Here is a 57,671-nt window from a genome sequence, read left to right on the forward strand (position 1 = left end):
CCCTTCAGGGATTATTTTATATTGAGTTTAGATTTGAACGGATGTCGTTCAAAGAAATGTGGTGGAGGGGGCAGGATGACTTCGGACATCCTGTCCTTCGCCCTTCGGGCCATGCTGCGCATGTTCTATTTTGTTCCAGACAACATAGTCGAACTGCGAATCGCAGCTTCTCGTCCAGCCCCTTCAGGGATTATTTTATATTGAGTTTAGATTTGAACGGATGTCGTTCAAAGAAATGTGGTGGAGGGGGCAGGATTCGAACCTGCGAAGGCTGAGCCGGCAGATTTACAGTCTGCTCCCGTTGACCGCTTGGGTACCCCTCCAAAGAGGCGCGTATACTAACAGGAAATTTCAGTGTGTAAATAGAATTAAAGATTTTTTTTTAATTAACGATAAAAATAGATTAAAAGGAAAATACTTTGACTGCTGAAATATCCCCACAATCTAAAGTGGCCATTTCTGACCTCGAATGGTCGGGAACCCTTAATCGTGCTCTAGAGCAAGGGGATAAATTCGCATTGTTATTGGCGATGTTGGAAGATGACTACCTGCAACGGCCTAATGTAAACGGTGGCGCTGATGAACCTAGCCATTTTCCCAGTAGCATTTCAAAACACTACTACCCACAAACTCCACTCCAAGCAGAGCAGCAAGACTGGTCATTAGCACGCACAACAAGTGAATTAATGGCGCAAAATGTGAGTGACGCTATCCTCTGGCAGCGAATGCATCCCCAACCATTATCCATATTCAATGATGCCAAACGAATTGAACCTGAAGTGAAAATTAATTGTGGTTATCATACCCAACAACGATTCCACGCTGCACACTCGGCCAACACAATAGATGTAGATGAAACCAAACTCTACGATATCTTAAATGAGATGAGTTAATTAGCTAATTATTAACCCTAATTAATTTACGGTTTTTGCAAAATTATCTGTAGTTGGTATAATCCGCGCCGCAAAAAATGCTTTGGTTTTACGTTCCAATTCGCAAAAAGGTTAAATATGTCTAAATTCATTGTTTGCGCAATGTATAAATTTGTTGCGCTTGAAAACTATAAAGAAATGCGTCAGCCACTCATTGACGTGTTAGAAAGTCACAATATTAAAGGTACCTTGTTACTTGCTAGTGAAGGTATTAACGGAACTGTCTCTGGGACCCGTGAAGCAATTGATAGTCTAATTGCGTACCTCAACAGTGATCCCCGTATCAATCCAATTTCCTGTAAAGAGTCTCTAGATGACGTGCAGCCATTCTATCGTACCAAGGTGAAACTCAAAAAAGAGATTGTCACTATGGGAGTAGAAGGTATTGATCCAAAAAGAACTGTAGGCACATATGTGAAGCCTGCGGACTGGAATGCATTGATATCTGACCCTGAAGTCTTACTGATTGATACTCGTAATGATTACGAAATTGAAATTGGTACTTTCGAAAATGCAGTCAACCCTAAAACTGACTCTTTTCGGGAGTTTCCCCAGTATGTAGCAGATAATCTCGATCCTAAAAAGCATAAAAAAGTAGCGATGTTTTGCACGGGGGGAATTCGTTGTGAAAAATCCACTGCATTTATGAAGGAGCAGGGATTTGAAGAGGTGTATCACTTAGAAGGGGGGATTTTAAAATATTTGGAAGAAGTCCCTGAGCAAAATACTATGTGGAAAGGCGATTGTTTTGTATTTGATAACCGTGTTGCAGTTGATCATAAATTACAAAAAAGTCACTACGAAGCTTGTTATGCTTGTCGTCTACCCATAACTGAAGAAGATAAACAAACACCAGAATATGAACCAGGCGTGAGTTGTCCTAAATGTTTTGGTAAACACACAGATGAGCAGATTGCGCGTTTTCGTGAACGTGAAAAGCAGGTGAATTTAGCTAGAGAGCGCAACGAAGAACATGTGGGATCTGAAGCTCGAAAGGCGACAAAGTTGCGTCGACAACGTAAAGCGGCTGAGCGCAGAGAAAGACGTTTAGCTGCAGGTAAGTCAGCGTAGACAGACACACTTATAACGCGTTAAACTGCCGTTTGAATTAAATTAGAAAGTATTATAAGACTTAAATATGACCGACAAAACACCATTGGATGACAGCAAAATTGCTGAGATTCGCAAAGAGTTTGACTTTTTTGACCACGATAAAAATGGTCAAATTGATTTACCTGAGTTTATAGAGCTTTTAACCATCCTTTCGCCAAAAACAAAAGCGAGTCACGTTCAAGAAGGCTTCTCATTGATTGATGAGAACAATGATGGATTCATCGACTTCGAAGAATTTCTAGATTGGTGGCAAGAGGCTTGGTGGGAATATTAATTCCATTTACAAATTGCAGTTTTTGAAAGCCCCGCAAGGGGCTTTTTTATGTTCAAAGATGATATTTGTGGAGAAGCCCATGTATGTTGAGAAAAAATTTCAGTTATCAGACTTGGATGCGATGCGAAGTTTTATCGCACAAAATAGTTTTGGATTAATTGTATCTACTGATTTGAATTCTACCCATCTGCCATTTGTTTGTGATGTGGATGAAAATGGTAAACTATGTTTGTTTGCCCATATGGCCAAAGCCAACCCTCACTGGAAAACTATCGACAATAACCGAGCGCTTGTTGTCTTTAATGGGGCGCACGCTTACATTTCTCCTAGCTGGTATGCGACAAAACCCGCTGTCCCTACTTGGAATTATGTGGCTGTTCATTGTTATGGGGTGGTGCAGTTATTAGATGAAGATGATACTGCCTTAAGAATGCGCCAATTGATTTCTCACTATGAGCCTAGTTTGTTAAAAGATGACAGCACAATGCCTGAAGATTACCAGCAACGTCTTCGTCAGGCCGTGGTAGGTTTCAAACTGGAAATAGATGACATTCAGGGAAAAGAAAAACTTGGCCAACATCGTAAACATGAGGATCAACTCGGGGTCTTTTCGAGCTTAAATAATAGCGCGGATCCTGTTGCTAAGCTATTGGCTGAATACATGGAAGAACGCAGTCTGGGTAATGGTGAGACCTAAACCTTTTAATTAATGAGTATTGAAAAATGACACCTGCAATTAATCTTGCCAAAAAACGTAAAATTCAATATACCGTCCATCAATATCAGCATGATTCAGACACTAAATCATTTGGCTTAGAGGCTGCAGAGAAGCTGGGATTAGCCCAACAACAAGTATTTAAAACCTTGGTTGTTGAATTTGATGGAAAGGAATTGGCAGTGGCCATTTTACCGGTTAATACTAGCCTGAGTATGAAGTTGATGGCAAAAGCGTTAAGTGCAAAAAAGGTAAATATGGCGGACAAAGCTGATGTGGAGCGAGCCACCGGTTACGTATTGGGTGGTGTCAGCCCTTTAGGTCAAAAGAAACGCCTAAAAACCATTATTGATGATAGTGCTCAAAGGTTTTCGACAATCTATGTCAGTGCAGGCCGTCGAGGCTTGGAAATTGAATTGGCAGCTGATGATATCATCACCTTACTCAATGCAAAATACGCAGAGATTAGGCAGCAGTAAATCCCTTTTGGTTTACTATTTTAAACATGGACAGCCATATTATTTTAAACATGGACAGCCATATAGGAGCCAACATGGACAGCCATATATCTTTGTGAGCCAACAAACAGCCAACATGGACAGCCACAAACTAGACTAGAACTAGACTCTTAGGAAAATAGAATCAACTATGCTTTAGTATGATTAATTCAGGGAGTGAATTATGCCACTGGCAAGGAAGCGACAAATCAATCTTTCAGATACCCCTTATTATCATTGTGTATCCCGATGTGTCCGGCGTGCCTTTTTGTGTGGTGAAGATGAACTGACAGGGAAAAGCTATGAGCATCGTCGCCAGTGGGTAGAAGACAGGTTATTGTTTTTAACCACCGTATTTGCCATCGAAGTTTGTGCCTATGCAGTGATGAGCAATCACACCCATGTGGTTTTACATGTGAATGCTGACAAAGCTAAACATTGGACGGATACAGAGATTGCTCAGCGCTGGCACAAGCTTCACAAAGGAACCTTGCTCTCACAGAGGTTAACCTCAAAAGAAACTCCCGTGTTCACAGACGCTGAACAAATCACACTCCAGTCAACCTTGTCCGTTTATCATAATCGCTTAACCGACATTAGCTGGTTTATGCGAGAATTGAATGAGCCTATTGCTCGACAAGCTAATCAAGAGGATGACTGTACCGGTCACTTTTGGGAAGGGCGATTCAAGTCCCAAGCACTATTGGATGAGCATGCATTGGCAGCTTGCATGGTGTACGTAGATTTAAACCCTATACGGGCAAAAATGGCAACAACCCCAGAGTCATCTAACCACACCAGTATTAAACGCCGTATTCACGATTTCAAAAAAGGTTATCAGCCCTCTACGTTAATGCCTTTTGTTGGCAACCCAAAGCAGCCACAACCGCAGGGACTAATGTTCGATTTAGTCGAATATCTTAAGTTGGTTGACCTATCTGGTCGCAGTCTTAATCCCAATAAAAGAGGGGCAATTGATATGAGTGAATCACCCATATTGCAACGTTTAGGGTTGGATGAACACACCTGGCAAGATATGTTTTTGACCTTTGAAACCAATTTTAGCGTGGCTGCAGGGCAATCAGACACCTTGAAACGCTATAAGCGAAAACGTCGGCAAAAGAATTCTGTAGGCTAACGACTCCACTAAAGTCACTTTTCATTTCAATTGTTTCTTTGCACAAGAGACAGGCCTCAACCTACACTAAATTCAGCTCAATAGCGCCCATTTCCCAGAAACCGATGATTCCATAGGTATTTATCTAAATAATGAGCGTATTAAAACCTTTTCGATAAAATCCATTAATAGTTATGAGCCACGATCTTTCACTACTTTGAAAGGTGGCTGTCCAGATTTGAGATAATGTTAATTAATCGTTTTGAGATATTTTCTTCCCTTCTTTTTGTCAGGGTTTTTTACAAAATTTACAATTTGTTAACCGATGGGGGATTAAAACGCTTAGTTTTCAACATGGTTGAAAATTTGGCACAAGGTATGCTGAAGCAATTACGTAGTTTTACAAATGTTAAGTAGTAGATCTAAGTGAGCCTATGTAATTAACAAGGAATAAAAATATGATAAATCGTTTCTCTAAACTCAGTATAGGGGTGGCTATATTGGCTTGCAGTACGGCTGCTTCAGCTAATTTAATCAACCTATTCGAAACTCAACGTGAAACCGATTTCGCCTATGCTGGCGTAGGGGGATTGCGTGGCACAGGAGTAGGTGATATTGCACTATCTGGTGTGTCAGGCACGGTCAGTCAAGCCTATCTATACTGGCATGGTCCTACATCATCAAGCGATTCAACATTTAATGCTAACGTTATGTTCAATGGCAGTGCTATTTCAGGCACTAATATCGGTTTTTCTGATGATAATTTCTGGGGACAGGGATAACAGCCAAGCCTACCGCGCGGATGTGACTGGCTTAGTCAGTGGCGATAGTACCTATGCTTTGTCAGGATTCTCGCCTGACAATTCAAATGGAGCATCTTTGGTCGTTTATTACGACGATGGTGATACCACAAACAACAGAGATATAGTGACATTCGATGGCAATGATGCGAATTTCCCAAACTCTTATGATCCTGATGGATGGGACGTGACTTTGCCTGGTATTAATTATTCTGGTGGAACCGCTTCTCTAGTAATGGGGGTAAGTGATGGACAAGATTTTGGGATAGGCAACGATGGCCAATTTTTCATTAATGGCGTTGATATCGCAGGTCTTTTCGATGGCGCTTCAGTTCCCGCTACACCTGGCTCATCGGTAGGTAATGGCGGTCTTTGGGATTTAGTTGAGATTGATATAACGTCTTTCTTATCATTAGGCAGCAATACTATTAACTTGACCCATAGTGGCTTTCAAGATGCACTGAGCGCTGTTCACTTTCATGTGAATTTACCAGCCGGTGCTGCACCACCGGACCCAGGTCAAGTGCCTGAACCAGGCGTTTTATTACTGTTAGCATCCGGTTTATTGATGCTTAAACGCCGTAAATAGTAAACGTTAGTCTGATAGTGACAAAGGGCACACGCTGGAATATGCGTGTGCTCTTTTTAGTTACGTTATGGGTTTCCCTAAAAAGCTTCGCAACGCAAAGCTTCAAAAATTATAAACGCCACAAAGTAGAAATAAATTGTTGTATCTGTCGCTTGAGTGCAAAAGGGAGCTTTGAGGGATCTATGTTCTTCCAACTTTACCAACCTAGCTATAAATAATTAAGTTTGAAAGACTGTTTCTGGCAGGATACTGGCTGCGAAAACAGACAAAGAGCATTAATTTCGACGGACTGATTTAGGTTAAGCTATTCCCTTTAATGATTCAGTTGAGTTATGTGCAGTAATTCTCCAGCGGGGCCCCACAGATAAAAAACCTTGGCCCACGATTCGGCTTGAATCTCTGATAATTTGGTTTTGTATTGTGACTTTTTGGCTAAAGTGTAGGCTTCCTCAATATCAGATACGCATATCTGTAACATCAAATTTTCGGCTAATTGTTGATTATAAAAACGCTGTATGAAAAATTCACATTCGCCATTTTTGCACAAGGTGAGATCATCTGTAACGTATTCACTGGTAAATCCCAATTGATTATAAAAACTGACCGATTTTTGATAATCTAAACTGGGTATAAATACTTTGATATCTTCAACTTGCATAGGGCTCCTGCTTTATTCATCTTCAGGTTCTACGGGTCTAGCTTTCTTACGCATGGGAATATGACCCACATCAACCCCTTCTTGGGCGCGGATCCGTTTTTGCGGTTTAGGGGCATTTTGCGGCGCGACTTTTTTGGCTTTTTTCTGTGGCGCACCTTTTAAAGCTCGTTGTTTAAGCGGTTTAAGTCCCTTGAATTTGCCTTCAAGTCCCTCAAGCTCACTGAAACTAATACTTTGTTGTAAAATTCCTTTGATGGTAATAAAACTCTGCCAATCTTTAGGACCAACAAGAGATGCTGCATTGCCTTTACTACCAGCTCGTCCAGTGCGTCCAATGCGATGTATGTACTCGTCTGCCAATTTGGGCAAGTCAAAATTGATTACCCATTCGACTTTTCGGAGATCTAAACCTCGTGAGGCTACGTCGGTGGTGACCAATACTTGATGTTGACCACGACTAAAGGCATTCATAATGTTACTTCGTTGAGACTGGGTTAAACTAGCGCTCAAAGCTGCGCTATCTATGCCATCTGCCGCTAATAATAGAGACAGTTTCTCAGTGTCTTCTCTGGTTGCGGTAAAAACAATTACTTGTTTGTTATCCGTATTTTCCAGCAATTTTTTGAGCAATGAAATTTTATGATCTAAATGATCTGCCAAATAAAATTGCTGTTCAATATCGAGGTGTTGTTCTCTTGAGTCACCCACACTTATTCGTTGTGGCGCATTCAACATTCTTTCGGTTAGATAATGTAATTCTGCTGAATCTAATGTGGCAGAGAACATCATTGTCTGTCTTTTGCGGTGATCAGCACAACGGTCAATTAACTTTAATTCCTCCGCAAAACCTAAATCTAACATGCGATCTGCTTCATCAAGGATAAGTAACTCTAGTCCATTCAAATATAGACTTTTCCCTTTTACATGATCAGCTACTCTGCCAGCTGTACCAACAACAAACTGCGGGTTTCGTTTTAGCGCCTTAACTTGATCATTAAAATTTTCACCACCTAAAATGAGAGTCGCAAAAATATTCTGATTGGCAATTAACCATTTGAGCTGCATGAATACTTGTTTTGCCAATTCCCTTGTCGGCGCTAAAATTAGCACTCTTGGGTCTTTTCGACTCAGGGCTCGCTGTTTAAGTACCCGTTGTAGCGCAGGAATTAAAAACGCGAGCGTTTTCCCCGAACCCGTTTTAGAAGATGCTAGCAAATCTTTGCCAAGCAGGCCTTGTCCAATGGCTTTCGCCTGAATTTCAGTTACTTCTTGAAAGCCTTTTATTTCTAGGGCTTTTAAAATTCGATGGTCTAGGGGAAAGTCATTAAATTGCAAAGTTTGTTCTCTTTTAGGGCTTGGAATTGATCAAATGGAGATATTAACACACAGATGTAATTTTCATCTGAAAACTTATCTCAATGATAATTAGGGTATTGAGTTTGCGAATGCGCTTACCGTGCTCAGTTACCCTATTTGATTATGTCATTGCAAGCTAACCATAAATCCTAATCAGTTCGCGGAGTTATTTTTACAGCGCTTAAAATGCCATTCTTTACTTTGAATCTCTGATTAACAGTGTTGTACAAATAGAGAAGCAAGTTGAAGTGATTTTAATCTATCAATCTACAAATGCAAACAACTGAAGGGGAGTTTTATGTGAAGTCTAAAAAAGTCTGGGGAATTGTCATTCAATGTGATGACTTAAAGTTATTTGGAATTTTGAAAGCTGATATATAAAAATCTAAAAAACGTTTCATACGAGTAAAACTGTGTAGTTGAGGGCAGGGAACATATCCTTCAACTACACACTAAAACTAAACTAAAATGTCATTTCTTTTACATCGTTACTCACAACGAGTTTTCCAGCTGTTTTCTGTTTAACTTCATCAACCGAAACCCCTGGAGCGAGCTCTAATAAATGAAAAGCACCGTCTTTCACTTCAACCACAGCTAAATCAGTAATAATTTTATTAATACAGTTCACTCCAGTCAGCGGCAATGTGCAGCTTTCCAACAGTTTTGAGTTACCGTATTTATCTGCGTGGGTCATAGTGACGATGATGTTTTTCGCTCCCGCTACAAGATCCATTGCTCCCCCCATGCCTTTTATTAGCTTGCCAGGGATCATCCAAGAAGCAATGTTGCCACTGGTATCTACCTCAAATGCACCTAATACCGTAAAATCTACATGACCGCCTCTGATCATCGCAAAACTTTCAGCTGAATTGAAAATGGATGCTCCAGTAATTGCGGTTACAGTTTCTTTGCCTGCATTGATCATGTCGGCATCTAATTGCTCTTCAGTTGGATTTGGCCCCATTCCTAATAGACCATTCTCAGATTGCAACATTACAGCAATATCTTCAGGCACATAGTTGGCTGCAAGTGTTGGAATACCAATACCAAGATTCACGTAATCTCCGTCTTGAAATTCTTGAGCGACGCGCATAGCAATTTGATCTCGAGATAAAGCCATTAGATTTCTCCTTGGGTTTTAGCAACTACACGGCGTTCAATTCGTTTTTCGAATTTGCCTTGGATTACTCTGTTTACGTAAATACCGGGAGTATGAATTTGGCTGGGTGGAATTGCTCCGGGTGGAACGATTTCTTCCACTTCAACAACCGTAATCTTTCCCGCTGTTGCTGCCATAGGGTTAAAATTCTGAGCTGTATGACGATAGATGCAATTACCAAAAATATCAGCCTTCCAGGCTTTGACGATGGCAAAGTCGCCGGTGATAGATTCTTCTAAAATATAAGGACGCCCATTAAACTCTTTGACTTCTTTGCCTTCACCTACGGGAGTGCCGTAGCCGGTAGCAGTATAAAATGCAGGGATTCCAGCTCCGCCGGCACGCATCTTTTCAGCTAACGTCCCTTGTGGAGTCAATTCTACTTCTAACTCTCCGTCTAATAATTGCTTTTCAAATAGGGCGTTTTCTCCAACATAAGAGGAAACCATTTTTCTAATCTGTTTGTCTTCAAGCAACAATCCAAGACCAAAACCGTCTACTCCACAGTTGTTGGAAACAACAGTTAAGTCTTTGGTTCCCATCGCTTTTATTTGTGCGATTAGCCCTTCGGGTATACCACACAAACCAAATCCGCCAGCAATCACGGTCATACCGTCTTTTAAGCCGGCTAATGCGTCTTCATAGCTGGTAACAACTTTATTAAATCCGCTCATAAAAGCCTCTTTTTTACATAAATTTAACTTAGTATTAATCCAACTTGAACTAAAGTAAAATTGATTTAATATGCATATTAATAAATTAAATTTATCAATTGGTGTAGATCATGTTGTCTTATAAACAACTCCAGTGTTTTATAACATTAGCCCAATCTAGCACTTTTGCAGAAGCCGCAGAAAAAGTGCACCTTTCGCAACCTGCTTTATCAACCTCGATTAAAAAATTAGAAACATTTTTAGGGGGTGCGTTGTTTTCACGAACAACACGTAAAGTGCAATTAAGTCATGAAGGTCGCGAGTTTGTGCCTATGGCTAAGCGCTTAATGCATGATTGGGAAACGGCCATTGCAGATATGCAAGACCTCTTTGCTATGCAGCGGGGGCGACTAACTATTGCCGCGATGCCGTCTTTTGCAAGTAGCATTTTACCTGGGGTTTTGAAGTCATTTCACCAAAAGTGGAAAGATATTAATCTGACAATACGTGATGTAGTAATGGAAGATGTGATTGATTCGGTGCGAGAAGGTCGCGCCGAAATTGGATTTACCTTTGAAAATGAACAATTGGATGGTTTAGATTTTTATCCTTTGATGAATAACAAATTTGTCGCCGTTGTTGCCTCGAATCATCCTCTTTCAAGTTGTGTAGATGTGACTTGGCAGCAGTTGTGTGAATATCCGTTTGTTGTGTTGAACAGGGGATCATCTGTGCGTAAGTGGATTGAAACCTTTGCCCAACACAATGGAATCGATTTACATATTGTGGCTGAAGCGAATCAACTGGCGACTTTAGGCGAATGTGTTAAACAAGATCTTGGGGTATCAGTAGTCCCGGGAATTTGTCAGCAGCAATTTAGCCACAACGAACTTGTCTGTTTACCCATTGCAGGAGAAAACTTAGTGCGCCGAATCGGCATGGTTAAAGCGTCAAGAAAGTCCCTGTCGGTACCTGCTGAAACGTTGTGGCAACTGCTGGTTGAAAAATAATAAAAGGGGATTTACCACTTTTTTTTGGGGGCGAACAATTCGTCCAATTCGTCTCGTTCTTCTTCTTGCTTTTTCTGTCTATCTTTTGCATTGGCGTTGCGCAGATTGTCTTGAATAACTTTTAATCGTTCTTCAAGGGAAGCTTTGCGCTCAATATTGTATTGATCAGGCTGATTTTGTGCTTCCAGAGCGGCAATGGCTTTTTCAAAATACTGACGAGCAGATCCCAACATATTCGATTGCAAGGCCGAGTTTCCTCGTTTCGCTAAAGTTTCAACATTTACTTTAATTTGTAGAGCCGAAAGTTGTCGATCTTCTAACGTGTATAACTGAGTATCTACCTTTCCTTTGGCATGTTCTGAGCGCAATAAGGAACGAAACTTTTTAACCGCTTGAATATACTGAATCACCATTTTATCACTATCGGGTAACACGAAGTTTTCGTGTGACGGAGGAGGTGTGTCCATATCAACCATTTTTAAGCGATCTTGGGATTGTTTAATCCGTTGCTTTAATTCAGGCATGGTTGGATTTAATTCATAAATAACTTTCAAGGCGTTAAGAATACGGTTTTGCAGCACGGCAACTAAGCGTTGCGATACTGGGATAGTATCCACCGTCATTAAAATATCTTCAGTCTCATCAATTACCGATTTTTGTTTGGCAATCTCAGTCCGTTTTTCAGCCTCAACTTTTTCTTTGTGCTGTTGCAATGCGTTCACCACAATTGCAACCACAACTAATGAAACAATTAATATTATTATGATAGGAAAAATCATTTAGCCTTTAAATCCTGTAACAACTGACTTTTTGAATGATAAAACCGGATGTTAAGGCAACTTAAGTGTAAATACACTGCCGCCTAAATTTCCGCCATTAGATAACGCTATTTCGCCTTTTTTATCACCTCGACGGTGAGCAGAAGCTATCAATCTGGCAAAAAACAATCCTAAACCTGTTCGCCCATTACTTATTTTAAAATCCTGCATTTTGAGTTCATTGTTGGCTAACATTTTACAAGGATAACCTTCACCATCGTCTTCGACTTTGATGTATAACCAATCATCCTGTTCATAAGCCGAAACTCGCAATTTCTTACTGCCGTATCGTATAGCATTGACCAAAATGTCATTTAACAAAAGAGTAATTAAATCTTGGTCTAAATAACGCACTAGTCCCGGAGTTTGTTCGATTTCCAGCGTCATATTTCTATGTCCCAGGTAGTGCTCATGGGTAATAAAAATATTTTCTAATAAATCGTCAATAAAACACTCATCTTCATTTATCGGCAGATTTTCCATTTCCGCCCTATATAAAGACAAAAGTTGTACTAAACCCGTATTTAAGCGTGAAGATTCATAGTGAGCTGTCGATAAAAATTGCTGAGCTGAGTGATTATCCGCTGTGATGGTTTTATTAAGACCATCAATAGATTGTTGTAAAAGATTTAGTGAGCTTTTCATATCGTGCACTGCCGCAGCCAGTACCGTCGAAAAGTCAATCAATTGTTGCTCTTTTGCTGTCACTGTAATACTCGTTGAACTGGGCTACAAAAAATTAAGTATCCCTGAACTAGGGGATATTTACCAAAATTTTTGCATTACTGGAATAAAAAAGCAGATTTTTATTAAAATTTTATGGAATTAATGTAACCTACAGTATATATATTTTGAATATATGCATATGTACTTAAAGGCACTTGGTTAATAAAAATGAAATTACAGCAACTAAGATATATTGTTGAAGTCTTAAACAACAATCTGAATGTTTCGGCTACGGCAGAAAATTTATACACCTCGCAACCGGGGATAAGCAAACAAGTTCGCATGTTAGAAGATGAACTCGGCGTCCAGATTTTCGGACGTAGTGGTAAACATCTAACTCATGTCACCGATGCTGGCCAAGATGTGATCAATATTTCACGTGAAATCTTGGCGAAAGTAGAAAGCATAAAAGCGGTAGCGAGAGAGCACACTTTGCCGGATCAAGGTAAACTGAATATCGCTACTACTCATACTCAAGCACGTTATGCGTTGCCTGATGTGATAAAAGGCTTTATGGGTAAATACAAAAAAGTGTCACTGCATATGCATCAAGGTACACCTTCACAAATAAGTGACTTGGCAGCAAAAGGTGAGGCTGACTTTGCCATAGCTACAGAAGCACTGCATTTGTACAATGATTTAGTGATGTTGCCGTGTTACCACTGGAATCGCAGTATTATTGTCAATCGTGATCATCCATTAGCTAAGAAGACAACGATCACCATTCAAGACATTGCTGAGTATTCTTTAGTGACTTATGTTTTTGGATTTACTGGCCGTTCTGAATTAGACCAAGCCTTTGACCGTGCTGGATTAGAGCCGAAGATTGTCTTTACCGCTACGGATGCCGATGTAATTAAAACCTACGTAAGGCTTGGAGTCGGGGTTGGTGTAATTGCCTCTATGGCAGTCGATGACAAATTAGATAGTGATTTGGTTAAAATAGACGCCAGCCACTTATTCGAATATAGCACAACCAAAATTGGTTTCAGAAAAGGCTCTTTCTTACGTAGCTATATGTATGAATTTATCGAACGTTTTGCGCCGCATCTAACCAAAGATGTTGTTGAACGTGCGATGATGCAAAAGAATAACGATGAAGTAGAGAAAATGTTTAAAGGACTAACTTTACCCGTTAAATAAACGGGTAAAGCATTACAAGCTAGAAAATTACTTCAGCATTCTATAATATTTACTGCTAAACCGCCTCGTGCGGTTTCTTTGTATTTGGACTTCATGTCATTACCAGTGTCCCACATGGTTTTAATCACTTTGTCTAAGGATACTTTGTGTTGACCAGTGCCTCTTAGGGCTAGCCTTGACGCATTTATTGCTTTGATGGCTCCCATCGCATTGCGCTCAATACAAGGTACTTGTACTAAGCCGCCAACAGGATCACAGGTAAGCCCTAAATTATGCTCCATACCAATTTCAGCTGCATTTTCAACCGCATCCACTGAGCCACCAATTATTTCCGTCAACGCTCCTGCAGCCATTGAGCAGGCAACACCGACTTCTCCTTGGCATCCAACTTCAGCTCCTGATATGGACGCGTTCTTCTTATATAAAATGCCGATAGCAGCAGCGGTGAGTAAATAACGAGCCGCCGTGGGTTTTTCTACTTTCCTAACAAACTTGTCAAAATAACATAAAACCGCAGGAATAATGCCAGCAGCACCATTGGTCGGAGCGGTTACAACTCTTCCTCCGGCAGCGTTTTCTTCATTAACAGCCAACGCAAATAGGTTAACCCAATCCATTGCTTGCATCGGATCCGCCGTTTGTTCTGTCTCTAAACGACGATAAAGGGCTGGAGCTCGACGAGTCACTTTCAAGCCTCCTGGCAGAATACCTTCTGTTTGAATTCCGTTGTGCACAGACTCCAACATAACCTGCCAAATATTCCAGAGCTTATCAATGACTTCCGATTTCGGCTGCACTGTCGACTCGTTTTCTAACATTAATGCGCTTATCGATAGGCCGTTATCTTTACATTGTTTAATCAATTCCAAAGAACTTGCGAACGGGTAAGGTAAAGGTTTTTGTTCTTTTTCAAGGGACATGTTTTTAACTGATTGAAAGTCTTCTTGTTTTACAATGAACCCGCCACCAATAGAATAATAAGTCTGACTTAGTACTAGTTGTTTATTTTGATAGGCATGAATGGTCATGCCATTTGAATGCAAGGGTAAGGTTTTACGACGATGAAAAACAATTGCGCCTTCACGGGGAAATTTAACTTTGTGAGTAGCGTTCAAATTTATTTGTTGTGAGCTCGCAATTTCGGATAGCCAATCCTCCACCTTAGATACGTCGACGGTTTCAGGATCAAACCCCATTAATCCTAAAATAACCGCTTTTCCAGTACCATGACCTTTACCGGTTTGTCCGAGAGAGCCGAATAATTCCACACAGACTTGATCAACGTTGGTTAATAAATTGTCTGAAGATAGTTGCTGACAGAAGGCATTTGCTGCACGCATGGGGCCCACAGTGTGTGAACTCGATGGACCGATACCAATGCTAAACATGTCAAAAACGCTGATCATTGCTGTATTTTCCTAGTTAATATGAATGTCATATTACTATGCTGATAGTTACTCTGGAGGGCAAGTGTTTACAGGCAACTTTTAACCGAGAATTGTTAATGAGGGCGTAAACAAAACTTATACAGCTTGCTAAATGTGCTAGTAGTCGATGTGATTTGACAGCAGTCTCACAAATGAAGCTGTAGCGCCCCAAATGGTCTTGTCTTGCCAAGTTATGAAATAAATAGGGTGTTTAGCATTGTTACGTTTAACCCAATGAATAAGATGATTTTGTTTATCCATAAGGTGCAACAACGGTACTTCAAACACGTTGTCTACTTCGTTTCGGTCTAAAACAAGGTCGAACTCAGGCTCAACAAAGCTCAAAAAGGGCGTCACTTCAAAACGACTAACGGTGCGAAATTTGGGAAGGCTGCCAATCAAAGTGATTTTATCGGACGTCAGTCCTATCTCTTCTTGCGTTTCTCGCAGCGCTGTATGTGCTAAATTAATATCGCTGTCTTCTAGCTTTCCGCCGGGAAAGCTAACTTGTCCAGGGTGGTTCTTTAAGTGCATCGCGCGCTGCGTAAATAATACGGTTAACTGATCAGCCCGTTCAATAATCGGGATCAGCACAGCAGCGGGTTTACCGGCTTTCAGTAAGGGAAAATCCGCTTCAGGTTTGACTTGTCTAATATGTTGAAATCGACGAATAAACTCTTCTTTGTTCACTGGTCGTTGTCCAAAATAGGTAAAATTTTCGACACTTTATCTAAACTTTCCTGATATTCATCTTGAGGATTTGAATCTAGTACAATTCCACCGCCTGCCCAACAATATATCTGTGAATCTTCACATAATAAAGTGCGAATACAGATACTTGTATCCATATCACCGTTTCTATCTATATAACCAATGCTACCACAATAGATATTGCGTCTATCTGGCTCTAATTCATCAATGATTTCCATTGCCCGGATTTTCGGGGCTCCGGTAATCGAACCACCTGGAAACGCACCTTCTAATAAACTCAAGCTATCATTATCTGCTTTTAGAGTGCCAGTTACGGTACTGACTAAATGGTGCACCGCTTCGAAGGTTTCGATGGCGAAAAGTTCAGGTACTTGAATAGAATGATCTTCACAGGTTTTACTCAAATCATTTCGCAATAGGTCTACTATCATTAAATTCTCGGCACGATCTTTGTCGGAGTTTCTTAATTCTTCGATATTGTGTAGATCTGTTTTCAACTCCGTTGCCCGAGGCCGAGTGCCCTTGATGGGTTGGCTTTCGACCTGATTGTCTTTCACTTTTAAAAATCGTTCAGGAGAAATACTTAAAACTGTGCTGTTTAAAAGTTGAATGTAAGCAGAAAAAGGAGCTTGATTGGATTTTCTTAATTTTAAATATGCTTGCCAAGTAGAGCCGCTAAATCGGGCACTAAAACGTTGTGCTAAATTGACCTGATAACAATCACCCGCGCGCAAGTAATCCAGAATCCTTTGCAGCTTAGTCACATATTCGGCCTTCGACATATTTGCTTCCCAGCGTGTTTCCAACTTATATTTTTGCTGGGTTTCAGGATGGGCTGGGGCGTTGAGCAGATTTTCTATTTCACTTTTACTAGGCGCTGGTAAGCCGGGAATATCTGCCAGATAAAAAAGCCCAGTCTGATTATCTTTTATAACGCTCCAACCGTACACACCCACGGCCATATCAGAATTACTGTAGCCATCTTTCGCTAAGCTAGGCAAAGATTCATAACATCGGCCTAAATCATAGCCGAAAAAGCCCACAGCACCACTGGTGAAAGGTAAGCTTATTGGCGTTTCAGTCTCTATCGGTAGTGCTTTGGGGAGTGTGGATTTTAGCAAAGTACGCAAAATGTGAATTGGCTGACCTTCAATTTTCAGTACTTTTTGAATAGCAGAATACCCATTTTCTTGGTCATAAAAGTATTCTATTTCACACAAGTGCTGTTTGGCGGTAATCGCCGCTATAGGGTTGGCAACAAAAATATCAAAGCGGGCATTTTTGTGTGTGCTATTCGATGAATCCAGCAAAATCGACCATTTAGATTGGCAGAAATGCGCAAACAATTCCGTTATGTCTGTAGAAGGAGGAATAGCAAGTGTTTGAATACGAGAGCTTTTACAAGCGCTATGCTGCATGGAAATTTTACCAACAAATTTAAATTATACGCGTTTAGCGATGGAGCAATTGTTTCCAAGAGGGTATCATATTGGCGGATATTTAAGACACAAAAAACTTCCCTACAATTGATTTAGAGGCACCTATGGCACTCATTCGTCAACAAGATTTAATTGATAGCATTGAAGATGCATTACAATTTATTTCCTATTACCACCCAATAGACTACGTAAAAGCAGTTGAAGCTGCTTATAACAGAGAAAAAAGTCAGGCCGCAAAAGACGCCATGGCTCAGATACTGATTAACTCTCGTATGTCTGCAGAAGGAAAACGTCCACTTTGCCAAGATACAGGTATCGTTACCTGTTTTGTTAAAGTTGGAATGGGAGTGCAGTGGGATAAAACAGACATGACTGTACAGCAAATGGTAGATGAAGGTACGCGTCGTGCTTATCTTAATCCTGATAATCCACTTAGAGCTTCTATTGTATCTGATCCCGCAGGTGCTCGTAAAAATACCAAAGATAATACACCCGCTGTAGTGCACATCGATATGGTGCCAGGTGAAGGTATTGAAGTGATGATAGCGGCCAAAGGCGGCGGCTCTGAAAACAAATCGAAAATGGTTATGCTCAATCCAAGCGATGATATCGCTGATTGGGTGGTTAAAACTCTCCCAACTATGGGAGCTGGTTGGTGTCCACCTGGAATGTTAGGAATAGGTATTGGTGGTACTGCTGAAAAGGCTGCTGTCTTAGCCAAAGAAAGCCTGATGGATCCCGTGGATATTCAAGAATTGATGGAGCGGGGCGCGCAAACCACAGAAGAAAAACTGCGTTTGGATATTTTCAAAAAGGTTAACGATCTTGGTATTGGTGCACAGGGTTTAGGTGGATTGACCACAGTGGTGGACATCAAAATCAAGTCAGTACCTACCCACGCCGCATCAAAACCTGTTGCCATGATCCCCAATTGTGCAGCTACTCGTCACGCTCATTTTTATCTAGACGGAAGCGGCCCTGCAGAGTTGACTCCACCTAAATTAGAAGACTGGCCAGATATTACTTGGGAAGTGGGTGAAAATACTCGCCGAGTAAATCTGGATACTGTCACTAAAGAAGATATTTTGGACTGGAAAGTCGGTGAAACCGTTTTACTTTCAGGCAAAATGTTAACTGGCCGTGACGCGGCTCATAAGCGTATTCAAACTATGATGGATAACGGTGAAGGTTTACCTGAAGGGGTAGATCTAACTAATCGCTTTATTTATTACGTTGGCCCTGTTGATGCTGTGGGCGATGAAGCTGTTGGTCCTGCAGGACCAACAACCGCCACCCGTATGGATAAATTTACCGACATGATGCTGGAAAAAACCGGTTTAATGGGGATGATAGGTAAAGCCGAACGAGGACCTGCTACTGTTGATAGTATTGCTAAACACAAAGCTGTCTATTTAATGGCAGTGGGCGGCGCGGCCTATTTGGTATCAAAAGCGATCAAAAAATCCCGTGTTGTTGCTTTCGAAGACTTAGGAATGGAAGCAATTTACGAATTTGATGTTGAAGATATGCCAGTAACCGTTGCCGTGGATAGTACCGGAGCTAATGCTCACGAGACTGGTCCTGCAATTTGGAAAGTGAAAATAGAAGATTTAAACAAGAAGTTAGAATCCTCTAAATAAAAGCTACAAAAGTGCATCCTGTCTAGGATGCACTTAATCTACCTTGTCAAAAACTTCGTCATTTAAGCCAGTCATTTAGAATTAGAATCCATTAATATGAATTTAGATTTAGATCAAAATACCATTTTACTGTTAATCAGTGCCGCTTTTTTAGGGTTATTGTTAGGGGCATTGATAACCAATGTTATTAATCGTCAAAAGCATTTAGCTGAAAAGAAGCAAGAGCAACTGCAACAGGATCAAAATCGACAACAACTAGAAAATCAAATACTGCAACAGCATGACGAATTAGAAAAAATGCAGTTAAGAATTGATGAGGCCCACCAACAACAACTTGTGGCACAACGAAAATTTGGTGAGCTCGAACAAAAAAACCTGCAAATAGAACAATTAACTATACAGCTTGCTACTTGGCAGGAAAATGCCCAAAAAGCCAACGACAAGTCAAATAAGTACTATTCACAACTAGAGTCTCAAGCGGCTAGCTTTGCTCAAGAACGTATAGCCTTAGAAGACAAACTAGATTTACTTGCCAGTGCTGAAAAGCGTTTGCAGGAACAATTTGAAAATTTGGCGAATAAAATATTTGAACAAAAACAAGAGAAGTTTACACAATCAAGTAAAGCCGGATTGGACGCTCTTTTAACGCCACTGAAAGAGCAAATCGAAGGTTTTAAAAAGCAAGTTTCCGATCAGTATGTAAAAGAAGGGCAAGAGCGAGCTTCCCTTAAAACTGAGATTTTAGGACTCAAAGAACTCAATCAACAAATTACCCAAGAAGCAGCAGCTTTGACCAAGGCCTTGAAGGGCGATAATAAACAACAGGGTAATTGGGGTGAGGTTGTTCTAGAGCGCATTTTGACTGAATCTGGTTTACGTGAGGGACACGAGTTCGATACCCAAGTTAGCCTCAAGAATGAGTCGGGAAAACTGTATCAGCCAGACGTAGTGGTGCACTTACCTAACGACAAAGACATTGTTGTCGATTCTAAAGTGTCCCTTGCAGATTATGAACGCTATTTTAATTGTCAAGATGATGAGGTTGCCCGTAAACAATTTTTGCAAGCTCATACTAATTCTATTCGTAATCATATTAAGGAGCTGGGGAAAAAGGATTATCAAGATTTAAAAGGCATTCGCACACTCGATTATGTGTTGATGTTTATTCCCATAGAGTCTGCTTTTTTAGTGGCCATAGATCACGCGCCTGAGTTAGTAAAGTTGGCTCTGGACAATAATATTATGTTAGTTAGCCCCACTAACTTATTGGTGGCACTACGTACCATCAATAATATTTGGCAATACGAATACCAAAATCAGAATGCGCAAAAAATTGCCACTCAAGCTGGCAAGCTGTATGACAAATTTCATGGTTTCGTGGAAGATATGGAGAAGATCAGCAAATCCGTTGAATCAGTGCAAAAAAACGTAGACGCAGCAACCAATAAGTTAGTCTCAGGAAAGGGAAATCTTGTTCGTCAAATAGAACAATTTCGGCACCTTGGGGTGCAAACCAATAAACGTCTTAAACAAGAAATTGTGGATCAAGCCGATGATGAAAATATATAATAGAATAGCGTTAACTTTGGCTAAACATAATTTTATACATTTGATTTTATATCCAATAATTGGTTTGAATACTTTCTCTAATTTAGAACATTTATGTTATTTAATACGGACATTGTTTTAAAAATCTATTTTATTTAGGTACTTATAATAATTTTGTTAGTGTATCCCCTTACTTCAACCTTAAAAATGCACTAAAATGGATCCGATTTATATTGAAAATGGTTATTGTTGGTGCGCGCTAACTAGTAAGGTTAGCCGTGTCTCTGTTCGATAAGACTTTTGTTGTTTAAAGCACAAAGCTTGAGCTTTGTGGACTTGCACTGTTTTAAATCAATATTTACCGAAATATTTATATTTGGTTGTGTTCTCACTACAACTAATTTGTAGGCTACTACAAATTTTTATTTTAGATATGTTCGTGGTGTGATTGGGAAAATTTAGTGGCATACTTTTAGCATGTAATAAAAGTTACAAGTTACATCTGTAAAGTACGTTTAAAGATTTACGTAACTGATTTAGTCAATACTGTATAAACTTCAGTATGTAATCAAAATGAATAGTCTGTTTTGTGCAGATGATATTTTTTCAAATAAGGACTACGGAATGCATTACTTCAAACTGGCTGTAGCTAGTGCCACTTTGGTTTTCCAAGCAAATGTTGTAGCGCAACAACAACAGGCTGGCAGCATAGACTTGGGTGGGTTTGAACTTATTCCGTCTATTGAAGTTACCTATGCTTTAGATGATAACGTAACTAATGCTGCGAGTGACGAGATTGATAGTTGGAAAAGTACGTTTGTTCCCGAATTATTGTTATTGAATAATTTTGGAAATAACGTTGTTCAATTTGGTTATAGGTTGGAACGTGGCGATTATTATTCGAGTTCTGAAGATAACTACACAGATCATTTCGTAAGCGCTATGCTCGATTTAGAGCTCAATAGTCGCCATCGAGTGTCCACTACAATAGAGTATGAAGATGGTCATGATGCTCGGGGTACTGTTTACTCTATCGGCGCGGGTAATGATCTAGCTTCAATTGACACCTATAAAGGTTTAGATGGTGATCTGGTATACTCTTATGGCGGACTAACTGCAAGTGCGAGAATTGATTTCCGTTTAGCGTATCGTGATTTAGATTATGATCGCAGTGAAGAAAGTTATTTGGCAAGAGATCGAGACTTTAAGACAATTGGCAGTACTTTTTATTATAAAATTGCTTCCGCTACGGATATGGTTATCGATTACAGTCGTACCGATGTGACCTATCAATATACGCCGGTTGGAAGTGAAAGTTTTGATAGTACTAATTCAAGTATTTTAGTCGGACTGCAATGGGATTCTACCGCTGCTACTTCTGGTTACGCAAAAATTGGTTATCAAGAGAAAGATTTTGATTCTCAACAAAGAGACAAATTTAGTGGAGTTGATTGGGCACTTGGTGTTGTTTGGCAGCCTATTGATCGAAGTAATTTTGAGTTTTCTACTAAAAGTGATACCGATGAAACTAACGGTGAAGGAAATTTCATCGAACGCAGAACGTATTTAGCAAGATGGCAACATGATTGGTTAGATCGTTTATCAAGTGAGGCATATTATTCTTATATTGATGATTCTTATGAAGGTAGTGTCAATTCAAGGAAAGATGAAATTAATCGTTTAACGTTGGCCGCAAAATACCAATTTAGACGTTGGCTAACAATAGACCTTTCATATCAATATGATGAACGCTCTAGTAATCAGGACACAATTGATTATGATAAAAATCTCATTAGTATCGGCTTCACTGCCACTTTGTAATATTACTTAGGTTAATTAAGATGTTTAAGCGCTTAGTGGTTTTAATTGTATTTTTCTCTGTCTGCTTTTCGAGTATCGCCCAAGAAGAAGGTTTCAATCGCTACAAATTAGGCTCTGGCGATATCATTAATATCACTGTTTTTGGTCAAGAGGATCTAACTAAAGAGGTTAGATTGACTGATGTAGGAGTAATTAATTATCCGTTTTTAGGGGATATTAAAGCCATAGGACTTACTGCACCAGAGCTTGAAGCTCTTATTTATAATGGCTTGTTAGGTGACTATCTAATTGACCCATCGGTTTCTGTCACTATTGTTGAATATCGTCCTTTCTTTATTGATGGAGAAATCAAAAAACCTGGTGGGTATCCATACCAACCCGGCTTATCAATCGATAAAGCCGCAGCTCTTGCCGGCGGATATACCGAGCGTGCTTCAAAAACCAAAATACAAGTTGTTCGAAACGTTGATGGACTAGAGAAAACATTGGAAGTTCAGTCTACATTTATAGTTCTTCCTGGAGACATCGTAATTATTAAGCAAAGTTTCTTCTAATTTTAGGAATAGATGGTAAATTCAAAATAATATGACAAATGATAACCTTGATTCGAAGATCTTAGATTCAGAAAAAATTGATTTTGAACAAATATGGCACTCTATAAACCGATATTTTTGGCGCATTATTTTGTTGGCCACTTTGGTTACCATACTCGTTGCACTTATCGTTATTTCCATGACGCCAGCGTATAAAGCTAGCACTAGCTTATTAATTGAATCTGACCAAGCTAAAGTAACCTCTATTGAAGAAGTGTATGGCTTAGATTCTTCTAAAAAAGAGTATTTTGAAACCCAATACGAGATATTGCGTTCTCGTTATTTAGCTGAAAAAGTTACAGAACGATTGAATTTAAGTGCACACCCTGTGTTTAATGGTGAAAATAATAAAGGTGCTGTTTATGACAACTTAGTCGATTCGGTTAAACAACAAATGCGCGAATGGTTGCCTTTCTTACCTCAAAAAGAAGTGGATGTTTTAAATCCTAAACAGCAAGAAAATGTCTACTTTGAAACTGCAGTCAGAAACCTGATGAGTAATTTGAGCATTATGCCTGTCCGCAAAACTCAGGTGGTCAATATCCTGTTTGTAAGTGAAGATAAAGAAATGGCAGCAATTATTGCTAATACGTTTGCTGATCTCTATATCGAGACGTATTTAGAAGCAAAACTAACCATGACGGCTAAGGCGACTTCTTGGTTAAATGATAGTTTGCAGGGGTTGAAAAGTAAGTTAGATGTGTCTGAAAAAAAGCTTTCAGAATTCTATGAAACAGAACAATTAGTTGATATTGATGGTGTGGTTGGTTTAGCTGCAGAAGAATTACAACAGCGCAGTGAACAATTGCTCAAAGCTCAGAATAATCTTAAAACTAATCAAGCAATCTTCACTCAAATTAACGCTAAGAATGTTTCTATGGATGAGCTTTCTAGTTTGCCTGAAGTCATAAACCATCCATCAATACAAAATGTGAAACGTGAAGAAGTTTTAGCCAACAGTAAAGTCTCTGAGTTGACCGAAGTGTATGGTCCAAAGCATCCAAAAATGATTTCTGCCAAAGCTGAACTGGCATCTATTCAACAAAGTTTGAACAATCAAATTCGTTCACTTATTTCTGGAGTGAGTAGCGAGTATCGCATAGCCATTAATAAGGTAAATGATTTAAAAAATGAAGTTGAAATTGCTAAACAAGAATATCGCAAACTGACATCCCTTGAAAACAAGCGTCGGGCATTGCAACGAGAAGTCGATATTAACCAGCAATTGTACAATTCATTTTTTACGCGTTTAAAGGAGACCAGTGAATTAGGTGGATTTGAGACGGCTAACGCAAGAGTTTTAGATGCAGCAAAAGTGCCAAGGGAACCATTTAAACCAAAGAAAAGTTTAATCGTTGGCGCAGCATTTGCTGTTAGCCTTATGTTTGGTGTTATTTTAGCGCTGGTAATGGACGCGTTAAATCGAGGCATTCGCTCAGTTGAAGATGTTGAACGCAAATTAGGTCAGCGGATGCTTGGTATTATTCCTTGGCAACCGCACAAGAAGAGCGCTAACTTATCATTACGGCACTTTTTTAACAAAGAACACCACACATTTAGTGAAGCCGTCAGAACCTTACGTACTAGCTTACAATTACTAAATATCGATAAGCCTAGTAAAACTATTTTGGTTACCTCCAGCGTTCCAAAAGAAGGAAAAAGTACAGTTTCTATTAATTTGGCATTTGCTATTGGTCAACTTAGCAAAGTGTTATTAATTGATACGGACTTAAGAAAACCGAGTTTAGCTACCCAATTTGATTTGCCCGGGTTTCAACCTGGCGTCGCAAATTTAGTGGCGGGCACACATTCTATTGAAGAGTGCATTGTGACTGATGAGGTGTCTAATGTTGATGTACTTTGTGCAGGGACGATACCGCCAAACCCACAAGAAATTTTGGCTTCTGATAAGTTCAAAGCACTTATACGTTCTTTTGAAGCTGATTATGATCATATCATTCTAGATACTGCTCCCACACAAGCTGTAAGTGATGCTATCGTTGTTTCAAACCTTTGTGATTCAGTAATCTATGTCGTTCGAGCAGATAGTACAAGCGATAAAATCATAAACCTTGGTTTAAGTCGCTTTTTACAAATTGGGCATCGAGTTGATGGTGTTGTACTCAACCAAGTTGACCTTAAAAAAGCCGGTAAATCGGGTGAGTATTCAGGTTTTTATGATGCTTATGGTTACACTACGTATGAATCGGGTTCAAAATCAGTTTGATAGACTTACATAGTCATATACTGCCAGGGATAGACGACGGTGCCAAAGATTTACAATCTGCTTTAGATATGGCTCAGCAGGCGTTAGGAGTGGGGGTAGATAAAATGGTTTGTACCCCGCATATCCATATGGGATATTTTGATAACAATATTCAAATTATTAAAACCGTCTATCAAACATTATTGATGGCACTAAAAAAAACGGAATGTGAGTTAAAAATAGCATTTGCTGCTGAAGTTCGAATATGTCCGGAGATTATTCAGTGGGTTAAAACCAATGATATTCCCTATATTGGTCAGTGGCAGGGTCGCAAAGCTATGCTTTTAGAATTGCCGCACAGTCACATACCTCCTGGTAGTGACAAGTTAATACGCTGGTTAATGTCCAATCATATTCAGCCAATAATCGTTCACCCAGAGCGCAATAGAGACATTATTGCTAACTTCAAACGTATTTATCCCCTTAAAAGAGCTGGAGCAATCTTTCAAGTAACAGCTGGTTCAATAACAGGTCGATTTTCTCCATCAATTAGAGATATAGCATTTAAAATGCTTGACGAAGAACTAATCTCATTTGTTGCCTCAGATACGCACAATACAGACCGAAGACCAAATGATATGGGTTTATGTCGGGATGTTTTGTTAGATAGGGTAGGTGAACCGCTTAGTAGTCAATTGTTATTCGATACGCCAAAAAAAATAACTGAGCATCTGCAATGGTCGTAAAGAAGGGATTAATTAAACTTTGCGTTCCTATACTTTTGTCTGTTTTATGTTTATGGGCGGCTATCACCTCATATCGTTATGGCAGCGCTAATCTAAGTTATTATCGAGTAAGTAATATTCTTGATGAGTGGCAATCAAGTGGAGATAAACAGTCATTAGAGCAATATCAGTTGGCAAAAGTTATAATGCAGGAAGTTTTGATTAAACATCAAGGTAATCCGTTATATACAAGCACCATGGCTGAGGTTTATGAATGGGGTGCAATAGCTGGTTATGAAGATACGAAAACTGGGCTAGAACAAGCCAATGAATATTATAAAGCGTCATTAAAACTTAGGCCATCTTGGCCAGTTACTTGGGCATCGCTTGCAATGATTAAATGGCGGAAGCAAGAGTTTGACGATGAACTTTTGTATTACTTAAAACAAGCACATCATTATGGGCCATTAAAAACTGAAGTCCACGTTATTTATGCCCAACTAGGTTTAGCGTTATATCAATTTAATCATCCTATATTAATTAATTTTAAAGATGAATTTTATCGGCATTTAGCGCTAGGATTGCGCAATCCCAAAAGTCGCACTCTAGTTATTGACGCGATTAAGCAAAATGGCTTACAAAAGCAAGTTTGTAGATGGCTAAGAAATGAACCTGAAGCTACCTTATTGATGCTCAAAGGATGTGTGAAAAAAGTGATAAATAGCTAACCAGCAAACCAACTCCAAATTCCCAACGAAAAGTTTTCAAATAAATTGATCCCCAACGCAGATTTAATTAGATATAAGGTTAATAGTCCCAACAAACAGGAGAATATTAATAAACAGGTTAATAATAACGAGTTGAGGAATAATTGTCTTTTTTGCTGTTCCCTGGTTAACGATCTAAGGTTATGGCCAAATAAAAACACAGCATAATATCGTCGCCGGAATAAACCAAAAGTGGTTCGAAAATCTATACGATGTTTTCCCCATTGTCTGCAAGCTACTGCATTTCGTAAATGAGAAAGTTGAATTTCCGTAAACGATGCTTGAACTTCTTTAGGCATACGTGACAGCAAATTAATAATCGCTGGATCCTGTTCAATAGGTATACTAATTTTACGATTCATTAAGCTATCTCTCTTGCACTATAATTTGTCATTTTTAAAAATTTAACTATCCACGCTATTGCTAAAAAGATAACGAAATAGCTCGCGTTGGTAGGCGCCTGCAATGGAAAATCAACAGTCATATGGATCAGCATACCAATAATCGCCATTGCAGAAGCAAAAGCAGCACCTTTCATGTTTGATTTTTTTCTATGATGCATGGCATAAAATGCGTTATACAAACTAAGTATAGCTAATAAAGCAAGAAGGCTTGTGGCTGGCACGCCGTATTCAATCGTCATTTGTAAATAGTCATTGTGAGCATGGTCATAAAAGTTATGTACTTCATTTACTTTATACTGAGGAAAAACAGCGTAGTAACTACCTGCACCAGATCCAAAAAGTGGAAAATGAGAGATGATTGGAAGTGAATCTAAGAGTACCTCATCTCGACTCTCTTGAGTGAGACTAGTATTGACCAGTCTATCTTGAATCTTATCTAAACCAAACCAAGCACTAAGTATGAAAACATCAATTATGAACATACTAACAATTAAGATGCTCAGACTCCGGCTCTTATTTTTTATTAAAATAAGCGCCATAATGCCACAAATAGTCATTGAACAGAAAAAAGCTACATTACCCATGCGAGATTTAGACATAACCAACGCGATTACAATAATGGCTAAACTTATTCTAATCAGTGCTTTATTGCCTAATAAAGTGGTGATCACTGAGCGTAAAAAGTCGCGCGGGGTGCTAGGTTTTTCAGTTTGTAAACTTGCAACCATAAGACCTATTCCTGCTGATAGGCCGAGCATTAAATAATTAGCATAGTGATTTTTATATACGAAACTCCCAGTGACTGAATCTGAAACCGGTAAGCTAAATATTAGACTGTATTTCAAGCCTGAAAGTAACTCTAGCGTGCCATACAATGCTTGAAATGTTGCGCTTATCAATATGGTTAAAAGTACGAACCTTATTCTTTTATTGTCATTTACCAATGTGAGCATCACAACGAAAAGACAGAAGTAGTTGAAACTTTTTAACAATGCAATTTTTGATTGGCTTAGATCAAGACTTAGATAAAAATTTGATGTTTCTCCGCTCAATTGTATTGCATAGGCTTGTGGCGATAAAAAATGGAGTAGGGAAGAGGGAAGTGGAATAATTTGAATGATGGATATGACTAGAAAAATCAGCCATAAAATTATTGGGACTCTATATTGGTGTAATCCTAACCATGGCTTTTTCCAAGAAGTGGCTATACATCCTATCGTAAGGATATATGTCATTATTTGCATTATGCTCCAAGCCCATGGCCTATTTGAGCCGAGAGGTACTGGCATCCAAAAGATAATCAATAATAGAAAACAAAAAAGGAAGTATTGAAACGTATTTTTAGACAACTAAATTATGCTCATCTAAATGCAAAGTGTGTATCACTAATTTACCACATAGAATGAATTTATCATTCTTTAAACGTTGTTTTATAGAATTTTTATCAGCAGTCTTTGGTTAATGGAAATATTTAGTGTGGCTGTTGAGCGCTACCAAATTGGCATTTAAATCAGCTCTGGTAAAATAAAAGCACAAATAAAAAAGCCAGACTATTTAGTCCAGCTTTTTATTTTTAAAGATTTATATTCTTAATTAATTGATGCTGTGCTATCACCACCGCCTGCACCAGCTGCACCTATACCTGCTCCAAGAGGGGTAGGGGTTGCAGCAATAACCGCGTTAGCTGCTGTTGCTGCAGTTGCCGTACTTATTGAGCTGGGATCCGCTCCTGCCGCAATTGCAAGTAACATTGCATCTTCACCAGATATTTCACCAGTTAAAGTCGCAGCGGTAATCACTTCTTGTGCATAATCTGGATACAGTGTTACACCCAGTGAAACTATAGAATCAACATCATCAGGTAATGTTTCTATCGCAAGTTTAGTGGCATCGCTTAAGTCTGTGACGTTGCTTAAATCACCAATAAGTTCTTTGGAGACTACAAAGTTTTGAGAAACCAATTTTTGCGCTTCTCCACTAACTACACTATTTTCATTTCTAATGATATTTTTTAAAACTTGTCTATTTGCATCAACAATTGACATACCTTGATCTACTAAACCAAAAATAGCCAATTGAATTTGATATCCAGGTTGTGAGGGGTCACCATAAAAACTGTAGTTGCTAAGTTCTACCTCGTTTTTGGCTTGTTCATCATCAAGTGAGTATGTTTCTTCTGTTATAGGAGAGTGTTCATCAACATCATTTGATTGGTCATTTAATACTTTGGTGATAATTGAGGTACTTTGCTCGTCAACTTCCTCATTGGAATCGGTCGCTGTTTCAATCGTAACTTCTTCAACCAATTTTACGGATGTAATATTATCCATAAGTTGCTTCTTCGCTGCTTGGCTAGTGTTTACGGTTGTTACTGAGGTTTCACCAAATTCGAATTCAGACTCACTTAGTTCGTTAGAATTATCTTCAACCACAATAGATGCCGGTGTGTCTTTTTCAGTAACGTTAACATCGTTCTCTTTCAATGGAACAGATGCACCAATACTTTCATTAGGTTGTTTAGTGCAACCCACGACCGCCAATGACATGGTCAACACCAATAAGTTTAAAATTCGCATATTTTTACCTCTACTACTCATTCTCGGCAGCATTGTACCTTTGCTAGTATGTTTTTTAAACTCTTTAATTTATTTAAATTTTACCTAATGCGAAGACTATCTATTTGGCTTCACAATTTACGATTGTATAGGGATTGGTTTACTAATATAAAAGCCCTGAACATGATCGACAAATAACTCCTGCAAACAGCGTGCCTCTAATTCTGTTTCAACTACTTCTGAGATAACTTTAATATTTAAACCATGGGCGATACTCACCAAAGTTTGGACGAACAATTGATTATCCGGTTCATTGTGTATTTGCCGAGTGTATCTTCCGTCTATTTTCAAATAGTCTGGTCGTATTTTTTGTAAGTGACTAACTGCGGCTAGTTGCGCCCCAAAACGTTCAACGGTGATTCTCACACCCTTACTTTTTAGTTTAGCGACTAATTTGTCTAGTCCTTGCAAATGATTAACTAACGCTCTTTCTGGAATTTCTACCACAATTCTAGCGCAAAGTGCGCTTTCTTGGGGCAATTCATCTATTAACCATTGATGAAAACGTTGTTTAGCCAAAGATGAACGTGTGACATTAATACCAATAGTATCGGAATGAACATTCAATTGATTTATAGCATCGCGAATTACCATCTCATCCAATTGCTGGCTAAAGTCTAATCGCATAGATGCTGGAATGAGTTGTGCCATTGGTAATGGCGATAAGGTGTTGGGTAGCGTAAACCTAGCAAACCACTCTTTATAAATGATCTGACCGTCCCAACTTTGAATTGGTTGAGCGACAAAATTAATACTCCCCTCAGTTACCAATAGTTGCAGTTGGTCTCGCCAAATAGCATTGCTTTGTCGGATGTCTAGATTGCTCGCTATTTGCCATTTTTTAGGCAATTCCAATGCGCTTGCTAGTGCACTATCGGCGCTTTCTAAAACTTTAGTAAAGTTATCTCCATAGCTAAATTTACTGATGCCTATATGGGCTGTTCCTTGGGCAAACTCAGTTTTTTCAATATCATTAAATTGATTTACAAAACTATCGGCAAGTTGCTGGCAGTTTTCTAAGTCATTGTCTTCGATAATCACAGCAAAATCAGCCCCGCTTATTCTGTAAATTGACACCGTCGAATCTGGTTCAATAGCATGCTGGTTAAGAATTTTCCAAACCGCTTTGATGTAGGCGTCCCCATTTTGAACACCATATTGTTTGTTTACGTGAGCTAAACTATTGAGTCTGACTATAAAAACATAGCCATTGGGCTGATGTTCAATATCGGCTAACATATTTGTTAGGGTTAATTTGAATGCACGTCTGTTATCTGCCCCTGTTAGGCTGTCTGTATATGCGAATTGTCGATAACGCTCAGCTTGGTCTGCGAGTTGAGTGAAAATTTTGGAAAGCATAGCTGACATTTTATTGATAGCTAAAACAAATTCTCGGAGTTCTGGTGTCCTGGGAAGTGGATTAATTTGGTCAAACCTTCGTTGACTTATTGATGTTGCTTGGGAAACAACAGCCTTAATTGGAGTCGTAATTATTTTGACTAAGTACAAATTAAACAATAATGCCAGAATAAAAATCACGGCGAACATCAACATCGTCTGTTTAGTATTGTTCCATAATTGCTTATAACCAATGCCTGGATTGCTGATCACACTTAGGCTCCCAACTATGCTCCAGCCTGAATTTATTTGTGTTTTAGCAACGGGAGGGTTGAGCGGGAACAAATCAATAAACCAATTTGGAACCGTATCAATCTGTGAAGGGTTAAGTTTTTCAAGTAGGGTGTTATCATCTAAATCTTTTAAGGTAATCGATAGATAATAGCCACTATCAAAAATTGCATTCACCATGGTTTCGATAACAGGAATATCTGACTCTTCCCCCATATAAGGAGAAATAGATAACCCGAGAGACGTAGCAGCATCCTGAGCATGTGAGGATAGCTGTTGAGTCACAAATTCACGAGTTTTGCTAACATTGATCCAAATTGAACCAATAAATACGCAACAAAGCACTAGCAAAAGGCTTAGACCTAATTGTCTAGAAAGTGGCATTTATATGTACTCCTTTGATTTACAAACCCTGTTCGATTCGTTTCGTTAAGTCTTCCCATAGACTGTTATTGCCGCCGGATTGAACTTGACGTCCACGTCCTTGGGCTTTTGCCATCCACAACCCATCACCATTAAAGCTATAAATTGGCAATAAATCTTGTCGTTTTGATGCTGGCAGGATGCGGGGATTTATATTATCTAAAACAAGTGGGATAGCATTTGGTGAATCATAATAGGCAAGTACCATGTGAGCTTGATTTACCTGTAACGCTTTTACATACATCAGTCGCAAATTCTTGGCAGGTACGCCTAATTCTCTCAAACTAAAATATTTTGCAATAGTGAAATCTTCACAATCACCGCCATGGGTACCTAGAAACTCCAATGGCGTCGCCCAATAATCATTTTTTCCCCAATGAATATCGTCATCGACAAAATCCAGTTGATTAAAAAAGTTATTCACTAAATACAGTTGTTCATCAATATCTTCATCTTGGTTTTCAATTAGTAGATTTTGCCAATTGATAATTCTTTCCAGCGCATCAGAGCCATATTTCTCTAATACTGAATCTAAAACTTTTTGTGAAAAATTGATATTGGAGTACGCGCTGTAATGAAAGGCGAATATTATAAGCAGACTGCAAATTGTCCATTTGAAAAGCGTCATCAAATAAAGGCTATGTTATTGTTTATGATAATTTTAATAAATGTATTCAAATGTCATAAAATCCCAATGGTCTAGACGCTATATAATGTAGAACAAACTAAATCATACGATAGGAAAATAATTAATTCTATAAGCTAATGGTTTTATTTTATCGATATTAACTGTTGCATTGAATCAGCAAAGAGGGGCTAGCGTAGTGTAACATCATAGTTTGGCTAGGTACGACTTAATTTGATTTGGGAATCGTTAACGATACTATTTAAAATAGACTAAGAAGTTTTTATTTTTAATTCAAATCAATGAATTTACATAAAGCTATTTTATAGCCCGTAGCTGGTCAAAAATCGTACGTTACACTGTCAGATTACTTTACACGTTTGTCATGAAATGTTCTGCAAAGGTTGTCTTTATTCCCTTAAATAAATTTTAATTTTATTAAGTTGTTGATTTTTATGTTAAATTTATTTTCTGTCTGTTTGTTTGGTGTGGTGGTATGGAATTTGCTGTTAAATAGATAGTAAGTCAATTAATAGTTTTATCAGGAGTATCAAATGAAAACTAGTTTAGGTTTGTCAATTTTGTGTGGTGTGTCGATGTTGTTTGCATCAGTTTCCGCCAATGCATCCTTATTGACTTTCAATGGTCAAAGTATTAACGCGTTGGATTTAGACGGTGTTAGTAGTTCTTTCGAAGAGTTTTATGATTACCGCATGGTGTCGGCTAACACTGGATTAGAAGTAGTTGATACAGTGGTAATGTACGTTGCCGAATTGGCTGGTGAGTATGCAATATTTACCACTGCGAATAAATTTGGTTCAGGTGGCGTTAATGGCAACCTAAGTGTTGATATAACCGCTACTTCAGGTGCTGTAACTTTTACTGATGATCCGAAGGAAATGCCAAGTGCATTTGAAATGATGTTTCAGTGGGCTGGCAATTTGACTGATGGTTATATCTATTCTGGTATGGATTCAGTGTTTACCTTCTCAGCTGCTATGAGTAGCTTGAAAGGCATCAATGGTGTCCAATTTGTTGATTTCTTAGATGGTAGTTTTGATTCAGCCAGCTATAGTAATGTAATGGATATCGATGGTGATTTCGTAATAAGTGCTAGTGCTAGTGACAGTGCTAGTGCAGTGCCTGAGCCATCAATTATTTTATTATTGTCTTTAGGTTTGTTGTCATTGTTTAGACGTAAAGTAAGAAGTTAAGTTAAAACGGAAACGTTTTCACCATAACACTAAATAAATTCAGCCAGAACAAATTGTTCTGGCTTTTTTTTTTGTAAGATTCAAACAAAAACCCCAGTTATTCTAATCATCTTTTCTAATACATTATTTATACGTATATATTGATTCACTTTTTATTTTTATATTAAAAAGAGAGGCGTGTGATGTATTGGTGTGGATAGTGTTATATTTCACGTGTAAATTAACCGAATACGCTAATTCTTCTTATCAGTAGAAAAGCCCCCTATGCAAGGTGCAACAAATCTATCAGTTAAAATAAGGATTATCCTCAGTGTCAACTAAAACAAATAGTTACTATCCCTATTTTGATTATTTAAGAATTATTTTAGCTAGCGTTGTCATGTTCGTCCATGCTTGACTTTCTCCTTGGACACCTAGTGGAAAGTTGGCAGTAGATATATTTTTTGCATTAAGTGGTTGGCTTATTGGAGGCATATTACTCGAAACAAAGAGAAAAGATCTTCCAAGGTTTTATTTCAACAGAGCGATTCGTATATGGGTGCCATATTATATCGCCTTAATATTGTTGCTGTTGCTAAGTCTAATGACAGATCCTCTTGATGGGTAATGGTTTGAATTCGTCATCTATAAATTTACGCAAGTATACAATATATTTGGCCCTCCACAGTTAGAGGCGTGTAAGCAGTGCATGCCATTGAACGGCATCGGTAATCATTTTTGGAGTGTCAATGCAGAAGAACAATTTTATCTGTTAGCGCCTTTATTGCTAGTTCTATTACCCAATATTGGAAGGCATATTGCAACTTATGTATACGTAGTTGCTGTAGTTTGGTTTTTCTGGATTTATCCTCCCATTTCACTCGGTGTTTTAGCCGCGATAATAAACAAACAGTTTCCCAAATTTTATTTGATTAAAAGTATCAAAATTGTCATTTTACTGGTTTTTATAGGGGCTTGTTTTGGTGTGGCTTCAACCCATGATTTTCGTTCTTATGAATACAGGTTATTCTCACTGTTTCTAGGGATAGGCCTTGTTTTAATTCTTGCTCGCGAGTGTAAAAAACTACATTTGGTACGCTTATGGGGGGGGTCTTATCCATTATATTTAAATCATTGGATAGGCATAGTATTTGTTAACGCTGTTTTTAGTTATTTATCATGGAATGACGGAATTATTAAATTTACCCTAATGGCTATTTTAAATATTGGCTTTGCGGGATGTTTATTTTGGTATGTTGAGAGGGTGGCTTTATCTCATCGAAATAGGCTCTTTACTCAGCGCAGGGGAATTACTTTAATGACGATTGCTTATGTTATGGTAATGATTGGCTTAATCTATGGTTTAAGCCAATAGCATTGAAATAGATTTAGAAGATATTTTATTTTTTTATAATTTGGCTCTTCGATTTTGTTTTGTAAAAAAATAAACAACTAAATATTACCGTAAATAAGTAATGGGTAAATTCTTGGTGACGTAAAATGATGTGTTGCATCAGACTCCAAATAAAGTAGATCAAAATAAAGACAAAAATAACCCGTGAATGTTGGCTCATTTTAGACTTATTTAGCGCGCTTACAGACAACCCTAGTAGTTGAAAAAACACATATAGAGCTAGCAGTAGGCCAATAATACCTAATTGCAGTACGGTTTCAAACCAGCCGTTGTGCATGCTCATAGGGCCCCATTCTAAGAGTATTCGGATATACTCTCCGCCCATGCCACCTTCATATTTCCAGAAAGCATTATAACCAAAACCGAGAAAAGGATTTTCCATGACAGATTCAATGCCATAGTGCCATAAATCTGTGCGTCCGGTTAAGGTTGGATCTTTACCTAACAATAACAAAAGGTATTCATAGGTAAATATAAGAATAGACGTTGTTATGAATACCAGAATAAATGCCGCAAACGAATTAACCATGATGCTTTTCTGATTTCCGTAAAACAGTTTAGAAATATAGAAAAATGCTGGCAGCATTAATGTCAGAACCAGTGCTGTCGCTGATTTATTTCCTAGCATCAGGAAACAAGCCATGGCAAAAATAGCCATATTTACCGTATTACGCTTAAACAAAGCAAAGGATAAACAGAAATAATACACCAGCACTTGTCCGAGTCGGTTCTTTTCAGGAAAGACACCTCTAAAAGCGACCTCGTCAACATAAGTCGATACGCCATACTCTGGCATGGCTAGAACATATATAAATGACAATACAATTATTGTGCAAAGTACAAAGTAGATTTGTTTAAGAATTGATTTTGCAGAAAAACTATAGCCGACAATGATAGCAAAGCAGGTTAGCAAGACCATTTGAGAGGAACTATAAATAGATAAACTAAATAAACCCGACCAAAGACAAGATACTAAACAAAGTAGTAGCAGAGATAAAAAGGGTAAATTTTGTTTAAAAAAATCGAGTAGCTTTTTGTAGTAAATAACAGAAAAAAAGGTGAATAACAGGTATACCGGTAACCACAAAAACAACCTCAATTGGGAGTTGCTTTCTTCTAGCTGATCTCTAACATCAGGACCAGCTATAAGGAAATCAACGACGGCCCCTGTAGACAGAAACAGCGAAAATATAAATGTTAGCTGGATTAACTTTTTGTAACTAACCGAAAAATCGTGCATAGATTACTTTTGTTAAAAAAATTGGAATACCTATTACATAACGATTGAATAGGCGTAAAGGTTCTTTCATTAGGCGATAAAGCCATTCTAGTCCAAACTTCCGCACGAATTCTGGTGCCCGAGTAAATTTACCCGATAAGAAATCAAGTATAGCGCCACCATTTATTATCAATATGTCCCCGCTATAATGATTTTTTAAGTATTCTGAAAATAGTTCTTGTTTCGGCATACCCATTCCTAAAACAAGATACTCAGGTTGATTATTTTCAATAAATGACATCATGGTAGGGAAGTCATTAAAGCCATCAAGATGGTTAACGACATTGACACCCTTATTGATACACACTTCAGATGCCTTAGTTACAGATACTTTATCCGAACCGATAAAAACAAAGCGTTTGCTACTATGAACCTGCATGATTTTGGGGATCAAGTCTGTACCATTTAGGTTATAGCCAGCCTGCTTTCCGAAAAACCACAATAACATTTTTACACCGATACCATCTCTAAATAGGACATCGACATGCAATAGTGCGTTTTTAAATTCTGGATTTGATTCACACAGATTGCATGCGTGAGCATTGGCAAATGCAATAATCTTAACTCCTTTATTTGTAGATAGAGTGTCGATATGCTCAAGCGCTGATTCTTGATCTACAAATATGGCTAATTTTTGAGTGATATCTTTCATTTTTTTACTGCCATTCTAAGTCTTGAAATTAATTTATCTCCCATAATTCCTTTCACCGTCATCCAGATTATGGTTTTTTTAGCGATTGATGAATTGAACAAGCAGCCATAAATCGTAGTCAGTGAAAAATTTATGTTGCGGTAAAAGTAGTAGGGCATGACAAAGCGAAGATAAAAGCATTGTAAATAAGACCTGCCGATACTTGAGTTAACCTGTTCTAAAAATGTAGTGGCTTGTGTATAGTTCTTGTCTAAACTTAATCGGCCTTCAATTTGTAAATTATTCCACGTTACTAACGGTTTATCTATAAATACGATATTTTCTGCATGATTAAAGGCTTCTATAAAATATAAAAAATCTTCATATTGCACCAAGTTCTGATTAAAGGTTAATTGTTCAGCTAATTCACGACTCAGAAAAAAAGAACTTACCTGTGCAAAATTTCCGTGTTCAAATAGATATTCTTCACCGCATTTGTATTCTGTAATCGGTGATTTTGGTAAAACTTCGGAATATCCATCTTTAATGACTTCTGTTTTACTCATACAAAAAATAGTGCCTGAGTAGATATTTGCTTGTTTTACATTTTCAGCTAATTTTTCAGGAAACCACGAATCATCTGAATCGAGGAAAGCAATATACTCACCATCAGCTATATTTACGCCTTGGTTTCTTGAATATGAAACACCCTTATTTCCAGGGTTACGTATCACAAGATGTTTGAATTGGATATCACCGTGATACTTATCTAACGAGTCCTGTAAAGGTATGCTAGAGAAATCGTCGACAAAAATAACCTCAAAATTGTCATAGGTTTGTGAGTTTAAAGACTTTATCAACTGATAAACTTCTTTTTCCCTATTATATACAGGGATCACCACAGACACTTTAGGATTTATTTTAGTTTGCACAGTGTTGTTCGAAAACATTATGGGTACTCATTTCTTCAAACCAAAGCTGGGCCATTTTCTTTTGACCGTTAATATTCGGATGAACCCAATCCAAGGTATCTGAATTAGTCATTCCTGGACGTTCATTCCAGCCAACATAATGTTTTACTGCAAATACATTAAGTTGCTCAGATTTTGCCTTTGCTATAGTGTTTTCGATTGCTGTTCTTACCTTTTGTATATTTCCATAGTTTTGATTCAACAGAGAAACTAAAATCAGCGAATCAGGATTCATTTCAACCAATATTCTGATCAGTTTGCCCAATGGAATCTCAACGTCATTGTGTAAATCAGTGGATTTTCTATCATTAGTGCCAATATGTATGAGACTAATATCGGGCTTGCCAAAATTATCCTTTAATCGTTTAATTTGCTCATATAGCTCGTTTGTTTTAATGCCATAATAACCTTGATGATCCTTATCAAATTCCAATGCTTTATATTGAGGCCATTCAAAGCCTGTTTTATGGGCGTGATTCCTAGTGCCTATGAAATCAAAGCATATTTGTTTATCAGTTAATAATTTAAATAACTCGTAACGATAAGTATATTCTTCAGCCTTTTTTCCACCTTGGGTAATTGAATCTCCAATAAACAAGATATTCGTTTGTTTACTGTACGCTTGTGGACCTAAAAAAAGTAATCCAATAAAACTTAAAAAAGTGAATGATAGGTTTTTAATAGGCATGTCATGTACTGCTGAATGGAAAATTTATTATCAAAGGTTATTGTTGCTGCTGATATTAAATCAGCGCGCAATACTTGGTCATTCTGTAATCTTTTAATATTAACGTAAAGCGATTTTGCTGAGCCCACTTCCATGAACAAACATTCTTTTTCATGGGTGAATACTTCACCAATCGAGCCTACTGGCGTACAAATAACCGGCACTGCCTGAGCCATCGCTTCGAGTATTACCATAGGAAGGCCTTCGTTATATGAAGGTAAGATAAGAATATTGGAGTCAGCCATTAATTTTAATGTGTTCTCTCGAGATGTCCAACCGTGAAATATGCATTGATCTTCAAGATCTTCCTTCTTCGCTTGTTCTCTATATTTTTCTACTTCTCCACCACCGATAAAGTGCATTGTATAATCATAGTCTTGTTTTAATTGTTTCGCTGCCTCAATGGCCAAACTAACCCCTTTTCTTTCTGAAAGGTTTGCAATCATCGCGATAGAAAAATTCTGGTTAGTCTTAACTGGGATTTGATGTCGCGCAACTGCGTTAAACATTATTTGAATTGGTGCGTGGTTTGGAATGGCATTTTCTAAAAATACCTTCCATTTTTCACCGAGTACAATATTTAGCGTGCAATTGCGTATACAATATTGAACTACCTTTCGACTGAGACCACCACAGTGTTCGTAAAATGGGATTAACTCAGCGCCGTGGTGATGCAAAACAGTTGGGACTTTAAATAGCCTTGCAATGAAAATAAAGCAAAATTTACGATAAAAACTCGAACGTTCAGAAACGTTGATATGAAGCAATACGTCTTTTCTATTTTTGAGTAATTCTGCGGTTACAAGGAATAGGGCACGGAACAAATATAAAAACGACAATAGAAAACCAATTTCGCCGCGGGAATCAAATACCTTAACTTTGATATCTGTTTCGTTTTGCAAATAGTCTTTTATGTTTTTGGCAACCGTTCCCATACCGCCACCTAACTCATCGCCTCCGGGTGAAACGATTAATACTTTCATTTTACATAACCCTTAAAAATACTACTTTTGAGTCTGGTGGTAATATCGTCAAAATTTAAAATGGCACTGTATTTATTTGTTTTACTAGTCTTTTTCCATTTGGTACTACTGGAGTCTAACGTCAAGCTTTGGATATTAAGGTAGCCTTTAATTTCAGCCTCTAAAATACTAAAATCCTTGACTAAATCTTCATATACGAAATAACTGTAATTTTTTGAAAATAGACGAATGAGAGATGGAAATATGCGTTTTTTAATTGATTCTTTCCATAAACGACTATAAATGGTTCTATATTTCAAATGAAAGCCGTCGTAGGTAAGTTCTTTTTCGGCGTGATAGATGCCTGTTTTATAAGCAATACACTTAGATAGTGCCATCTCAAAGATATTTTTACGTTCGACGTTAATAACTAAAACATTTGGACTTGCCAGCAGTTTTAACAAACCAGTATTACGTCTTACTTGATCATACATGACTTTAAAAACGGTTATTTTCTGGTCTTCAGCCAAGACCTTCTTTACATAGTTTATTGAAGATGAATCGTTATATTTGTCTTTGTATTCCAAATAAAATAAATCTGGTTTCAATGCCGGATCACCTTTAAATTCTGGTGAACGAATTTCTCTAAATACTTCTCCGAAAACGTTGAAACTAGTTTCTTGTTTCAATACTTGCATTATCCATGTTGTACCACTGCGTTGGGTTCCAACAAGGACTATTGTATCTATTGCTGCATTTGTCATTTTAATTCCCATGGCAGTTCTGTCATCCCTAATATTTCTTTTAATTCTTGATCTGGTTCTTTTAATTGGGTAAGTAATTGGTTTTTAAAATCAACTTCAATAGGTTCAACAATTTCACTAATGTGTAATTTATTCTTGTTATAAAGTCCACCTAGCAATGATGTTTCTTTTAGGTCATTTAGTACATTTTTTAATTTTAACGTTCGTAATATATCGCCACCAAACTCAAACATACTGCCAATGATTGGGTTTTTATTCTGCAAACTGGCGTTTACCGCTGATACTTCCATAAGTTCGAGTTGATCGATGTCTAAAAATTGGCAAAGGTCATTACTTACTTTTTGAGGATTATTTTTCACGTTCTCTTGAAAGACGACATGAATATTATCTAACGTAAAATACTGCATCCATTTCTTAAGATGTTCTGCATAGCTAGATTGAATGAAATACAATGGATTATTATTGAATGCATTTTCAAACTTGATATTTTCGCCTGTTATATTTCCCGCCCTTACTTCATGTAAATGGTTAGAGAACATTCTTTTAATTGGATCTCTGAGAGATAACACAATTTTCATATCTTTGTTGTAATCGAAAACCCGTTGAGGAACATCCGAATTATAAAAATAAGAAGGCGATATTTCACCGACAACTGATTTTTCTAAGTTTGAAAAATTAGATTCGTACCATTCATACCCTTTATCATAGTAATATGAGAAAAAATCTAATTCTTTTACGTCAGACAAACAGGCTTGTGGACTGTTCCTTAGTACTTCATATATCCATGAAGAAGCACACTTTTGTGCCCCAATCCCTATAAAATTAATCATTTAGTAATACCGTTATTTGGTTAAGCATTTTGAGTGAAATTAACAATGCCATAAAGCTGACAATACCTGAACTGGCTGCCATGTAATAAGGATTTCCCATAGTACCAAAGAGAACATACAAAGACAGTAAGCAGGCTAATAGAACAAGACTGATAATCAATACGCGGGTATGAAAACCTAACGCAGAGAGCAACCTAAAAATGGGTTGGTACATAGCCATAAATATTTGTGAAAAACCCAATATATATATAAAAGTAAACACGTCCTGGGACAGTTTTTCTGGTAAGACACGTTGCAACGTACTCTGCATCAGGAAAATACAAATCAGCATAACTAACACAGGCACAAGACCGAACAAAATAGCCCGAGCCAAAAGTGCTTTATCTAATATTTTTTTGGTGGAATATCGATGTATCAATTTGGGTAAATACAAGCTTAGACTTACGTCTTTAAACATTGCCATGTTAGCTACGACTAAAACGGCAAAGCCAAAATACCCCAAGGTATCTGAAGCGAAATACATCCCAAAGATAATGACTAGCCCCTGCAATAATGCAATAGGGAAAAAACCAGAAAGCCACATCGAAGTCGAAACGGATAGCCAATGTTTTATGGGCCAATTTTGTCTATTGGAAAATGACGGCCTCAAAGAACAAATCAAAACTATCAAGCAAATAGTTGAAACGATGACATTAACCCAAATTAAATAATTAAATACATATTCTATTAAAATTGAAGAAGCTATAAGGCTTATTACAATACAACTAAATAATGCAAGGGCAGTCAAAAAAGCGAGAGTAAAGCCTATAATGGGTTTTCCAAGAGCTTTAAAACAGACAATTGAGAACATGCTTAGCATACTGATAGGGACTAAGTATCCTATGTAAAATGCTAAATCATGATTAAACTTTGAGAATATTCCGTTTCCCAAAAAATGCAGTATGGTAAAAAATATCAAGCCAATTAGCACAATGAAAATTAATGAAAATGCTGCATAGTGATTTTTTAGATTGTAAGTTTTGTTGGCAAATTGAAATGTTGAGGTTTGCAATCCAAAGAGTAATAACGTACTAGATACCAATACAAAGCTGCGTAAATACGTATATTCACCAAAATCCGCAACTGTAAGCGAAGATGCTAAGATAATTGACGTGACAAGTGAAATCAACTTGGTACTCAGTTCAAGAAAATATGGGACCAAATTTTTAAGGCGTTTCATTTACGGTTACTACTCACTGCTACTCTTTATTATAATTCTTTTCGTCGACATATTGAGGGGCATTTTCAAATGAGGCATAAAGTTCTTTACCAAGAATACCTAATTCATAATTACTTTGAAAAGGAGCTGCTCCATATGGAAGCTGTTTCCATATACTATCAGACATAGAGTAAGCGTATGAATCAATTAGACCCCAACTTATCACATCTTTTACGTTGGCAAATGATAAGGTATCCTCTAAATAAGTGCGAATATCATAGCTAATCTGATTTATTGTTCTATTTGCTTCCGCATTTTGACCATGAGAAATATCGATTTCTGAGATCTTTAAGTCAAAACCTAGGTCTTTGCATTCTTTGCAGAACGATAACCATTCTTTTTGGTCATATTCTTCCTTGGCAAATTTGAGATGGCTTTGCACTCCTAAAGTTGTTACTTGTATATCGTTGTTTCGTAAATACTCAAGCATTTTCAATACCGCATGCCGTCGTTTTCTGAAGTATCTATTTTTATAAGGGCCAAACCACTCATTCACCACTACTTCTGAATTAGGGCTAATATTGTGCATTAGTTGTGCACAGTTTTTCACATAGCCATGACCAATTTTCTGGTAAATACTATCGTTTCTAAGCCAACCATTGTAACCATCAGGATCAGTTATTTCGTTAAATAAATCCCAAGATAGGATGTTAGGGTAACGGCCAACAATTGTGCGTATAAATTGGTTTATTTCATTTTGTAATGGACGGTTGCTCGCGAGTATCCAGTCACGCATACTTTTTTCGAATATGAGAGCATGTCCTCGCATTGCTAATTTGTTGTCGTTACAAAAACCATACAGCCTATCAGCATCGTGAAAATGATAGTCTCCTTTTCCAGACACTACAGCTCGCCATTTTAGCTGATTTTCAGGGGTTAATATTGAACAGTGATGGAGCACAAATTCATTATACTTTGCGTTTCTATATATATCAGGGCCCACAGCGGTACCAAAATTGATTCCTTTCTTCCCTGCGACTGATTTTAAACTCGCAAGTTTAAGAGATTGCAAGTAAGGGGAAATAGCGACACCTGCAACAAACTTCAGCATGTCTCTACGATTCATGTATCTCGCCTCTTTTTGATTTTACCTTCCGATGCGACAATCAAAACATTGCTTTCTGCAAATTTTTTAGTGATAACGGTACCTGCACCGACAAGGGTATTATCGGCAATCTGTGATCCGGGGCAGAAGATTGAAGACGTACCGATATAGCAATCTCGGCCGATTGTAATATCTTTATCTATCACGCCATTCCCATGAGTCCAGAACTGACTGTTTATACCTGCAACTACCGAGTTAATGCCGATTTCTATTTTACCAGCCACATCAAAATGATGTCCATTGGTTATCAGCACATCTTCGTGAATTAGGAGATGGCGATTGTAATCTGATTTTTTGGCAACCCATTGTCCGCAATTAAAGCGATTTCGAAAACCAATCTGCACATTTTTTCCAATGGTGACACGCATAGGCCCTCGAAAAATAGTCATTCTTCCTATGCGGGACCCAGTGATTTCGAACTGGCTTACATCAATCACGGCTAACCAACCAACTTTGGCGTTTCTAATTTTGTATCCCAACAAAATATTATACAAAAAACACCTAAGTACATTTGTCGGCATTACGGATATAAGTAAAACGATTAATGTTTTCACAATTTCACCCTAAGTATTTACTATATTTAGTGCCTTGTAATGCGTTAACGAGTTCGCTGTAATTTTCAATTTTTTCGGATAATTCATTAGATAATATGCGTTTGTGTCTCTCTTTCAATGGGATACGAGGAACACCAAGAAAATCAAACATTTGGCCAATTAATTCATTTTTGTTTTCGTCATAAAATAGGTTTTCATATGACAACGACATCACTCGAGATGAATCTACACTATTCGCCAGTTCGAATTGAAACTCCATCTCTTTTTCATAAATGTCTAGAGTGTTTAATAAATCATTACAATCAATTGTGATTTTCATTTTAGATGAGGACTTTTGTGACGAGACAAGACCTGTCGATTGCATCGCAAATAGAGATATATATCTGTCTAGTTGGTTTTCTCTATATAAATGAATAATCTGCAAATTATCATTGTTTAGCAACCAATGTTTTAAATTCAATCTCTGAATATGAATTCCAAACTCTTTGATGCCAGTATGGGTAACGTAAGACGGTTTTTTATATTTGAACAAAGATCGGTTTTTTAGAAAATAAAATAATTGTGAAAGATAAAAGAACACTTTATTTTGTAATATAAATTGCAGGTAATCTTCTTCTTTTTCGATTCTTAAAAATTGTTTAATCTTTCTTTTTTTGCTCCAAGATCCTAGTACTTCACCATAATTATAAAGTGAGGGATGTTGGTTGATAATATCAACAAGATAATTACTGCCGCTTCTGCCATTAGTCAGAATCATAAAATTTTTCAAAAATAAATACTCTATTTAATAGGTTAAATTAGTGGCGACAAAATGTCTCGATACTATGAGTAAAGGAAACCTTAATATTATAATTATTGGTCTATTTTGGTGCAATCAGTGCCTTTACTTATGAAAATTCACTCTGCCAATGCGCTATTTGTAACAATGCTATTTCTATGCCAGTAAGTTAATTGAAATATAAACAGCGTTTAGGACAACCAATATAAATGTGTCAGCATGGTGTATTTTATTATTGAATTATTGCAACAATAAGAAAGATTAAAACTGTTTAGATACAAATAACGATCACTATAATCAAGATTTAAAACTTTCTTTCAATTTAAAGTTGTGAAATTAAGCTACTAAATCCCCACTATAACCGATACTTTGACATGGTCTTTTTATACTGTAACTTTGTTGTCCAATTGTTCAACGGGTAAATTAACGGGCTGATTATCAGCCCGAATTGCACTTGCGCAGAAGATTTGCTTTGTGCGCGCACAAGCTACTTACACTGAGTACTTACGATTCGCATTTGACAGAGCTTGGCAATGAAACCAACAAGGTTGATTTAGTCTTCTACTTTCACTGCCCACATGTCATGTTCGTCTGCGTGAATAATTTGGCCCCAAATTAGATCGCCAGGATTGACGTCAAATTCATCTGTTAAATAAACTTGCCCATCTATTTCTGGAGCATCGGCGAAACAGCGACCTACAGCTCCTTCACTTGTCACTTCATCAATCAGAATTTGGTATTCCAGACCTATTTTTTGTTGTAGTTTTTCAGCGCTAATTTGCGACTGAAGCGCCATGAAGCGTTCAAAACGCTCCTGTTTAACTGTTTCGGAAACTGGATCAGGCAAATCGTTAGCCTTGGCACCTTCCACGTCGGAGTATTTGAAACAACCAACTCTATCTAGCTGAGCTTCAGTTAAGAAGTCTAAAAGTTGTTGAAATTCTTCTTCTGTTTCACCTGGAAAACCGACAATAAAGGTTGAGCGTATAATTAATTGTGGACATATAGCACGCCAAGCTTTGATCCGTTCGAGGGTTTTTTCTGCCGCAGCAGGACGTTTCATCAACTTCAGTATTCGTGGTGTAGCGTGTTGGAAAGGAATATCTAAATAAGGCAATATTTTCCCTTCTGCCATTAACGGAATGACTTTATCAACCGAGGGGTAGGGGTAAACATAATGCAAGCGCACCCAAATACCCATTTCTGCCAGTTTTTTACATAGTCCCAGCATGTCAGTTTTCACTGGCATTCCATCCCAAAAGCCGGTTTGATATTTTACGTCAACGCCGTAAGCGCTGGTATCTTGGGAGATAACCAATAACTCTTTTACACCTGCATTTTTTAAGCGTGTGGCTTCATCTAACACTTCTCCCACAGGACGACTGACTAAGTCACCGCGCATGGATGGGATGATGCAAAAGGTGCATCTGTGATTACAGCCCTCGGATATTTTCAAATAGGCATAATGTTTTGGCGTTAATTTAATCCCATGATCTGGCACTAATTGCATGAAAGGGTCGTGTTGGGGTTTTGGCAGATGCGCATGCACCTGTTCCACCACACTTTCGTATGCATGGGGACCGGTAATAGCCAAAACATTAGGATGCACTTCGCGAATTTCGTCTTCTTTGACGCCTAAACAACCGGTAACAATGACCTTACCATTTTCAGCTAATGCTTCACCGATGGTATCTAATGACTCTTGTACAGCTGAATCGATAAAACCACAGGTATTTACAATCACTAATTCAGCGTCATTGTAGGTTGGTACAACGTCGTAACCTTCGGTGCGTAATTGCGTCAAGATACGTTCTGAGTCAACTAAATTTTTTGGGCAGCCCAGGCTAACAAACCCTATCTTCGTTCCCGAAGTCACTTTATTTACGTTATTTGATTCCAAGACTTTCACTGGTGTTTCTAGGGTAGTGGTTTGCTTGGGGTTAACAATTTCTACGGTCATCTTGTGCCTTGTGCTATAGCTGGTATTGCTTAAACGTTTCGGTTTAAGACTAATAAATGGTGGATTAACTCATGTTTAGCTGACTAAACGTTGTCTCGACGAGTCGGTACTTTAATACGCGGGATTATACAGGAATGTCATTGGTCGTGATAGTGATAGCGTTCAATCATCGCTATAAGCTTTAGGCCAGTATATGTGCCTAAGTGTTTAGGTTTGCTAATAACCATTTTCGTTTCAATTTTGTATTTCTGTTTGGCTGGTTTTTTCTTACTAATTCATTCTGTCTTGTGCTTAAAACTAGAAAGACTTAAACTCGCGTTATTGATTTCATACACCTGAACATTCAGGGTTGAATGTAATAAGAATAATTGAATCATGCTAAATTGCTTTTCCCTTAAAAAGTGCGGGTTGGACGTTATCTTGAATATAAAATCCGTGTGCTTTTATTTCTTCATGTTTGGCCTGCTTAATTCCGCTGTTGTTTTCGCTGATCAAAATAAACAAGTCGCTGATTTTATTGTTGCCTCAAAAGTCAATACATATGATTGTCCTGAAGACGATGCAAATATTTCTATTGGTGAACACTTAAACCTTCCTGAAATAAACGACACACAACGTTTTCAATTAACCGTTATGAGGACTCATTGGCAAATTTGCGTTGGCAAACATGAGGAAGCCAAACAAGCGTTAATCGAACTGATTAATAATGCCGATGTGAATGAAGAAATGGAATATTACGCATCCGCTACTTATCAGCTGGGCTTTATCTATGATGTCCAAGAAAACTTGGAGCGATGTGAACTTTACGAACGCGCGGAGCAACTTTCCAAAAATAAATTTAAGGACATTCATTTAAGCGCGCAATTAGGCTTGATTACGGTCTGTCATGCTGACATGGATGAAGGTGTAAAGCTGGGTAAAATGTATGCCTTATTAGAAACCTATGCTGTAAAGAATGATCAGGCAGCGTTAGCGCATATACACAATAATATTGGGCTATTATATGCCTCACTCGGACAACAAATTTTAGCCGCTGAACAGTTTCAAAAGTCTTATGAATTGGGGTTAAGCACGTACACCAGTTCCAACTTGTTGGCCACTCTCATGAGTGTGATCTCTTCACAAATGGCGAGCGGGAATTTTGAAAAAGCCGAACAAGCAATCCAAGAGTTTAAGAGAGTAAATATCTCTGTGGATACCGCGCTTTCTAACGTATGGTTGCACTTTGCTGAGGCCGGATATCATTATAGAACTAATAATATTGAGCAGTTACGTTATAGTTTGGCGAAGTGGAAAATCTACCTAGACTCAATTAACAGCTCAACATTTAACAGCTTATTTCGTTGGTATAGTGCTGTGGTGTGTTATGAAGATGAAGATATCAATTGCTTAAAACAGTTTTTAGAAGATGAAAAACACACCAGCGATGGCTATAAAATATTCATCAATAGAAACAAAGATTACTTAAAATTTATTGTGCAAATACAGTTGTTTTTAGGTGATGTTGAAAACGCGCAAAAAGCCTTTGAAGCATTTTCAGATGTGATGATTAATAAGACTATTGAGCAGCAAGAATCAGGCAAAATATTGGGTGTGGCTAATTTACACAGTCAAATACAAAGTTTGGAGTCCAGTCTACAAGAATCGAGAAACGAACGTATTCAAACAATCGTCATAGTCGTCTGTGTGCTTTTGATCGTGGTCATCGCAATTGTGTTTTGGTTACGTCGCAGATACCTCAATAGTTTGTCCTTTGATTCGGTTACCAATTTATTAAATAGTAAAGCTGCGCTGGCAAAAATTCGTCGTGTACCTGAACCTTCGCCTGGCCGCGCTAATGCTTTAGCGTTATTTGATTTAGGTAACTTCCGAGATGTAAATCGTCAAATAGGTGCGACAAATAGTGAATTGGCGTTACAACAAATTTCGTCAACCCTTAGTCAGGTAACTCGCGATAGAGATATTTTAGGTCGGTTTGCACCTGAACAATTTATTGTGTGTTTAACTGACATAGAGGAAGATTCAGCCAAATCATTTTTTGAACGTATGAGATACGCTTTGGAAAGCACAATTTTAGGTGATCAACAAGGTCAGCAAGTGAGTATACGTTCAAGTATGAGCATATATATATCTAGCGGCACCTTCGATGATTTAGATGAAGTGCTTGATGACATGCTTCTGTCATTGGGTATTCAAACTGAGAGTGAATAAAGGGTTGTTGCATTTGGCTGCGATGCCTGTGTCTAGCATTAAAAAATAGGTAACATGTCGAAATTATTATTACCCTTGAGTCAATACGATGAAGCCGGACGCATTAGACCTCCACGGTTCTTTTGGTGGTGCTGTTTATTTCTTGCCAAAAGCTACGTGATTTTTATTTTGTCTCTAAGTAATTTCCGCGATGCTGATGGCTTATTAGAAATATTTTACCCGCAAAAGAATGAACTGTTTATTGGTTTCGGAATTGGTGGTGGCGCGCTGCTCGCGATAATTATTGTGGCTTATAGAGAAAAGTGGTGGGACACAAAATGGCAATTTATCAGACGACTAATTAAACCTTGTTTGATTCTAACCGTGATTTTGGATTTGCTCCATCAAATACAAATTTCTTTGAGCCAACATTGGCAATTTTCTTGGGCGGTAGCGACCTTGTTTTTATTTGATTTAGTGGTGTTATATTGGATTTTCAAAAGTCGTCATTTACGTTACATGATTGCAGATTGGGCCGATAACCAGCCCGTATCTTCTTAAACTGACTTTCTTTATTATTTTATTGAACGCTATTTCCAACGGCTTGTTGAAAGTAGTCTTGCACACTGATTTGGCTGTCATTGACCAATCTTTGATAACAGATGCCGGCAAATGCATAAGACTTACCTGAATATTCCATAACCACGTAAGGGGCATCTTTGTCAGATTCATCATAGCGCCAATTTCCACCCACAAGCTGTTTAAATATTTCACCTATATATGCACCGTAAATATTAGATATTGTGAATACAGCATCATTTTCCAATGCTTGATCTTTGTATTTTTCAATCCAAGCTAAAATCACATCGTCCACTAAAGCGATACTTTCAACTGTGCCATCCAAAACCAGTTTAAATTCATCCAATGTTGTATCAATCGCGTTTTGGGCACTGTCTGCCATTAATTGATTGAGTTCGTCTTGGGTCATACGCATGAAGTATCCTTAATTATTATTCGTGTCACTAAACTAATACCTTGATTGTGGCGACATAATTACCTTTTGTCTAATTTTCCAATCCAATTAAGCATCGGTTATCTAGGTATCGGCAATATGCCCAATTTCTTTTCTTTAATAGTAATGAATTCCAATTCCAACATTTATCAAGGTGAAATGTGGTTGTGTTGATCTCAAAATGATTAGATGGCGTATCTTTGATATGAAATATGCTTTTATATTGCCAACAACCGCTTTATTCGCGTTAGGTTTAATCGCTAGCCTAGTGCACTTTGATATTATTCCGGCGGGAATTACAATTCTTGAAAATCTAAAATCAGCTTTTGGAGAGTACTTTTACACCCTCATTTTCTTCATTATTTTAGCTGAATCAATTGTCTATGTGGGGTTCTATTTTCCAGGTCAATTTTTCGCGGTGGTGTTGGTTATTGTATCCAAGCCTAATTTAGAGGATATTCTATATTTGACCATAGCAATGGTTTTAGCCGCAACCTTGGGCTCTTTTCTTAACTACCAATTAGGCCGCTTAAATAGTAAGTCAAGTTCGTCTGATTCCGCGACTAATTTACGTTCATTATTACTGGCCATGGTACATATTAATTCACTGGCATTTTTTATGTTTAACCAAGGCGCTAACAAACGACCGTCAAAAGTGGTTTGGTTAGCGGGATTGCTTAATTTACCCTATTACTTAATATTGATAACCTCAACTGCACTATTAAGCGAAGAAATAATGCAGGTCGCGGAGAGCACCTGGTTAATGGTGTCGATTGTATTAATTTGGTTGTTCGTGGCTATTATTTTAGATATTAAAAAAGCCCGAGTGAGCAACCGGCTAACATGAGCAGTTTAGCTTGATAAAAACTTATTAATTGCTCGTGATGCAGCAAAAAAACCAAAACATGCGGTCACTGAAACGGATGCCCCAAAGCCGCTATTACAATCCAGTCTTGCGCTATTTTGAGTCTCAGATTTTTGGCAAGACACACTGCCATCACCTTGAGGGTAGCGCAGTTGTTCAGTGGAATAGACACACTCTACGGCAAATCGACGTTTGGGATTTTGACTGAAATTGTGAAAGCGCCTTAACTGATTGCGAAGTTTCGCCGCAAGGGGGTCTTGAACGGTTTTTGACAAGTCTGCGATGGTGATTTTGGTTGGGTCGATTTGACCGCCAGCCCCTCCGGTACTAATTATCTTAATTTTATTTCGTTTACAATGGGCTATCAAAGCGGCTTTTGCAGGCACGCTGTCAATTGCATCAATGACATAATCAAATCCATTGTTCATATATTCATTTAAGTTGTCTGGGGTGACAAAATCTTCAATGCAATTTACATTACAATCAGGGTTAATTTGCTTTATTCGTGCAGCCATTACTTCCACTTTCGCTTCGCCAACGGTGTCGGTTAGGGCATGAATTTGGCGATTAGTGTTAGTGGTACAAATATCATCTAGGTCGATTAAGGTGATATTACCTACTGCTGTGCGGGCTAAAGCCTCAGCTGCCCAAGTTCCCACACCACCAATGCCGACCACACAAAAATGAGCGTCTTTTAGACGCTGTGTTTCGGTTAAACCATAAAGTCTTTCAGTGCCGCCAAAGCGAGATTTTTGTTCCTGCATAGATGAAATTTGTTCGCGATATTTCGATTGCCGCGCAGTATAACAAGTACTATCAATATTGCTAATTTATGACACTGTTTAGAAGTTAAAAAAATGAAAGGCAAAAGTTAATATTGTGCTTGTAATTGGCTTTAAATGGACGATTTACAGTTAATAGACATTCAGTTGTTGATTACTAAGCGCAGCTTTTATAGCATGCGTTTAACTATGTTTGTGGAACGGGTGATTTCTAGAATTAGGCGAGCTTCAAAGTATCCAATATTAGCGAGTTGCTAATCTAGACATCATTAAAATATAAAAAAGGAAAAATACATGAAACCAGTTGTACTCGCCGGCGGATCTGGAAGTAGATTGTGGCCAAAATCTCGAGCTGCATTACCAAAGCAGTTTTTGGCATTAACCGATGAAAACACCATGCTGCAAAATACGATTAGCCGACTCGATGGTTTGCAAGTAGAGCCTGCTATTTACATTTGTAACGAAGCCCATCGTTTCTTAGTTGCTGAACAGTTACGTCAACAAGGTAGGAAACATGGTGGTATTTTACTTGAACCTGTTGGCCGAAATACCGCGCCTGCTATTGCTTTAGCTGCGTTGCAAGCATGTAGCGAAGGTCAAGATCCGGTTTTATTAGTGTTGGCTGCAGACCATTTAATTAAAGACAATAAAGCGTTCCACAAAGCGATACAACATGCCAATGCATTGGCTGAACAGGGTAAACTAGTCACCTTTGGAATTGTTCCAGACAGTGCACACACTGGTTACGGTTATATTCGCAGAGGCGAGCAATTAAACCATTCTGAAACCGGATTTGCGGTTTCTCAATTCGTAGAAAAACCAGATATGGAAACCGCTAAAAAGTACGTTTCTAATGGTGATTACTATTGGAACAGCGGAATGTTTATGTTCAAAGCAAGTCGTTACTTGCAGGAACTGGAAAAATTCGCACCTGAGATGCTTAAAGTATGTAAAGAAGCGATTTCATCTGAATCTAAAGATTTGGACTTCGTTAGAGTCGATGCTGACATTTTCGCTACCTGTCCAGATGATTCGGTGGATTACGCGGTAATGGAAAAAACTGACGATGCCGCTATGGTTCCTCTTGATGCTGGTTGGAATGATGTTGGCAGTTGGTCGTCGTTGTGGGAAACCTCAGATACAAAAGACTCCCAAGGCAATGTTTGTGTGGGCGATGTGATGCTAACCAATACGAATAATAGTTACATTAATTCAGAGCAGCGTTTAATTGCAGTGGTTGGTTTGGACGATGTGGTAGTTGTAGAAACTAAAGATGCAATTTTGGTAGCCAACAAAAATAAAGTTCAAGACATTAAAACCGTGGTTAACGAACTTAAAGCACAGCATCGACCTGAGTTTGAATTTCATCGTGAAGTATTCAGACCTTGGGGAAGTTATGACTCCATAGATAATGGTGGCCGTTTCCAAGTGAAACGAATTACCGTTAATCCTGGTGAAAAATTGTCAGTTCAAATGCATCATCACCGCGCGGAACATTGGATTGTAGTTTCAGGTACCGCAAAAGTGACTAATGGCGAAGAAACCTTCTTAGTTACTGAAAATGAATCGACATATATTCCAATTGGTATAGTTCATGCGTTAGAAAATCCAGGCAAAGTGCCTCTTGAGCTTATTGAAGTGCAATCAGGTAGTTATTTAGGTGAAGACGATATTGTTCGCTTTTCCGATAGATATGGTCGTACTGCTAAGTAAATAAGGATTGATCAAGATGCAAATTAGTTGTTTTAAAGCGTACGATATTCGCGGCAAGTTGTTGCAACAGTTGGACGAAAATGTTGCCTATCGTATTGGTCGAGCTTATGCCGAATACCTAAAAGCTAAAGACGTGGTGGTTGGTGGAGATGTTCGTCATACCTCTGCGCCATTAAAGTTAGCACTTAGCGCCGGTTTAGTTGATGGCGGGGCAAACGTTATTGACCTTGGGATGACAGGGACCGAAGAAATTTACTTCGCCACTAAACATTTAAAAGTGGATGGCGGAATCGAAGTTACCGCCAGTCATAACCCCATTGATTATAATGGTATGAAATTAGTCAAAAGCGAATCTCGTCCAATCAGCGGTGATACTGGCTTATTTGCAATAAAAGATATTGCAGAACAATATGAGCAGGCCATTGTCGATGAGCGTTTAAACTTTTTTTCGGATAAGCGCTGTAGCGACGACGCTTTTTTAAAGGGGCAGGGTAGTGTTTCAACAGAAAAGCTTGCCACTTCAGGAAAGTATTCTCAACGTACCTGTTTACCCGCTTATGTTGAACATATGTTGTCTTACGTTGATTTGAAAAACTTTAAGCCTTTAAAACTAGTTGTAAATGCGGGTAACGGTGCGGCAGGAAAAGCGTTAGATGCCATTGAACAACAACTCAAAGAGCTAAATGTTGCCATTGAATTTATCAAAGTTCATCATCAACCAGATGGTGACTTTCCAAATGGTATACCAAATCCATTATTACCAGAAAGCCGAGCGGATACTGCCGATGCCGTTATCGCCCACAAAGCTGATATGGGTATCGCTTGGGATGGCGACTTTGACCGTTGTTTCTTGTTTGATGAAAAAGGTGACTTTGTTGAAGGCTATTACATTGTAGGTTTATTAGCTAAAGCATTTTTAGATAAAAATGCAGACAGTAAAATCATCTATGATCCGCGTGTTTATTGGAATACCGAAGATATTGTTAAAGCAGCTGGCGGGACCCCGATAAAGAGTAAAACGGGTCATGCGTTCATTAAAGAAAGAATGCGAAAAGAAGATGCTGTTTATGGCGGTGAGATGAGTGCGCATCATTATTTTCGAGACTTTGCATATTGCGATTCAGGTATGATCCCATGGTTACTCGTTGCTGAGTTAATCTGCACAAGCTCTCAACCTTTATCTGAATTAGTTAAACAGCGAATAGCTGCTTTTCCTTCTTCGGGTGAAATTAATAGCTTGCTTGAAGACGCTGATGCTGCATTACAAAGAGTTATCGCAAAATATCAGCCTCTGGCTGAGGTTATTGATGATACCGATGGTGTTGGCTTGGAATTTGGCAACTGGCGATTTAATTTGCGTAAATCGAATACAGAGCCGGTTATTCGCCTAAATGTTGAATCCTCAGGTGATATTGCCTTGATGGAGCAAAAAACAGCGGAATTATTGGAGCTCATTCGAGCTTAAAACCTCTTGTTTTTGATAATATAAACAACAAAAATAGCCCATTAGGGCTATTTTTTTTTGTTCAAAATTGTTTTGGGATTTTGAATTTTAATTATTGAGACGTTTGCTGAATTAACCAAATCATCATTAAATGGCTACCAACGGTAATCGAGGTCAAGCGTATTCTTAAGGATCGATACCATACGGCCAAGGTGGAAAGTTTAAATTCGTAGAAAATAACCACAGTAAAAGCACAGGCTAAAGCAATCAGGGCTATCTTTGGAGGTAACCAAATAACACTTAACCAGGCTAAAATTGACGGCAACATGGCAATATACAACAAGCTAATAGAACGTTCGTTATTAATTCCGTCAAACCATAACACCCCACCTAAAAACGACAGTATTATAGCGGAGTATTGAATGAAGAAACCGACCCCTTCAAAGTAAGAAACGGTTTCCCATAGAATGAAAAAAGGCAACATGATAAATGGAATTAGGCCTGCGTACCCTAATATTTTGGCGTGGTATTTAAGCATTTTTTATCACTTATACTCGTTTTATTCGATGTTTACGTAAATTTAACTTAGCTAGTTCAATCGTTTTTCAAAAAACAATCGATTATTTAAACTGTCAATCATTAAACATTTAGGCAACATTGTGTAAATTTATAGTTAATGCCTGTTTAGTTGTTTATTGATTGTTCAGTTTACAAAAAAATAGCGCCAAAAAAGGCGCTATTTTTGAACATAACTAAAAGTTATTTTTTAATTGGGGTGTACTTTCTTAAGTTCTCACCAGTATAAAGCTGACGAGGACGCCCAATTTTTTGTCCAGGTTGACTAAGCATTTCATGCCAATGAGAAACCCAACCAACAGTTCTTGCTAATGCGAATATACAAGTAAACATGTTAGTAGGAATGCCAATTGCTTTAAGAATGATACCTGAATAAAAATCCACATTCGGGAAAAGTTTCTTCTCTGCGAAATAGGGGTCGCTCAAGGCGATTTTTTCAAGTTCCATAGCTACATTTAGCAAAGGATCATCGATATTCATTTCTTCTAGCACTTCGTGACAGCTTTCACGCATAACAGTTGCACGAGGATCGTGGTTTTTATAAACACGGTGTCCGAATCCCATTAGTCTGAAAGGGTCATTCTTGTCTTTAGCGCGGTCGATAAACTCTGGAATACGGTCAACACTGCCTATTTCTTGCAGCATGTTTAAGCAAGCTTCATTAGCTCCACCGTGAGCCGGTCCCCATAAAGATGCAACACCAGCTGCGATACACGCATATGGGTTAGCACCTGAAGAACCTGCAAGTCTTACTGTAGAAGTCGATGCATTTTGCTCGTGGTCAGCATGCAGCGTAAAGATACGATCCATAGCTTTAGCAACAGCAGGGCTGATTTTGTAATCTTCAGCTGGTACAGAAAACATCATGTTTAAGAAGTTTTCTGCATAACTTAGATCATTACGAGGATAAACAAAGGGTTGACCAACATTATATTTGTAACACATGGCTACTAAAGTAGGCATTTTAGCGATTAAGCGATATGCACTACGAAGACGTTGTTCAGGATCTGAAATATCTAAATCATCATGATAGAAGCTAGAAAGTGCGCCTACTGTTCCACATAACATGGCCATAGGATGCGCGTCTCTGCGGAAACCTCTAAAGAAATTTGTTAATTGATCGTGAACCAATGTGTGACGTGTAATAGTGTTTTTGAAATCAGCATATTCTTCTGAAGTTGGCGTTTTGTCGTGTAACAACATATAACAAACTTCAATATAATCAGCGTCTCTGGCAAGCTCTTCGATTGAATAACCTCTATGAAGCAATACGCCTTTAGCTCCATCAATAAACGTGATGGATGATTCGCAAGAACCAGTAGCCATAAAACCAGGGTCAAAAGTGAAGTAACCGCTAGAGCCTAAAGCTCGAACATCTATTACGTCGTTCCCAGCAGTTCCCGAAAGTACCGGAAGTTCTACCTCTTTGTCGCCTACCTTTAAAATGGCTTTAGTTTCTGCCATAAGATGTTCTCCTTAGACTAAGTTCTTAAACTGTTATAAATATTTTAAATAATAACAGCCATGAAAAAAAGTGTGCTATTTGTACTTAGAAAGTTGCTGCAAGTCAATTTTAATACATGAATGTTTAATATTTATTCTCATAATGTATTCAGAATACCTATTAATATCGAAAACTTTGAATAAACAGTTTTTTTATCTAGAACAAAAATTGTAATTAAGCTCAACGCTGGATATACTTTGTGCCACTAAATGAAAAAAAACGCTTAGTTGTTAAAGGTTTAATAGTTAATTAACAAAGTGTTAACAGTTGAACTTGTTCAACTCAGTTTTCGTTTATGCACTATACAATAAAATAACTTTAATTAAATGCGTCAAACCTCAACAATGATTACAGGCACATAAAGTGAAAAAACAAAGACCAGTCAATCTGCAACTCAATACGATAAGTTTTCCCCCTTCAGCTATAGTTTCTATTTTACATCGGGCAACCGGTGTCGCAATGTTCTTCGCTCTGATTTTCGTAATCTGGGCTTGGGCTGTATCTGTATCTTCCCTTGATGGGTTTAATACAGTGCAAGAAGTTATGGCAGGGCCCCTTGGTAAATTCGTGGCTATCGGTACTTTATCCGCATTGACCTATCATATCCTTGGCGGTATCCGTCACGTGATTATGGACATGGGTCATTGGGAAGAAATTCAGTCAGGTAATTTAAGCGCACAAGCCACTATTGGTTTGTGGGTGTTAGTGACTATCGTTATAGGAGTGATATTGTGGTAACGGAACAAGCGAGTTTGAAACGTAATGGAGTGCAAGATTTTGTTACTCTGCGTGCTACGGCACTTATCATTACCTTATTTTCTTTTTACATGACATATTTCTTTATCGCCACTCCTGTGGTGACTTTTGAAGTATGGAGAGATTTGTTCTCTAGCATATTTATGAAAGTTTTCACTTTCATTACGCTAGTCGCAATTATGTACCATGTAAGAATTGGTCTATGGCAAGTTTTAACCGATTATGTCAAGGCTCCAGGTTTAAGAGCAACGTTACAATATGTACTTAACA

The 57,671-nt window shown here is 38.2% G+C and carries 57 protein-coding genes, 1 tRNA gene and 1 other RNA gene (1 of these 59 running past the window's edge); 27 read left to right on the forward strand and 32 right to left on the reverse strand.

Features of this window, described 5'->3' with window-relative positions; translation table 11 throughout:
• Nucleotides 1–59: 59 nt before the first annotated feature.
• A non-coding RNA gene (locus Q4567_RS15635) (RtT sRNA) lies at nucleotides 60–195 on the reverse strand.
• 43 nt (nucleotides 196–238) lie between these two features.
• Nucleotides 239–323 (reverse strand) — tRNA-Tyr (locus Q4567_RS15640).
• Nucleotides 324–419: 96 nt separating this feature from the next.
• On the opposite strand from Q4567_RS15640, the gene Q4567_RS15645 reads away from it, so the two are divergent.
• The 8 genes from Q4567_RS15645 to Q4567_RS15680 all read left to right on the forward strand — a co-directional run bounded on the left by Q4567_RS15645 (nucleotide 420) and on the right by Q4567_RS15680 (nucleotide 6,037).
• Complete coding sequence (locus Q4567_RS15645; RefSeq protein ID WP_303500993.1) at nucleotides 420–893, forward strand: VC2046/SO_2500 family protein; 474 nt, start codon at nucleotides 420–422, stop codon at nucleotides 891–893.
• A gap of 117 nt (nucleotides 894–1,010) precedes the next feature.
• A complete protein-coding gene (locus Q4567_RS15650) occupies nucleotides 1,011–2,003 on the forward strand; it encodes a rhodanese-related sulfurtransferase (RefSeq protein WP_216046401.1) in 993 nt (330 codons plus the stop codon).
• A 67-nt stretch (nucleotides 2,004–2,070) separates the two neighbouring features.
• Nucleotides 2,071–2,319, forward strand: a complete 249-nt coding sequence (locus Q4567_RS15655) for an EF-hand domain-containing protein (RefSeq protein ID WP_216046402.1) — start codon at nucleotides 2,071–2,073, stop codon at nucleotides 2,317–2,319.
• A 79-nt stretch (nucleotides 2,320–2,398) separates the two neighbouring features.
• Nucleotides 2,399–3,016, forward strand: a complete 618-nt coding sequence (locus tag Q4567_RS15660) for an FMN-binding negative transcriptional regulator (RefSeq protein ID WP_303500994.1) — start codon at nucleotides 2,399–2,401, stop codon at nucleotides 3,014–3,016.
• A gap of 26 nt (nucleotides 3,017–3,042) precedes the next feature.
• The gene (ybaK, locus tag Q4567_RS15665; protein WP_216046404.1) at nucleotides 3,043–3,513 is read left to right on the forward strand and encodes a Cys-tRNA(Pro) deacylase; all 471 of its coding nucleotides are present in this window, start codon (nucleotides 3,043–3,045) and stop codon (nucleotides 3,511–3,513) included.
• A gap of 202 nt (nucleotides 3,514–3,715) precedes the next feature.
• Entirely contained in the window at nucleotides 3,716–4,669 is a 954-nt protein-coding gene (locus tag Q4567_RS15670; RefSeq protein ID WP_303500995.1) for a transposase, read from the forward strand.
• A 437-nt stretch (nucleotides 4,670–5,106) separates the two neighbouring features.
• Nucleotides 5,107–5,430: a hypothetical protein gene (locus Q4567_RS15675; protein ID WP_303500996.1), complete on the forward strand. Its 324-nt coding sequence runs from the start codon at nucleotides 5,107–5,109 to the stop codon at nucleotides 5,428–5,430.
• Nucleotides 5,405–6,037, forward strand: coding sequence for a PEP-CTERM sorting domain-containing protein (locus tag Q4567_RS15680; protein WP_303500997.1), 633 nt, complete (start codon nucleotides 5,405–5,407; stop codon nucleotides 6,035–6,037). Before Q4567_RS15675 ends, Q4567_RS15680 begins: the two co-directional genes overlap by 26 nt.
• A gap of 313 nt (nucleotides 6,038–6,350) precedes the next feature.
• Here Q4567_RS15680 and Q4567_RS15685 read toward each other — a convergent pair whose 3' ends face one another.
• The 4 genes from Q4567_RS15685 to Q4567_RS15700 form a co-directional block, all read right to left on the reverse strand.
• A complete protein-coding gene (locus Q4567_RS15685; RefSeq protein WP_303500998.1) occupies nucleotides 6,351–6,695 on the reverse strand; it encodes a lactoylglutathione lyase in 345 nt (114 codons plus the stop codon).
• Nucleotides 6,696–6,707: 12 nt separating this feature from the next.
• Entirely contained in the window at nucleotides 6,708–8,030 is a 1,323-nt protein-coding gene (locus Q4567_RS15690) for a DEAD/DEAH box helicase (protein WP_303501000.1), read from the reverse strand.
• A 484-nt stretch (nucleotides 8,031–8,514) separates the two neighbouring features.
• Complete coding sequence (locus Q4567_RS15695; protein ID WP_216046408.1) at nucleotides 8,515–9,171, reverse strand: CoA transferase subunit B; 657 nt, start codon at nucleotides 9,169–9,171, stop codon at nucleotides 8,515–8,517.
• Entirely contained in the window at nucleotides 9,171–9,884 is a 714-nt protein-coding gene (locus tag Q4567_RS15700) for a CoA transferase subunit A (protein WP_216046409.1), read from the reverse strand. The genes Q4567_RS15695 and Q4567_RS15700 overlap by 1 nt, the downstream gene beginning before the upstream one ends.
• A gap of 110 nt (nucleotides 9,885–9,994) precedes the next feature.
• On the opposite strand from Q4567_RS15700, the gene Q4567_RS15705 reads away from it, so the two are divergent.
• A complete protein-coding gene (locus Q4567_RS15705; protein ID WP_252728687.1) occupies nucleotides 9,995–10,873 on the forward strand; it encodes a LysR family transcriptional regulator in 879 nt (292 codons plus the stop codon).
• An 11-nt stretch (nucleotides 10,874–10,884) separates the two neighbouring features.
• Here the strand turns inward: Q4567_RS15705 and Q4567_RS15710 are convergent, their stop codons facing one another.
• Nucleotides 10,885–11,652, reverse strand: a complete 768-nt coding sequence (locus Q4567_RS15710; protein WP_216046410.1) for a hypothetical protein — start codon at nucleotides 11,650–11,652, stop codon at nucleotides 10,885–10,887.
• A gap of 51 nt (nucleotides 11,653–11,703) precedes the next feature.
• The gene (locus tag Q4567_RS15715; protein ID WP_303501002.1) at nucleotides 11,704–12,399 is read right to left on the reverse strand and encodes a sensor histidine kinase KdpD; all 696 of its coding nucleotides are present in this window, start codon (nucleotides 12,397–12,399) and stop codon (nucleotides 11,704–11,706) included.
• 186 nt (nucleotides 12,400–12,585) lie between these two features.
• Here Q4567_RS15715 and cysB point away from each other — a divergent pair, with 186 nt between their 5' ends.
• Nucleotides 12,586–13,560, forward strand: coding sequence for an HTH-type transcriptional regulator CysB (gene cysB / locus Q4567_RS15720; protein WP_216046411.1), 975 nt, complete (start codon nucleotides 12,586–12,588; stop codon nucleotides 13,558–13,560).
• A 32-nt stretch (nucleotides 13,561–13,592) separates the two neighbouring features.
• Here cysB and Q4567_RS15725 read toward each other — a convergent pair whose 3' ends face one another.
• The 3 genes from Q4567_RS15725 to pabB all read right to left on the reverse strand — a co-directional run bounded on the left by Q4567_RS15725 (nucleotide 13,593) and on the right by pabB (nucleotide 17,116).
• Nucleotides 13,593–14,966: an L-serine ammonia-lyase gene (locus Q4567_RS15725; RefSeq protein ID WP_216046412.1), complete on the reverse strand. Its 1,374-nt coding sequence runs from the start codon at nucleotides 14,964–14,966 to the stop codon at nucleotides 13,593–13,595.
• A gap of 138 nt (nucleotides 14,967–15,104) precedes the next feature.
• Entirely contained in the window at nucleotides 15,105–15,677 is a 573-nt protein-coding gene (locus Q4567_RS15730) for a CoA pyrophosphatase (protein ID WP_216046413.1), read from the reverse strand.
• Nucleotides 15,674–17,116, reverse strand: coding sequence for an aminodeoxychorismate synthase component I (pabB, locus tag Q4567_RS15735; protein WP_303501004.1), 1,443 nt, complete (start codon nucleotides 17,114–17,116; stop codon nucleotides 15,674–15,676). Before pabB ends, Q4567_RS15730 begins: the two co-directional genes overlap by 4 nt.
• Nucleotides 17,117–17,241: 125 nt before the next feature.
• Here pabB and Q4567_RS15740 point away from each other — a divergent pair, with 125 nt between their 5' ends.
• The 7 genes from Q4567_RS15740 to Q4567_RS15770 all read left to right on the forward strand — a co-directional run bounded on the left by Q4567_RS15740 (nucleotide 17,242) and on the right by Q4567_RS15770 (nucleotide 26,398).
• Nucleotides 17,242–18,777 carry a fumarate hydratase gene (locus Q4567_RS15740; RefSeq protein WP_303501006.1) on the forward strand — a complete coding sequence of 512 codons (1,536 nt, stop codon included), beginning with the start codon at nucleotides 17,242–17,244 and terminating at the stop codon, nucleotides 18,775–18,777.
• A gap of 96 nt (nucleotides 18,778–18,873) precedes the next feature.
• Entirely contained in the window at nucleotides 18,874–20,346 is a 1,473-nt protein-coding gene (gene rmuC / locus Q4567_RS15745) for a DNA recombination protein RmuC (protein WP_303501008.1), read from the forward strand.
• 552 nt (nucleotides 20,347–20,898) lie between these two features.
• The gene (locus Q4567_RS15750) at nucleotides 20,899–22,146 is read left to right on the forward strand and encodes an outer membrane beta-barrel protein (RefSeq protein WP_303501009.1); all 1,248 of its coding nucleotides are present in this window, start codon (nucleotides 20,899–20,901) and stop codon (nucleotides 22,144–22,146) included.
• A 20-nt stretch (nucleotides 22,147–22,166) separates the two neighbouring features.
• Complete coding sequence (locus Q4567_RS15755) at nucleotides 22,167–22,700, forward strand: polysaccharide biosynthesis/export family protein (RefSeq protein WP_303501010.1); 534 nt, start codon at nucleotides 22,167–22,169, stop codon at nucleotides 22,698–22,700.
• 31 nt (nucleotides 22,701–22,731) lie between these two features.
• Nucleotides 22,732–24,966 carry a polysaccharide biosynthesis tyrosine autokinase gene (locus Q4567_RS15760; RefSeq protein WP_303501011.1) on the forward strand — a complete coding sequence of 745 codons (2,235 nt, stop codon included), beginning with the start codon at nucleotides 22,732–22,734 and terminating at the stop codon, nucleotides 24,964–24,966.
• Nucleotides 24,963–25,691 (forward strand): tyrosine-protein phosphatase, encoded by a 729-nt coding sequence (locus Q4567_RS15765; protein ID WP_303501012.1) that lies wholly within the window; start codon nucleotides 24,963–24,965, stop codon nucleotides 25,689–25,691. Before Q4567_RS15760 ends, Q4567_RS15765 begins: the two co-directional genes overlap by 4 nt.
• Nucleotides 25,682–26,398, forward strand: a complete 717-nt coding sequence (locus Q4567_RS15770; RefSeq protein WP_303501014.1) for a VpsP family polysaccharide biosynthesis protein — start codon at nucleotides 25,682–25,684, stop codon at nucleotides 26,396–26,398. The genes Q4567_RS15765 and Q4567_RS15770 overlap by 10 nt, the downstream gene beginning before the upstream one ends.
• Here Q4567_RS15770 and Q4567_RS15775 read toward each other — a convergent pair.
• From Q4567_RS15775 to Q4567_RS15795, 5 genes are all read right to left on the reverse strand, one after another.
• Nucleotides 26,395–26,799: a 3-phosphoshikimate 1-carboxyvinyltransferase gene (locus Q4567_RS15775; RefSeq protein ID WP_303501016.1), complete on the reverse strand. Its 405-nt coding sequence runs from the start codon at nucleotides 26,797–26,799 to the stop codon at nucleotides 26,395–26,397. The genes Q4567_RS15770 and Q4567_RS15775 overlap by 4 nt on opposite strands.
• A complete protein-coding gene (locus tag Q4567_RS15780) occupies nucleotides 26,799–28,085 on the reverse strand; it encodes an O-antigen ligase (protein WP_303501017.1) in 1,287 nt (428 codons plus the stop codon). The genes Q4567_RS15775 and Q4567_RS15780 overlap by 1 nt, the downstream gene beginning before the upstream one ends.
• A 345-nt stretch (nucleotides 28,086–28,430) precedes the next feature.
• On the reverse strand, nucleotides 28,431–29,417 hold the full coding sequence (locus Q4567_RS15785; protein WP_303501018.1) for a hypothetical protein: 987 nt from the start codon (nucleotides 29,415–29,417) through the stop codon (nucleotides 28,431–28,433).
• Nucleotides 29,418–29,534: 117 nt separating this feature from the next.
• The gene (locus Q4567_RS15790; protein WP_303501019.1) at nucleotides 29,535–31,469 is read right to left on the reverse strand and encodes an EAL domain-containing protein; all 1,935 of its coding nucleotides are present in this window, start codon (nucleotides 31,467–31,469) and stop codon (nucleotides 29,535–29,537) included.
• Between the two features lie 19 nt (nucleotides 31,470–31,488).
• Entirely contained in the window at nucleotides 31,489–32,136 is a 648-nt protein-coding gene (locus Q4567_RS15795; RefSeq protein WP_303501021.1) for a transglutaminase-like cysteine peptidase, read from the reverse strand.
• 551 nt (nucleotides 32,137–32,687) lie between these two features.
• Between Q4567_RS15795 and Q4567_RS15800 the strand changes: the two genes are divergently transcribed.
• The 3 genes from Q4567_RS15800 (at nucleotide 32,688) to Q4567_RS15805 (ending at nucleotide 34,701) form a co-directional block, all read left to right on the forward strand.
• Nucleotides 32,688–33,347, forward strand: coding sequence for a PEP-CTERM sorting domain-containing protein (locus Q4567_RS15800; protein ID WP_303501022.1), 660 nt, complete (start codon nucleotides 32,688–32,690; stop codon nucleotides 33,345–33,347).
• 424 nt (nucleotides 33,348–33,771) lie between these two features.
• Entirely contained in the window at nucleotides 33,772–33,954 is a 183-nt protein-coding gene (locus Q4567_RS22265; protein ID WP_368509181.1) for an acyltransferase family protein, read from the forward strand.
• 81 nt (nucleotides 33,955–34,035) lie between these two features.
• A complete protein-coding gene (locus Q4567_RS15805; RefSeq protein ID WP_303501023.1) occupies nucleotides 34,036–34,701 on the forward strand; it encodes an acyltransferase in 666 nt (221 codons plus the stop codon).
• A gap of 25 nt (nucleotides 34,702–34,726) precedes the next feature.
• Here Q4567_RS15805 and Q4567_RS15810 read toward each other — a convergent pair whose 3' ends face one another.
• The 12 genes from Q4567_RS15810 to rimO form a co-directional block, all read right to left on the reverse strand.
• On the reverse strand, nucleotides 34,727–35,980 hold the full coding sequence (locus tag Q4567_RS15810) for an O-antigen ligase (RefSeq protein WP_303501024.1): 1,254 nt from the start codon (nucleotides 35,978–35,980) through the stop codon (nucleotides 34,727–34,729).
• The gene (locus Q4567_RS15815; protein ID WP_303501025.1) at nucleotides 35,961–36,671 is read right to left on the reverse strand and encodes a WecB/TagA/CpsF family glycosyltransferase; all 711 of its coding nucleotides are present in this window, start codon (nucleotides 36,669–36,671) and stop codon (nucleotides 35,961–35,963) included. The genes Q4567_RS15810 and Q4567_RS15815 overlap by 20 nt, the downstream gene beginning before the upstream one ends.
• On the reverse strand, nucleotides 36,668–37,582 hold the full coding sequence (locus Q4567_RS15820) for a glycosyltransferase family 2 protein (RefSeq protein ID WP_303501026.1): 915 nt from the start codon (nucleotides 37,580–37,582) through the stop codon (nucleotides 36,668–36,670). The genes Q4567_RS15815 and Q4567_RS15820 overlap by 4 nt, the downstream gene beginning before the upstream one ends.
• Nucleotides 37,572–38,309 carry an SGNH/GDSL hydrolase family protein gene (locus tag Q4567_RS15825; protein ID WP_303501027.1) on the reverse strand — a complete coding sequence of 246 codons (738 nt, stop codon included), beginning with the start codon at nucleotides 38,307–38,309 and terminating at the stop codon, nucleotides 37,572–37,574. The genes Q4567_RS15820 and Q4567_RS15825 overlap by 11 nt, the downstream gene beginning before the upstream one ends.
• Nucleotides 38,276–39,331, reverse strand: a complete 1,056-nt coding sequence (locus Q4567_RS15830; RefSeq protein WP_303501028.1) for a glycosyltransferase family 4 protein — start codon at nucleotides 39,329–39,331, stop codon at nucleotides 38,276–38,278. Before Q4567_RS15830 ends, Q4567_RS15825 begins: the two co-directional genes overlap by 34 nt.
• Nucleotides 39,328–40,074 (reverse strand): hypothetical protein, encoded by a 747-nt coding sequence (locus Q4567_RS15835; RefSeq protein WP_303501029.1) that lies wholly within the window; start codon nucleotides 40,072–40,074, stop codon nucleotides 39,328–39,330. The genes Q4567_RS15830 and Q4567_RS15835 overlap by 4 nt, the downstream gene beginning before the upstream one ends.
• Nucleotides 40,071–40,904: a sulfotransferase domain-containing protein gene (locus tag Q4567_RS15840; protein WP_303501030.1), complete on the reverse strand. Its 834-nt coding sequence runs from the start codon at nucleotides 40,902–40,904 to the stop codon at nucleotides 40,071–40,073. Before Q4567_RS15840 ends, Q4567_RS15835 begins: the two co-directional genes overlap by 4 nt.
• Nucleotides 40,897–41,487 (reverse strand): hypothetical protein, encoded by a 591-nt coding sequence (locus tag Q4567_RS15845; RefSeq protein ID WP_303501031.1) that lies wholly within the window; start codon nucleotides 41,485–41,487, stop codon nucleotides 40,897–40,899. Before Q4567_RS15845 ends, Q4567_RS15840 begins: the two co-directional genes overlap by 8 nt.
• 655 nt (nucleotides 41,488–42,142) lie before the next feature.
• Entirely contained in the window at nucleotides 42,143–43,228 is a 1,086-nt protein-coding gene (locus Q4567_RS15850; protein WP_303501032.1) for an endo-1,4-beta-xylanase, read from the reverse strand.
• Nucleotides 43,225–43,821 carry a hypothetical protein gene (locus Q4567_RS15855; RefSeq protein WP_303501033.1) on the reverse strand — a complete coding sequence of 199 codons (597 nt, stop codon included), beginning with the start codon at nucleotides 43,819–43,821 and terminating at the stop codon, nucleotides 43,225–43,227. The genes Q4567_RS15850 and Q4567_RS15855 overlap by 4 nt, the downstream gene beginning before the upstream one ends.
• Nucleotides 43,822–43,825: 4 nt before the next feature.
• Nucleotides 43,826–44,578, reverse strand: a complete 753-nt coding sequence (locus tag Q4567_RS15860; RefSeq protein WP_303501034.1) for a sulfotransferase domain-containing protein — start codon at nucleotides 44,576–44,578, stop codon at nucleotides 43,826–43,828.
• A 574-nt stretch (nucleotides 44,579–45,152) separates the two neighbouring features.
• Complete coding sequence (rimO, locus tag Q4567_RS15865) at nucleotides 45,153–46,559, reverse strand: 30S ribosomal protein S12 methylthiotransferase RimO (RefSeq protein ID WP_216046417.1); 1,407 nt, start codon at nucleotides 46,557–46,559, stop codon at nucleotides 45,153–45,155.
• 420 nt (nucleotides 46,560–46,979) lie between these two features.
• Between rimO and Q4567_RS15870 the strand changes: the two genes are divergently transcribed.
• Both Q4567_RS15870 and Q4567_RS15875 read left to right on the forward strand, forming a co-directional pair.
• The gene (locus Q4567_RS15870; RefSeq protein ID WP_303501035.1) at nucleotides 46,980–48,770 is read left to right on the forward strand and encodes a GGDEF domain-containing protein; all 1,791 of its coding nucleotides are present in this window, start codon (nucleotides 46,980–46,982) and stop codon (nucleotides 48,768–48,770) included.
• A 54-nt stretch (nucleotides 48,771–48,824) separates the two neighbouring features.
• Complete coding sequence (locus Q4567_RS15875; RefSeq protein ID WP_216046419.1) at nucleotides 48,825–49,310, forward strand: DUF2919 domain-containing protein; 486 nt, start codon at nucleotides 48,825–48,827, stop codon at nucleotides 49,308–49,310.
• A gap of 19 nt (nucleotides 49,311–49,329) precedes the next feature.
• On the opposite strand, the gene Q4567_RS15880 is transcribed toward Q4567_RS15875, so the two are convergent.
• On the reverse strand, nucleotides 49,330–49,743 hold the full coding sequence (locus Q4567_RS15880) for a hypothetical protein (RefSeq protein WP_216046420.1): 414 nt from the start codon (nucleotides 49,741–49,743) through the stop codon (nucleotides 49,330–49,332).
• 223 nt (nucleotides 49,744–49,966) lie between these two features.
• Between Q4567_RS15880 and Q4567_RS15885 the strand changes: the two genes are divergently transcribed.
• On the forward strand, nucleotides 49,967–50,608 hold the full coding sequence (locus Q4567_RS15885) for a hypothetical protein (protein WP_216046421.1): 642 nt from the start codon (nucleotides 49,967–49,969) through the stop codon (nucleotides 50,606–50,608).
• A 5-nt stretch (nucleotides 50,609–50,613) separates the two neighbouring features.
• Here Q4567_RS15885 and tcdA read toward each other — a convergent pair whose 3' ends face one another.
• On the reverse strand, nucleotides 50,614–51,390 hold the full coding sequence (gene tcdA / locus Q4567_RS15890) for a tRNA cyclic N6-threonylcarbamoyladenosine(37) synthase TcdA (RefSeq protein ID WP_216046422.1): 777 nt from the start codon (nucleotides 51,388–51,390) through the stop codon (nucleotides 50,614–50,616).
• 312 nt (nucleotides 51,391–51,702) lie between these two features.
• Between tcdA and Q4567_RS15895 the strand changes: the two genes are divergently transcribed.
• Complete coding sequence (locus tag Q4567_RS15895) at nucleotides 51,703–53,121, forward strand: mannose-1-phosphate guanylyltransferase/mannose-6-phosphate isomerase (protein WP_216046423.1); 1,419 nt, start codon at nucleotides 51,703–51,705, stop codon at nucleotides 53,119–53,121.
• A gap of 16 nt (nucleotides 53,122–53,137) precedes the next feature.
• Complete coding sequence (locus tag Q4567_RS15900) at nucleotides 53,138–54,586, forward strand: phosphomannomutase CpsG (RefSeq protein WP_216046424.1); 1,449 nt, start codon at nucleotides 53,138–53,140, stop codon at nucleotides 54,584–54,586.
• Nucleotides 54,587–54,677: 91 nt separating this feature from the next.
• Here the strand turns inward: Q4567_RS15900 and Q4567_RS15905 are convergent, their stop codons facing one another.
• Both Q4567_RS15905 and gltA read right to left on the reverse strand, forming a co-directional pair.
• A complete protein-coding gene (locus Q4567_RS15905) occupies nucleotides 54,678–55,103 on the reverse strand; it encodes a DUF3429 domain-containing protein (RefSeq protein WP_216046425.1) in 426 nt (141 codons plus the stop codon).
• Nucleotides 55,104–55,324: 221 nt separating this feature from the next.
• Nucleotides 55,325–56,605 carry a citrate synthase gene (gene gltA, locus Q4567_RS15910; protein WP_216046426.1) on the reverse strand — a complete coding sequence of 427 codons (1,281 nt, stop codon included), beginning with the start codon at nucleotides 56,603–56,605 and terminating at the stop codon, nucleotides 55,325–55,327.
• A 403-nt stretch (nucleotides 56,606–57,008) separates the two neighbouring features.
• Between gltA and sdhC the strand changes: the two genes are divergently transcribed.
• Both sdhC and sdhD read left to right on the forward strand, forming a co-directional pair.
• The gene (gene sdhC, locus Q4567_RS15915; RefSeq protein ID WP_216046427.1) at nucleotides 57,009–57,383 is read left to right on the forward strand and encodes a succinate dehydrogenase, cytochrome b556 subunit; all 375 of its coding nucleotides are present in this window, start codon (nucleotides 57,009–57,011) and stop codon (nucleotides 57,381–57,383) included.
• A protein-coding gene (gene sdhD, locus Q4567_RS15920) for a succinate dehydrogenase, hydrophobic membrane anchor protein (protein ID WP_216046428.1) crosses the window boundary here: on the forward strand, nucleotides 57,377–57,671 show its 5' portion. 56 nt of this gene lie beyond the right edge of the window; the window shows 295 of its 351 coding nt (coding positions 1–295); its start codon is at nucleotides 57,377–57,379; its stop codon lies off the right edge, out of view. The genes sdhC and sdhD overlap by 7 nt, the downstream gene beginning before the upstream one ends.

The sequence above is a fragment of the Aliiglaciecola sp. 2_MG-2023 genome (genome assembly GCF_030548145.1).
Taxonomy (GTDB): Bacteria; Pseudomonadota; Gammaproteobacteria; order Enterobacterales; family Alteromonadaceae; genus Aliiglaciecola; species Aliiglaciecola lipolytica_A.

Coding starts and splice junctions, on each gene's coding strand:
- Q4567_RS15650 (WP_216046401.1), top strand. CDS start 1,011: ATGTCTAAATTCATTGTTTGCGCAATGTATAAATTTGTTGCGCTTGAA.
- Q4567_RS15655 (WP_216046402.1), top strand. CDS start 2,071: ATGACCGACAAAACACCATTGGATGACAGCAAAATTGCTGAGATTCGC.
- Q4567_RS15660 (WP_303500994.1), top strand. CDS start 2,399: ATGTATGTTGAGAAAAAATTTCAGTTATCAGACTTGGATGCGATGCGA.
- ybaK (WP_216046404.1), top strand. CDS start 3,043: ATGACACCTGCAATTAATCTTGCCAAAAAACGTAAAATTCAATATACC.
- Q4567_RS15670 (WP_303500995.1), top strand. CDS start 3,716: ATGCCACTGGCAAGGAAGCGACAAATCAATCTTTCAGATACCCCTTAT.
- Q4567_RS15675 (WP_303500996.1), top strand. CDS start 5,107: ATGATAAATCGTTTCTCTAAACTCAGTATAGGGGTGGCTATATTGGCT.
- Q4567_RS15680 (WP_303500997.1), top strand. CDS start 5,405: ATGATAATTTCTGGGGACAGGGATAACAGCCAAGCCTACCGCGCGGAT.
- Q4567_RS15685 (WP_303500998.1), bottom strand. CDS start 6,695: ATGCAAGTTGAAGATATCAAAGTATTTATACCCAGTTTAGATTATCAA.
- Q4567_RS15695 (WP_216046408.1), bottom strand. CDS start 9,171: ATGGCTTTATCTCGAGATCAAATTGCTATGCGCGTCGCTCAAGAATTT.
- Q4567_RS15700 (WP_216046409.1), bottom strand. CDS start 9,884: ATGAGCGGATTTAATAAAGTTGTTACCAGCTATGAAGACGCATTAGCC.
- Q4567_RS15705 (WP_252728687.1), top strand. CDS start 9,995: ATGTTGTCTTATAAACAACTCCAGTGTTTTATAACATTAGCCCAATCT.
- Q4567_RS15710 (WP_216046410.1), bottom strand. CDS start 11,652: ATGATTTTTCCTATCATAATAATATTAATTGTTTCATTAGTTGTGGTT.
- cysB (WP_216046411.1), top strand. CDS start 12,586: ATGAAATTACAGCAACTAAGATATATTGTTGAAGTCTTAAACAACAAT.
- Q4567_RS15725 (WP_216046412.1), bottom strand. CDS start 14,966: ATGATCAGCGTTTTTGACATGTTTAGCATTGGTATCGGTCCATCGAGT.
- pabB (WP_303501004.1), bottom strand. CDS start 17,116: ATGCAGCATAGCGCTTGTAAAAGCTCTCGTATTCAAACACTTGCTATT.
- Q4567_RS15740 (WP_303501006.1), top strand. CDS start 17,242: ATGGCACTCATTCGTCAACAAGATTTAATTGATAGCATTGAAGATGCA.
- rmuC (WP_303501008.1), top strand. CDS start 18,874: ATGAATTTAGATTTAGATCAAAATACCATTTTACTGTTAATCAGTGCC.
- Q4567_RS15750 (WP_303501009.1), top strand. CDS start 20,899: ATGAATAGTCTGTTTTGTGCAGATGATATTTTTTCAAATAAGGACTAC.
- Q4567_RS15755 (WP_303501010.1), top strand. CDS start 22,167: ATGTTTAAGCGCTTAGTGGTTTTAATTGTATTTTTCTCTGTCTGCTTT.
- Q4567_RS15760 (WP_303501011.1), top strand. CDS start 22,732: ATGACAAATGATAACCTTGATTCGAAGATCTTAGATTCAGAAAAAATT.
- Q4567_RS15770 (WP_303501014.1), top strand. CDS start 25,682: ATGGTCGTAAAGAAGGGATTAATTAAACTTTGCGTTCCTATACTTTTG.
- Q4567_RS15775 (WP_303501016.1), bottom strand. CDS start 26,799: ATGAATCGTAAAATTAGTATACCTATTGAACAGGATCCAGCGATTATT.
- Q4567_RS15780 (WP_303501017.1), bottom strand. CDS start 28,085: ATGCAAATAATGACATATATCCTTACGATAGGATGTATAGCCACTTCT.
- Q4567_RS15785 (WP_303501018.1), bottom strand. CDS start 29,417: ATGCGAATTTTAAACTTATTGGTGTTGACCATGTCATTGGCGGTCGTG.
- Q4567_RS15790 (WP_303501019.1), bottom strand. CDS start 31,469: ATGCCACTTTCTAGACAATTAGGTCTAAGCCTTTTGCTAGTGCTTTGT.
- Q4567_RS15795 (WP_303501021.1), bottom strand. CDS start 32,136: ATGACGCTTTTCAAATGGACAATTTGCAGTCTGCTTATAATATTCGCC.
- Q4567_RS15800 (WP_303501022.1), top strand. CDS start 32,688: ATGAAAACTAGTTTAGGTTTGTCAATTTTGTGTGGTGTGTCGATGTTG.
- Q4567_RS15805 (WP_303501023.1), top strand. CDS start 34,036: ATGCCATTGAACGGCATCGGTAATCATTTTTGGAGTGTCAATGCAGAA.
- Q4567_RS15810 (WP_303501024.1), bottom strand. CDS start 35,980: ATGCACGATTTTTCGGTTAGTTACAAAAAGTTAATCCAGCTAACATTT.
- Q4567_RS15815 (WP_303501025.1), bottom strand. CDS start 36,671: ATGAAAGATATCACTCAAAAATTAGCCATATTTGTAGATCAAGAATCA.
- Q4567_RS15825 (WP_303501027.1), bottom strand. CDS start 38,309: ATGCCTATTAAAAACCTATCATTCACTTTTTTAAGTTTTATTGGATTA.
- Q4567_RS15830 (WP_303501028.1), bottom strand. CDS start 39,331: ATGAAAGTATTAATCGTTTCACCCGGAGGCGATGAGTTAGGTGGCGGT.
- Q4567_RS15835 (WP_303501029.1), bottom strand. CDS start 40,074: ATGACAAATGCAGCAATAGATACAATAGTCCTTGTTGGAACCCAACGC.
- Q4567_RS15840 (WP_303501030.1), bottom strand. CDS start 40,904: ATGATTAATTTTATAGGGATTGGGGCACAAAAGTGTGCTTCTTCATGG.
- Q4567_RS15845 (WP_303501031.1), bottom strand. CDS start 41,487: ATGTGGCTTTCTGGTTTTTTCCCTATTGCATTATTGCAGGGGCTAGTC.
- Q4567_RS15850 (WP_303501032.1), bottom strand. CDS start 43,228: ATGAATCGTAGAGACATGCTGAAGTTTGTTGCAGGTGTCGCTATTTCC.
- Q4567_RS15860 (WP_303501034.1), bottom strand. CDS start 44,578: ATGATTCTGACTAATGGCAGAAGCGGCAGTAATTATCTTGTTGATATT.
- rimO (WP_216046417.1), bottom strand. CDS start 46,559: ATGACCGTAGAAATTGTTAACCCCAAGCAAACCACTACCCTAGAAACA.
- Q4567_RS15875 (WP_216046419.1), top strand. CDS start 48,825: ATGTCGAAATTATTATTACCCTTGAGTCAATACGATGAAGCCGGACGC.
- Q4567_RS15880 (WP_216046420.1), bottom strand. CDS start 49,743: ATGCGTATGACCCAAGACGAACTCAATCAATTAATGGCAGACAGTGCC.
- Q4567_RS15885 (WP_216046421.1), top strand. CDS start 49,967: ATGAAATATGCTTTTATATTGCCAACAACCGCTTTATTCGCGTTAGGT.
- tcdA (WP_216046422.1), bottom strand. CDS start 51,390: ATGCAGGAACAAAAATCTCGCTTTGGCGGCACTGAAAGACTTTATGGT.
- Q4567_RS15895 (WP_216046423.1), top strand. CDS start 51,703: ATGAAACCAGTTGTACTCGCCGGCGGATCTGGAAGTAGATTGTGGCCA.
- Q4567_RS15900 (WP_216046424.1), top strand. CDS start 53,138: ATGCAAATTAGTTGTTTTAAAGCGTACGATATTCGCGGCAAGTTGTTG.
- Q4567_RS15905 (WP_216046425.1), bottom strand. CDS start 55,103: ATGCTTAAATACCACGCCAAAATATTAGGGTACGCAGGCCTAATTCCA.
- gltA (WP_216046426.1), bottom strand. CDS start 56,605: ATGGCAGAAACTAAAGCCATTTTAAAGGTAGGCGACAAAGAGGTAGAA.